Below are 57,671 nucleotides of genomic sequence, written 5' to 3' on the forward strand. Positions count from 1 at the left end.
AGGATGAAAAGTTATATTACCGCTCACATCTATATCCGATAAGCGGTATGTGTATAATACATTTGGTAAGACCAAAGAATCGGCGAAAGAATACTCCTTGGTTGAAATGGAATTGTTTTCACCTTTAAGTTCCGGATTTGTTTCATAGCTGGCGATTGTTTCAAAATCTGATTCTGCAGTTTTTCTTTCAAGGACAAAACCCAGATTTTCAAGTTCATTATTGGTTGTCCAATTAAGCGTAATTTCATCCGGAGTATCGTTTACTGCATAAAAAGATGCCAGCTCCACATTTTGTGATGACCGGTCTTCCCAATCCAAATATGGGTATCCGCTGTTTGCAGATTCGCTGATATCAATTATCCAATAGTCATTTTCACCATTATTGCTTTCCCCAACAAAATCCCAGCCTGCATCTGTAAATGTTGCCAATGTTTTCATTTCCTGAGATGTTTTTCCGGTAGCAAGATTTGAGCTTATCTGATTTGAAAGATCGCTGTCAAAGAAACAACTTGTATTTGTTCCACCAGGTGCCCCTTCAAACCCCTTGTCTGTTGGATCGGTTGCTTCATTATAAATCACTGAACCTGTAGCGTAGCAATATTCTATTGTCCCAGAGTTTACACCAACAAATCCTCCAAAGCCGGTATAACTTCCTGTTTCCCGAATAACATTTGTTTTGCTGTAACTATTACTAACTGTACCTGAGTTAACACCAATCAGACCGCCAACATCACGTATACCAGATACCGTTGCCATGCTAAAACTGGTTTTAACTACACCGGCATTTAATCCAACCAAACCACCAACCATGTAGCCATTTCCATAACCATCTATCTCTACAATGCTATAGCTCTGGCTTATTTCCGAATTGTTATTCCAGCCAACCAAGCCACCGCAATAGTTACCTTTCCCATCTAAAACCCCTTTGCTGCTGCAATTAAATATAGTAGTACCCCCTGCTGCCTGGCCAACTAAACTTCCGCTTAGTCCGGAACCTAAAACTGAGCTGTTTAAAAGATTGACATTTTCAATTTTTGCACCATTTGTATTGCCAAAAAAACCAATATTCATTCCTTCCCATTTTATATAAAGATTAGAAATGGTTCTATTTTGACCATCATACGAACCTGTAAATTTTAATGCTGATCCGCCCATTGGGAAAAACCCATTTCCATCTCTCCACGATGATGTTATTCTGGCATCAATATCATTGGTTTGAACATAATGTTTTTCCCAACGATCATCATTATTAGAGAGCCAATACAAGTTTCCAATTGTTGAAAGTTGATACGGATCGACTTCAGTTCCGGAACCCGATGGTTTGTCACCCATAATAGCCGTAGATGTAATCCAATTTGATTCGCTCCCCGTAAATCCAAAATTATTTAGAATACCATTAAATGAATTTATCCCATTGTCTGTTAAAACTGTATCGCCTGTATTCATCCGATAATAGCCAACTAAACCAACTTCATCTCCCGGAATTTCAACATTCATATAAGTTTGGATCTGTTCTTTTGTACGCACGCTGTTCCAAAAGCGCAACTCATCAATGCGCCCTTTCCAAAATCCTGTAGAATCCGAACTCTGTTTACCAAAGGATATATTTGAAGAAACGAAAGGCGGGGCTGAAAATGGATTTACTTCATTTCCGGCAACTTCATTACCGTTGATGAAAATTGAATAAACTGTTCCATCACTTGTTAGTGCCAGGTGATACCATTTGTGTGCGGTGAGCGTTGTATCAACTTTGTATCTGAATTTAGCATCTGTATAAAAACCTAGTTGACCATTATAATGATCATAAGAAAATGAATAACCGCCAGCCCCCTCTTTCCCATCTGATTTATCAACAATACCAGCAGCACCATCCTCTGGTGAGAAAGTGTGATAGATCCAGGTTTCGATTGTAAAACCTGCTCCTGTAAGTGCAAGCTCATTTTCCGGACCAACGACACCTAGGTTTACAAAGTCATCGACTCCATCAAATGCAAGAGTTGTGTTGCTGTAGTTTTGGGCATTCATCACCATTGGGCATAGGAATGCACACAAAACCAGCACTGAAAATTTTTTCAGTTTTGGCATAATAGCCCCCTAAATAAAAAAATGTTTTTTGACGATATTAATTTTATCGAGAAGGTAAATAGATTCTTTATTTAAGAGTGTGAGGTGGTAAATTCCCGTGATTTTGAGGAAAAAAAAAGACGCAACTGGTAAAATTGCTTATTACCAATGCGTCTATCGTAAAGTTATTAATAAATCCAACACGTTAAATTACTTATCAGCTCTCTTTTCAAGCTCACTTCTCTGAATCAATAAAAGCCGTCCTAATGGTTTTCCATTTCGAAAGGTTTGTGCACGAAGTGTAATACGTCCTTCAGGAATTTCGAGTGGTTTAGAATATTTTTGGCCAAATTTTACAGGGTAGGTGTTATCAATTGTATAAAAAATTTCAGAGCCTGGAATTGAGTTTTTAAGTTCACATATTAGTTTGTCATTTTGCATATAAACATTTACAATTGGATCCAAAACAGCTTTTGATATATTGGTATTGGCCGCATCAAACCTTAAAAAATGCTCTTCTGTGCGGATAATAAAACTTTCCCAGTTTTTCTTATCTTTTGGGCTCCACAAGTTTTCAGAAATTGATAAAGCCCTTGGATACGCCATATTAAAAGCGAAATGCAAATTAGGAATTGCTTCTGTCCAAAGGTTTCCCTGTCCGCCTAAAATTAGTTTGGGATCAATTTCCTCGGGAACTAAAGGCTCAAAATTATAGGATTTTTCTAAGCTCAAATTAGCATAAATCGGATTTTCCAAACTATGATCACCCTGTGTATAATCCAGATAACAATAAGTAGTTGGTGTCATGACAACTTTATGGCCCAATTTTGCTGCTTCTATGCCACGGACCATACCATGCCAGCTCATAACAGCCACGTCTTTGTTTAGTTCGCCATCTAATATTTCATCCCAGCCAATCATTTTCTTGCCTTTACTTTCAATGATTTTGTTTACCCGGCTTACAAAATACCCCTGTAACCCCTTGCCATCACTGATGTTATTCTTTTTCATAAAATGCTGAACAACAGAATCTTGTTCCCAATAATAGTGGTCACACTCGTCACCGCCCATGTGGATATATTCTCCGGGAAACAATTCTGCAACTTCGCTAAAAACTTTGTCAACAAAATCGTACACTTTCTCATCCGCAGGATTTAAGGTATTCTCTATTAGCATCCTAAACCCACCGCCTGGAAACCATTCTGCAAATTTTGATCCGGGGTTTACAAATTTGGGCTCTTTTTTTGTTGATAGCTCAGGATAAGCGGCCAATGCAGCCATGCTATGGCCGGGCATATCAATTTCCGGGACTATGGTTATATTTCTATTAGCCGCATATTTTACAACATCCTTTATCTGTTCGTGAGTATAAAAGCCTCCATAAGTTGCCTTCTCTCCTTTTTTAGGATATTGTCTTTCTTTACCAAACCTTCCGTGGCGTTCAACCCGCCATGCACCAACTTCTGTTAACTTCGGTAGTGATTTTATCTCAATGCGCCAACCTTCATCATCGGTGAGATGCCAGTGAAGTACGTTATATTTGTACTGGCTCATTTTATCAATAAACGCCTTTACATCATCAACAGAAAAGAAATGCCTGCTTACATCAAATAATAGTCCACGCCAGCCAAATCGGGGGTAGTCTTTTATTTTACAACCCTTTATATTAATTGGTTTAGAAATCTTGAAATCCGGGTTTTCAAATTCTGGTGGTAGTAATTGCCTCAAAGTTTGAAAACCATTAAAAATGCCGGCTGCTTTATTTGCAGAAAGGACAATAAACCTCTGCTTTACTTCCAGAACGTAGCCTTCTTCGCCAATTTCCTCTATTTTATTTTTAGTGAGGTTTATTAAAAGTGCCTTTGGTTCTTTGGATTGCACCTTAAAACCCTGAAAATCTATGGTTATCCCTTTCATTTCTAAAAACTTTTGGAATTGTTTAACATAAACTGCCACTTTCGGGTCATCCGTATTTATGGATATGCCAAAGTGTGTATCAAGCATAAATAAATTTTCAGTCGCCTCGTAAATGGCTGGTTCGGGTATAATGGTGTGTTGTGTGTAGCTTTGCTGAAATAAAATTATCATAAGAAAATAAAATATTTTTGTTCTCATAGTTGCCATAATTATTGTTTTGGTAGTTTTAATTATTATCTAATACAGACCGTATTATCTTGGAAATTTCACCTTTCAAAAATGGTTTGGATATGTATCCTGCTGCACCTCTTTTTTTGGCTTCCTTTTCATCAATAAGGGTACTAAAACCCGTGCTAATAACAACAGGAATATTGAACCGAATTTTTTTCAACATACTCATCAATGTACTGCCATCCATCCCGGGCATTGTCATATCTGTAATTACCAGGTCAAATTTATCCGGGTTTAATTTAAATAACTCAAGTGCTTCAATCGGGTCTGATAATGCTATAACATTATAGCCAAGCCTGGATAACATTTGTTCTGTTATATCAATGATTGTTTTGTCATCATCAATGCAAAGAATTGTTTCTTTTCCACTTGATGTTTCAAGCGGCACTTCTTTTTCAAGTATAATTCTTTCATCCGAAACAGGAAAATAGATAGTAAAGGTAGCTCCTTTTCCCGGTTCACTTTCTGCTTTAATTACACCGTTGTGTGTTCTCACAATTTTATGTACAATGGCCAATCCAAACCCTGTACCTTTACTAACTTCTTTGGTTGTAAAATATGGATCAAATATTCTATCGATAATTTTGGGGTCAATACCCGGCCCAGTATCGGAAATTGTAACCTTGAGGTAATTTCCAGGATTTAGATCAGAATAAATGTTATCCTGGTTTTCATATAAAACTGTTTTTTCCAGTTTAATATCCAACACCCCTCCCGAAACTTCCATTGCCTGCGTTGCATTGGTACAAATGTTCATCATCAACTGGTTAATTTGAATTGGATCAGCAAAAATTGTTATGCCTGGCTTGGGCATATTTTTTCGGATTTCAATTGTAGCAGGAATTACTGATCGTAAGAACTTGCAGGATTCATTAATTGCCGAAACTGCTTCAATTTTTTCAAGTTTCTGGTCAGATTTTCGGCTGAACGTAAGGAGATGTTTGACAATGTCGGATGCCCTTTGACCAGCATCTTTAATTTCATTTAGATTGGCATATATCGGATTATCTTTTGATAAATCAGCTAACGCCAATTCTGTGCTTCCACTAATTATCTGAAGAATATTATTAAAATCATGGGCAATGCCGCCGGTAAGAGTGCCAATAGATTCAAGTTTCCGGGATTGAATCAACTCCTTTTCAAGCTGTTTGCGTTCCCTAAATAAATCATCCAGTTCTTCCTTTATCAACTTTATCGATTGGTATAAAAAATAAAGTGGATTATCCTCATCTATATCAAAATCATTTTCAAACCCTTCTTGTTGCCAGTTGATACGTCCAACAACAGCTACTAATTTTTCAATATCTTTTTGATTAATCAGGGCAGGTGGAGCACTTTCAATGACTTTTGGCTGTAATGATATATACTGGTCATCATGAACCAATTGCAAAGCCTGGCATAAATTCTTTGCTGCATTTACTTTAAAAGGAACCATTGCACGAGCCAACTGTAACGCTGTTTTTAAAAAAGTATTTGCACCATATAAAATATACATGCTGATTGGATAATTTTGGTGCCAGGTTTTTAAAGATTGCATATATTGAATACGCACCTTCCTGGTTCCTTTAACAATTTTACTTGAATCAACTACAATATATCTTATTGCAGAACCTTTTGGTAAATCAGCCTGGCATTGAGATCGTGTTCGATCAATAAGAGGGATATGTTTTGAGCTTAAAGAGCCGTTAGAAGTTGAATGCAAAATATAGTTATCTATGACCATCATTTTGTTTGTGTATTCAGGTGTATCAATATTCCATGAGCTACTAAACTTTAAATCAACAGGAGTTAGGTAACTTTCTATTTTGGGATAACAACTAAAGATTTTTTTAGGCTCAATTTCAAGATTTTTAGATTCCTGATTTGAAATTTTTAAAGCATGAGTAACAGCATTCTTATAGTTGCGCACTACTTTAACTTTTTTGCCTGTTGTTATAAATCTTTTTTTAATTTTAACAGCGATATACAAGGGGTTGGATAAATTGCAAAAGATCAGCGACAGGCGACGCTTATCCAGATCCATTTTATTTGTCAGGTATTTGCGTGCTTCTGAGCTTGAACCATCCAAAAAACTATAATCTTCAATTTGTATGTATTCACTTATACCATTAAATATTTCTTCAGCGACTGTATCATTGAGATCTAAAGAATTTTGAACTCCCTTGAGATCCGCATATCCTTTGGGCAAACTGTATAGAATAGAATCATTTATTATCCAAAAGTTTGCTGTAAAAGTTTCACTGACTTTTTGATTGATCCATTTAGGATTAGTTTTAATCCCGACTCCAGATACCGGGCAATAAAGTGCCATTTAGATTCCGCCTTTCTCAATAAACTCAGTTTATTAACTAAATTCAGGTTTCATCTTGATACATATTTTTTCTGAGGAATCATTGCAAACATAAACAAATATATCACTCATTCAAATACCGATTTTTGTTTTGAACATTTTGATTTATTTGAAATAAGCCATCTCTTATTAACAAAAAATAGTAAAAATTCATTTGAAACCTTTTGGGTGAAAAGCGTAGTTTGGCAAATGAACTTTGCCATAAAAACACATTCTATCTCAAAATCTTTTGATACATTCAAAGCCGTAGATTCCGTAAACCTGCAAGTCCCAAATGGCTCCATTTATGGTTACCTTGGAGCAAATGGATCAGGAAAAACAACAACCATCCGGATGCTGCTTAATCTTTTAAAGGTAGATTCCGGGTCAATTGAAATATTGGGCAACCCCTTACCAAAATCATTTGTAAAAATTGCTCCCAAAATTGGTGTGGTGCCAGGCGAAATTAAAATGTATGAAGAACTGACGGGTGTACAAACCTTGGATTACTTTCAGGGATTTCTTCCCGGGAAGCCAGTTCTCCGATCACAATTGACAAACGATTTTAAGTTGACGGAAGTTGACCTTAGTAAAAAAGTGCGTTATTACTCCCAGGGAATGAAACAAAAACTACTGCTTATACAGGCCATGCAACATGATCCGCAACTCTTAATTTTGGATGAACCGTCGGAGCGTTTGGATCCGCTGATACAGAACATATTATATGATTATATTATGGATTTTCAATCGCGCAAGAAAACTGTTTTCTTTTCTTCCCATAACCTTCCCGAGGTGGAAAAAATATGTGATCATATCGGCATAATAAAAGATGGAAGGCTATTGGTGCAGGACAAAATAAGTGATTTAAAGGAGAAGCTGCCAAGAGTTGTAAAAATTACTTTTAAGGAAAAAATAAACTTTGCAGATTTTAATACCAATTCCTTTAAAGTGATAGAATCGTTTGATAAAACTCTCCAATTAAAAATCCAGGGTTCGATGCAGCCATTAATGCAGTTACTAAAAAAATATGATGTAAATGATTTAGAAATACCAGAATCATCGCTGGAAAGTTTTTTTATGAAATACTATTTGGAAAGTAATTAAATGTCATGCTGAGGAATGAAGCATCCTCTCAATTTAAATAGGATTCTTCGCTCCACTGTGTTCCTCTTTGAATGACAACCCCGGAGTATTGAAAATGAGTAGTCTTCTTGTATCAAAACATCAAATTAAACGCATGTTTAAAAACCAGAAAAAGATCATATTTTTATTGATGTTTTTTGCCTTTATGGTAGAGTTTTTTTTCACTGTAATTCTGTCCACTTCTACAATACGCCAGTTTGCAGAGAGCTATTTTAAATTAATGCCACCCATGGTTAAACAAATGCTTGGGTTTATGGGCGATGGCTTTGTAAGCAGCCAGTTTATTGCTTTTGGTTTTGGCCACCCGGCTTTACTTTTTATCCTTTGCTTTGTATCAATTTCAATTGCGGGCAGATACATAACTGCAGAGATTGAAGGACGATCAATTGAACTTTTGGCTATTCGAATACTTCCCCGCAATAAGATTATTTTTTCTACCTATTTTTTTATTTTAATTACAATATTGGCAATATATTTTTCAATGATAAGCGGCAGTTTTTTAGGAGGCGAAATAATGGGTGTCTCGGATGATGTCCCATTTATGTTATTAATAAAAATGGCCGGGATCGGAATACTCTTTTTTGCTGCGATTAGTGCAATTGTTACTTTTATCTCTTCAATTCACTCAGAGCGGGGAATGGCTTTGGCATGGAATATAGGGCTAATTTTATTTCTATTTGTTTTTGACGCATTAATCCGTTTATGGCCAAAAGTTTCATTCTTAAAACCTTACAGCCTTTTCAATTGGTACCAGCCTGTTAATATTGCCACAGGCAAATATAACTTACTGATTGGAATACCATTATTGAGTATTATCCTTATTTCATTTCTTATTGCAACTGTTTATAAATTTAACAGACGAGATTTATAATCTTGTTCATGCTTCAATAAAAAAAGCCTCCCGAATTTGTGAAACCCAGGAGGCTCTAAAAATTAAAGAGTTTTGATTTTAACGGCCACTTGCTTTCTGTAGAAATTTATAATATTCGCTATCAGTCGATAAGATTAAAACATCCTCACTTGTAAAAGTTTTCTTGTAGGTTTTCAGAGTTTCCATAAAACGGTAGAATTCACGTGCTTCGGCATTTTGGTTAAAAGCCCGTGCGTAAATTGCAGTTGCTTCCGCATCGGCCTTACCTACAATTTCCTGAGATTTTCTATAAGCTTCAGATTGGATTCTCTTCAATTCACGTTCTTTATCACCAAGAATTTTAGATGCCGCACCCTGGCCTTCACTACGGAATTTATCGGCAATACGCTTGCGCTCGGTGATCATCCTCTCGTACACTTTGCGGCGTACTTCTTCAATATAGTTTATCCGTTTAAAACGAAGGTCGAGCAATTCTATGCCAAGCTCTTTTGTACGCACAGACGCATTTTTCAAAATTTCCTGACTAATTTGAGCGCGTCCTACTTTAATAGTTGGAAAAGTATTTTGTGCCTGGTCTTGTACAAGCGAATCTACAATCACAGGTGTACGATTTGTATTTCGAACAATTTCAACCAAATCATGATTGGCAACCGCATTACGTGTTTCACCATCCAATATATCATCTAATCTGCCTTGAGCTCCAAGTTCATCACGAACACGTTCAAAAAAGAGTAGCGGGTCAGAAATGCGCCAGCGTGCATAAGTATCAACATGGATATAGCGTTTATCTTTTGTTGGTAATTGGTTAGGATCACCATCCCATTCCAGAAAACGTTTATCAAAAAAATTGGCGTTTTCCATCAGTGGAATTTTAAAATGGATTCCCGGATCGGTGATTGTTCGTTGTAGTTCACCAAACTGTGTAATAATTACCTGCTGAGTTTCTTTTACTGTATAAGCTGCTGCATTAATTAAAATTATAACAAAAAATACAACGGCTACGGATATTAGGGTTTTCTTATTTTCCATTTTTTAAGCCCTCCTGATTAAAATTGAACAGGGGCAGAATACCCGAAGCCTGATCATCTGTTATTACTTTTTTTCCAACGGTTGAAAGAACTTCTTCCATTGTTTCCAAATACATCCTTTGTCTTGTTACTTCCTTGGCTTTTGCATATTCTCTATATAAAGATGTAAAGCGGTTAGCCTCGCCTTTAGCATTATTTACCCTTTCTAAAGCGTAACCTTTGGCCTCTTCAATCTGCTGTTCTGCCTGACCTTTTGCTCGCGGAACAACTTTATTGTATTCAGATTTCGCTTGATTAATCAAACTTTCCTTTTCCTGTTCGGCTTCGTTTACTTCATTAAAAGAAGCTTTAACTTCATCCGGCGGATTGACATCCTGCAGAATAACCTGGTCAATATTTATCCCGGTTTCATATTGTGTGATAATTTCCTGTAATTTCTGGGTAACCGTTACCTCAATATCCTGACGGCCAACTGTAATAATTTCGTTAACCGTTCTGTCACCAACAACTTCACGCATTACTGCTTCGGTTACATCCCGTAAAGTTTGTGCTGCATTCCTTACTTTAAATAAAAACAGATATGGATCACTTATCCGGTACTGCACAATCCATTCTACCTGTGCAGCATTCAAATCGCCTGTAAGCATAAGCGATTCATTTTTAAAATTCCCAGGGACGTAGCGTGTACGTACATCAGCATGAGCTGTTTTAAAACCGAATTCCTCTTTTTGCTGCCTCTTTACTGGAACGATATCCATAGTTTCAACACCAAAAGGAAATTTGAAATTCAAACCCGGATTAACAGTGCGGCTGTATTTGCCAAATCGCAAAATTACACCAACCTCTTCCGGTTCAATTGTAAAAACGGATGAAAATATAAACCAGACAATTACAATTAAAACGCCGATTATTTTAACTGTTTTACCCGAAATATTAGGTGGTTTAATGTTATTTAAATCAAATTGTTGTTGGGCCATATATGCCTCCTTTATTAATAAAAAATGAACAATGGACATCCGCCATCATTCATCATTTTTTTGATTTACGTTTGTTTATATAGTTTTGTCAGCTCGTATTGGTTTGGTGAAACTTACCACTTCCAATCCTAACAGGCAAGTAATGATTGAAGGATTAAAGAGGATAATTAAGAGCCAAACAAGGAACGTGCAAAATACTTTTCTACAACTTTATTTCCTCAAAACTGACATAATTTGAGCGGTATGGTTTGCAGATTCGACTTCATCAAAAATGTGCATTATTGTTCCATCTTTGTCAATCAAATATGTTATGCGGGTTGGCATGAAAATTCCTGTCAGTATTCTTTTTGCACCATAAGCCTCAGAAACTTCTGTTTCCGTATCAGATAAAAGCGGGAATGGTAAATTGTATTTTTTGCTAAATTGTTGGTGAGAAGTCGAGTCATCGTAGCTGACTCCTAAAATCACAACTCCTGAGTCTTGCAATAGTGTATAATTATCGCGCAGATTGCATGCTTCTGCTGTACAACCCGGCGTATCATCTTTTGGATAAAAGTACAAAGCAACATTTTTGCCTTTGTAATCCGAAAGCTTATGAAGTTTTCCATTGCCGTCTTTTAACTCAAACGAAGGGGCTTTATCGCCTATTTTTAAATCTGTTCCTCCAAATAAAAATGAAAACATCATCAAAGTTCCAATCCATGTTTTTATTAGCATAATTTTTGCATCCAAATTTTCGGTTTAACTTATTTGTAAAAAGATTAATAAAAAATATTTTTTAAATTTCATATAGGTTTTTCTTAAATTCAACCTGTTTTTTATTTATTGCACCAAAGCCGGAGTAAACAATGCGTTATTGCCCATATTGTTCCACACAAATTTCAGAGAGTGCCAAATCTTGTCATAATTGTAAAAAGTCCCTGGATTTTGAGGCGATTGCTTCTGTGTTTGAAGCCAGCGAAGCCAGTGAAATAAACAAATCAGCAGTCAGGAAAATTTGGATTAAAGAACATGCACGTTTTGTATGGCCTGTTGTGACTCTGATAATCGGTTTTATTGTAGGTGGTGCAGTTTTATATTCTCTTGCTCTTGCTCAAGCCGCCTCTGAAAAAGATACTCTGAATTCTGAGATAGAAAAACTAAATGCCCAAATCAGCCAGATTAACTCAGATGCACAAGGGGCACAATCAGGACTGCAAGGTCAAATCCAGGAAAAAGAAAAGATTATTACAATTCTTACTTCTCAAAGACAAAGTTTAACCCGTATAATAAATTTTACCCGTCGATTTACAAACAACAGCATTATCACACCAAATAGTGAAGCAGAAGCAACTTATTTCAAGAATAATTTTCGCTATCTTCGCGGTCAATTTGATGACCAGCAAGCTGAGCTGGATAACACTACATTTGCCGATAATCGGAGATTTAATTTAAAAACAGCACCACAATTTTTAGAGGATTAGATCCCTTTCCGGAAATTTAATATTCAATAATTATTATTCTGTTCGCCGATAATGGCTTATGGTTTAAACAAGCCTTTTAGTTTGTCTTTTACCTTTTTACCAAGCTTGTCTTTTTCATCTTCGATGTCTTTTTTCTTTTTATCAAGCTGCTTTTTCTGCTCATCGATTTTGTCCTGATATTTTGCGAGCTGACTTTCAAGTTTTTTCTTATTGTCATTAATTATCTTTTCAACTTCAGCTTTTTTAGCGGCAACTTGTTTGTCAATTTTTTTGCGGATTTTTGCTTTGGCCTGTTCAACTTCCTTTCCTGCAGCCTTTTTAAATGCATTGCCAAGCTTATCATCAAGATTGGATTTTACTGCAAAAACCAGGTCCCCTTTTCGCCCTTTAAGCAAAACATCCACATTTACATTTTTAGTTTCGTTAAACACATCCCTCACAATAGAAGCCAGTTTTCCCGATGCTTTCTCCGTGGCAAATGCAAACTCAACTTTTGTAGAAACAAACATAATTTTGCCATCAAAGTTATCGCCATTCATATTTAAAGATGCCTGGATATTGCCTTCTCCTTTTTTGATTGCTGTTGGCAAAAGATCTGATTTTGACAGTTCCATTCCGTTAATGGCAAATCCATTATAATCAATTGTGAAATTTTCTTTGGGGATAGAATCTAGATAGTTTAACTGTCCCTTCAATCCATATTCCCTGCCGGTGGAAGAACCGGAAATATCCATCTCAACCGGTTTGCCAATCATCTTCGGATCACTGCTAATATCTGTTACCGATCCGGACAAAGGCATCTCTTCAGAAAGATTACCGGAGAGTGCTAATTTTTGCAGCCAAAAATCAGGTCGGGCATTTTTTGTTGGAAAATATATGTCTTGGCCTTTCAATCGCGGAGGATCTTCTTCTTTATCATTTGATGAAAACTTATTTAAATATGTCCGGGCTGTGCCAACATAACCAAGGTATTCATTAACCTGGTTTACAATTTTTTGCCCAAAAAGCATTTTGGCGATATTCTGTGTTGAAAAATCCGGGAGTTTGGCCATTGCCATTGCATTTTTGTAATCATCTTTCACCCAGTCATCAAGCTGGCCTAACACAGAGCTTGCCCCAGAGTAATCACGGTCAAAATCTTTTTTTGTATCAGTATAAGATTTTTCCAACTTATCGACAGAACCTCTAACCTCTTTTACAGATGACAAAGCTTTATTAAAACTATCCAGATCTTTTACTTTCTTAACATCAATTGCTTTTATCTGATCCTGGATTTTAGCAACATCTTCCCCCGGATCAATAGATTTTATTTTTTCCTGCCATTTAGCATAATTCTGTTCAGCCACATTTTTTGCAGAATCGAGTTTTGCAGGGCTTTGCAGTTTTAACAAGGAAACAATGCTATCAACATTTACATTTTTCGAGGCTGATGAAATATCAAAACTTGCTTCTTTCTCAACCTGTTTTTTTTGTTTATTCTGTGTTTTTGCAATTGTTGAATCTTTGGTAGTAATCTCTTTTGATGTTTTTGGAAGAGCCCCGTCATTTTCACGTGCTGTACCTGTTTTGATTCCACTGAGTTCAAAATTTTCAATAATAAACTTTCCACTCAACAATGGCCAGAACTCAAGATCAAACTCTGTAAATCCGGTTTCAATCTGGTTTTGCATCGTGTTAGCCGGATCAGTTATTTGCAGCCGTTGCCAGCTCATCTTCGGGCCGGCCAATGAAAAATCAAAATCATCAATTTCAACCATTGCGCCATTCAAATCGCTTGCCGTATCTTCAATAAGGGATTCAAAAAGTGAATCGGTTAATAAATAGCCAATTGCTACAAAAAGGCCTACTATCACCAATAAAATAATTATTCCTGATTTTCTCATGATTACGCCCTCCATTCTGCATATTTGGCGTACCAGCCATAAAGTTTTGTGCCTTTGACAGCCTTTACAACTTTCAGTTTTTCGAAACGCTCTAAAACAGTATCCCTGTATTTAATAACACCATTTTTTGTTAAACCAAAAACAGGGATCAACAAAATCAAGGATGTTACCAAACTGCCCATCACAACCGTATTGTTAAATCGGCTTAATGCAACAATCTGGATATTATAAAGCATGGTATAAAAACCCTGCATAAAAGAGAGATCGACAAGTAGAAAATAACCAAAGCTGTGGAAAAGCGGATCGAACAAATAGGCAAACAAGCTGAACAAAGCAAAGCTGGCAATGGAAATAGCGATGTTTACATTCAAAATTATTATTACAAATAAAACAAGTAAATTATGCAAACTCCAAAAAGGAGTTAATCCTACTATCATTCCAAGAACAAACCCGCCTGCAATTTGTGCGGGTGATGCACCGGAATGTAAAATTGTTATCAGTTTACCGATAAACTGCAACGGAAACATAATGGCCTCCACAAAGGTTATTTAATTGAATTCAAAAGATTAAAGAAATCTTGGCAAATATAAAAGATATATTTTTCATGAATAAAATTGAAATTAATAAAAGTTTAATTCAATTTTAAAATCGCATCGATCATTTTTAGGTATAATAATTGCTATATAAAACATAGATTTTAAGCAAACTCACTAATTTAGAAGTAAATACAAAAAAGATGTGAAATAAAGTAACAATACTTTTTACTCAGCGTAATTGCCTACTTAAAATTGGCCGACAATATGATCCTAAAATCAAAGGAAATAAGATGACTCTCCATAAAATAAAAATTTTACTTATCCTAAATATTTCTTCTCTATTATTTGTATTTTCATGTAGTGATGAAAACTCCATATTTGATAATATCCAGAATGTTGATAATACTGATTTTTCGGCTTCTGAGCTATTTACACATAACGTTGGGATTAACAACCAAAATACGTTTTCTTTAAATGGTATTAACGGAACAGTAAAAGTTATCCCTACTAATGGTCCACTGGTTATTGTATCCGGTGTACGTATAGTTGAATCTCAAACATTGGAGGATGCACAGGAATATTTGAAAAACCTGCAAGTATCGGTTAAAGATCTTGGTGATGAAGTTGTAGTTGAAACACAACAACCGCAGCAAAATTATGGCCGAAATTTGATTGTGAATTACGAAATTCAATTGCCAAAAGCATGGACTGTTAATCTAACAAATGTAAATGGTGACATAATTGTTGATAGTTTGCAAGGAGATCTTTTAATCAACCTTGTAAATGGCCCCGTAAAATTAAATAACATTTATTCAAATGTAACGGTTGATGTTGTTAATGGTAATATCGATGGCCATGTAACCTTGCCAAGTCAGGGGAATTGTACGATGGGAATCGTTAACGGGCCGATAACTTTGGCTATTCCACAAAATACATCTGCACAATTTTCAGCAAAACTGACGAATGGCTCAATTAACTTAAACAACCTCGAATTACAAAATATGCAAAGTAGTAATACATCGATGACAGGTACATTGTCAACCGGGCAAGGTTCAATCGATCTGCAAACAGTCAATGGAACGATAAGTGTAAATGGATTTTAATAAACTCATACAGGTTCCGGCTACATTGGTCCGGAACCTGTTTTCGCAAATAAAGATATTATTTTTATAATATTCATTATCATTCTAATAATTTTTTCGTCTTTAAATTACACCCATCCCTTTTAAATAAAGCCTCAAATCATTTTTCTTGAATGGTATAATTTTTGAACCGTTCCACATTCAATTATTTTACACAAATTAGCGGAGGCCAAAATGGATTTTTCAAAATATATTTTCTTTTTGATATTCTTAACTATTACAGTTCAAAGTTTTGCTCAAATCCCCGGCAAAAAACCATCTGAAGAAAAAAGAATAAATGAACTTTTAGCAAAAATGACCCTCGGAGAAAAAATTGGGCAAATGGCGCAATTTCATCTTTGGTCACGTGATAATGATTTTGAAAAACTTAGCGAAGTAATAAAACGAGGAGGTGTTGGTTCATTTTTAAATAGTGGCGATCGCGCATACAAAGAAAAATTACAACGTGTGGCTGTTGAAGAAAGTCGACTAGGCATCCCTTTAATATTTGGCCGTGATGTAATACATGGTTACCGGACAATGTTTCCAATTCCTCTTGGCCAGGCTGCAAGTTGGAATCCGGCACTTATTGAAAAAGCGGCAGAAATTTCTGCTAAAGAAGCTGTGCAAATGGGTATTGACTGGACTTTTGCACCAATGATGGACTTGGCTCGTGATCCTCGTTGGGGAAGAATTGCAGAATCTTTTGGGGAGGACCCTTTTCTTGCCTCAAAATTGGCTGTTTCCATGACAAAAGGGCTTCAAGGTGATGACCTGGCCGACCCAAACAGAATTGCCGCCTGTGCAAAACACTATGTTGGCTATGGCGCTGCCGAGGGCGGACGTGATTATAATACAACTTTGATTCCTGAACATGATTTACGAAATTTCTATTTACCGCCATTTAAAGCTTCTGTTGACGCCGGTGTTGCAACTATCATGAGCGCATTCAACGATTTAAATGGCGTACCTACATCTGGCAACCAGTTTACTTTGAGACAGATATTAAGAACAGAGTGGGGTTTCGATGGATTCGTCGTTAGTGATTGGACATCCATGACTGAGATGATAAATCATGGTTATTGCGCCGATGAACGGGAAGTTGCATTAAAGTCTATCAAAGCTGGTATTAATATGGAAATGGTTTCAGAAAGTTATCAAAACCATTTGAAAGAGTTGATTGAATCAGATGAAGTAAATGTGAAGTTGCTTGATGATGCGGTTGCTGAAATTCTTCGGGTTAAAATACGATTAGGATTGTTTGAAAACCCATATCCTGTTGCCTATGATGAAAGTGTAATCTTAAATAAAGATCATTTAAAAGTCGCGCGTGATTTAGCTACCCAAAGCCTGGTATTGCTAAAAAATGAAAAAAGTGTACTTCCAATAAACAAGGAATCCAAATCAATTGCAGTAATCGGCCCGCTTGCTGATAGCCCATGGGACCAACTTGGTACCTGGACTGTTGATGGAAAGAAAGAAGATTCAATCACTCCTTTGCAAACACTTAAAGAAAACGTTGATTTCAACATTTTGTATGCAAAAGGACTTGAAAATCCGCGTAGCGTAGATAATAAGCTTTTTGAAGAAGCGATATCAACTGTAAAAAAAGCCGATCTTGCAATTCTGTTTATGGGAGAAGATCAAATAATTTCCGGCGAAGCACACAGCCGTGCATTTATTGATTTACCGGGTGCACAAAAGGATTTAATAAACAAAATATCTGAAACGAGCACACCAATAGTTTTAGTAATTATGGCAGGAAGACCACTAACCTTTTCAAAAATTATTGATAAAGTCGATGCGATTGTTTATGCATGGCATCCGGGAACAATGTCCGGGCCAGCAATTTCTGATGTGTTAACAGGAAAAGTTGTACCATCCGGAAAGCTACCGGTTAGTTTTCCACGGACTGTGGGCCAGATTCCAATATATTATAACCATCGTAATACAGGAAGGCCGCCACGTAAAGATATGCTTGGTATCCCAACCGGTAATACCGAAGATCCGATAGATTATGTTTCCTACTATCTGGATGTTGATTTTACACCTCAATATCCTTTTGGTTTTGGTCTTTCTTATAGCACTTTTAGTTATAGTGATTTCAAACTCTCGACTAAAAAACTAACCTCTGGAAATGCTTTGAAGGCAACAGTACAGTTGAAAAACACGGGTCAATATAAAGCGGATGAAATTGTTCAGCTTTACATCCGTGATAAAGCAGCCAGCATCACTCGTCCGGTAAAAGAGTTAAAAGGGTTTCAAAAGGTTTCCCTCAAAGCAGGTGAAAGCAAATCAATCTTTTTTGAGATTAGTGAAAAAGATCTGGCTTTCTGGAATATTGACATGAAGTTTACAGCAGAGCCTGGAATGTTTGATGTGATGGTTGGTGGTTCCTCAGCAGATGAAGATTTGCTTAAAGAATCTTTTGAACTAGTTAATTAGAAACAATTTATCTATTAGCTTAGAGTGACACACCAATAAAAAGGAATAAAGCATGAAGTGTTTCAGATTTGTTTTTGGAATAGTTGTATTCTCCCTATTTCTAGCCAGCTGCGATCCTATTGTTGAGGATAACAACTTCCTTCATGTTAGTGGCCATGAGATGGTTGATGGAGCTGGTAACACAGTTTTTCTGCGTGGGGTTGGCCTCGGCAATTGGCTTTTGCCCGAAGGATATATGTGGAAGTTTGGCCCAGATGGTGACAGGCCACGGAAAATTGAAAAAATTGTTTCTGATCTGATTGGAAAGGAAAAGGCGGATCAATTCTGGAAAGATTTTAGAGAATACTATATAACGGAAGATGATATAAAACGCATTGCGGAGCTTGGTTTTAATTCTGTCAGGCCTGCCCTAAATTCACGTCTATTTCTTACTGAGGGCGACACTGCACATTTTATAGAAGAAAGTTTTGTGTTGATTGACAGCTTAGTTAGCTGGTGCACCAAGCATGAATTATATGTAATTATTGATATCCATGGAGCTCCTGGTGGGCAAACAGGCGCTAACATTGATGACAGCCCAAACGATGAACCTGAACTTTTTATGGATTTGCGCAATCAGGACAGGTTGGTTGAATTATGGGTAAAAATTGCAAAACGCTACCATAATAACCCCACTGTTGCAGCATACAATTTGCTTAATGAACCTCTTCCAAAGCATACAGGCGCTGCAGATAAGTACGGCCATCTCCTTGAACCACTCTATAAAAGAATTACTGCGGCCATTCGCGAAGTTGATAAAAACCATATGATCACGTTAGAAGGTGTTGACTGGGCCAATGACTGGTCAATTTTTGGTAAACCTTTTGATGATAATACGTTTTATCAATTTCACTATTATTGCTGGGACAGACCGGATTACCTCAAAGATATTTCAAAATACCTGGAATACCGCAAAAAACTGAATACCCCTGTTTGGGTTGGCGAAACTGGTGAGAAAGGTAATACAATCTATTGGGCCACAACACAGTATTTTGAGGCCAATAATATAGGTTGGTCATTTTGGCCATGGAAAAAAATGGATACAAAAAACACCGCCTACTCGATTAATAAACCGCTGAATTGGGATCAAATAATAGAATATTCTCATGGCAGGGGTAAGCCCTCCGAAAATCTTGCCACAAAAGCTTTTGATGAATTAATTGAAAATATAAAACTAAATAATTGTGTCTTTTTCCCGGATGTGGTTAATAGTCTTTTTAGGCGGGTTCCTGCAAAAATTGAAGCGGAAAATTATGGGCATGACGGATATAACAAATCATATTTTGTTACCGATACTTCTGCTCGGGCAAAATACTACCGTGTTAACGAACCTGTCGCAATAGAATTATTCGACTTCACAGAAAACCAGTTTTGGTCAGAACAATGCATAAAATTAAATAGCAAGGAATGGGTAACCTACAGCTTTGACAATTCCGAACTTGATAAGGCAAAAATCATTATTAGAGCAAAAACCAATAAGGATAATTCTGCTTTTAAATTTACTTTAAATGATAAAAGTATTTCGCAAAATTTAAAGAATAAAGATTGGCAAGAGATCGTATTAAATGATTTAAAGTTAACACGGGGACGAAATAAAATCAGGCTTTTTGTGGACACAGGCAGGATAAGTTTTGATTGGATAAATGTTCTGGATAATTAATACTTCAAGAAAAGCCCGCTAATGTTAGATTAAATATTTGCAAATTCATCAGCTAAGCTTTTTCCTAAAATTTCCGAATACAATTTTATTATGATTAATATTAGCAATAAAAAGGTATTCATTTATTACCTTGATTCCAATGACAAGATAATCGATGTAGATGACAACTGGTTATCCTTTGCAGCCGAGAATGTCTACAGCATTTCACAATCGTTTATTAAGGATAAACCGATATGGGATATTATCACCGATATTGAGATCCAACATTTTTACAAAATCCTAATTGACAAAGTCCGCACATATAAAACAAAAATTCACTTCCCTTTTAGATGTGATTCACCAGATTGCCGTAGATTTATGGAGCTAAGCCTTCGACTTGATCAGGAAAACCGTATTGAATTTAAAAGTAGGTTAATTCGCGAAGAATTCCGGGAACCGGTAGATTTGTTTGATGTCCAAAACGACAGATCAAAAGAATTAGTAAGAGTTTGTAGCTGGTGTAAAAAAGTTGCCGTTTCCGACAATACATGGCTTGAAGTTGAAGACGCGATTCGTGAATTATCGTTGTTTGATTATATTAAACTTCCTAAGATTACACATTCAATTTGTCCAACCTGCCATAAAAATAACCGCCGCCTCCTGGAGAGCTTTCGTAGTAATTAAAATTAAACTTTTACCCCTTTACATGCGTCAATAAAGGCCAAATTCTTATTTCAATAGTTATCAAGTAAATTAGATTTACCTTGTATAAACAACTATTATTCAATCCTCACAACAAACTTAGAACATATAATTGGAATATTTGCTGCATAAGAATGTGTTGAATTTGCATATTTCCATTTTAGATATAAATCTCTCCAATTAAACACAAACATCTGATTCTCAAAATAAATGAGAATGGAAGGATAATATGTTCAAGGAATTTCTTCTTGCCGGGTTTTCTACAAAGAAAGATGAGTACATCCAATTTTTAAATAGGCTGTCTGATAGTGTAAATGGTATTCTGGAAAGCATAAAAAAAATTGAAGAAAGCTCAATTTCAAATAATGCAGATGAAACCAAATCGAATTTGCAAAATCTGACTTGGCTTATCGACCGTTTTCCAGACAATCATTTTGAAGATTTAAAAAAATCCTTTTACATAAAAAGAAATGACCTTTTCGAAGAGATTGAGAGCGAAACAGAAAAAGCATTGCTTTCATTAAAAACCAATGTTCACAACTTTATAAGTAACAACAAAACAACAGAATTAGCAGAAAAGAAAATTTTTATTGATCTGAGTGAGAAATTAAGCACACTCACAAAAAAAGTTAGGACATTCTATTTTAGAATAAAAACCACTACTCAGCTGCTTTTTATAATCCCTGTTCTACTCTCTTTTTTACTAGGGTTACATTACCGTTTTAGCGATGGTTTTGAAAAACTTTCAGAAGACATAAACTGGCCTCAAAATGCCTATCAAAAAGCTGATTTTGATGAAAACAAGTTCATCCATACTGAACAATTCAGCAATAAGTTTTGGAATGAATTTTCACGTTTTTACTTTTTTAAAGAAAACAATTTTAAAGAACTATATTTTTCAGAAGAAGAACTTGACAGATACCAGGCTTCAATGAAAACTTGGAATGACAAATCTTTCCAGGCAAGCTTAAATGATTTTATTACAAACTCTTTTAAAACCAAGCTTGTCTATAAAAACAATAATGCTACAAAGCCCATGCTAGTCTACAAAATAACAACCGAGATAGATCATATTGATAACACCCCGTTTCCATGGGAAAATCTTATTGTTACGCCGGAGCTGAAATTTTCGTCCGGCAGGGCGGATAATCTTCCTGATGATGATGTTAATACAAGTCATCCCTGGATTTCATTCGGGAGTTTTAAGGGAATTGGGCCGGTAATTGATCTGAGTTGGAATGCTAAATTGGAAAATATTTCAAGAACCTTGAATGACTCGATAAATGTGCTTCACAATAGTTCTTCAAGATTTGATTTGAGCGATTTCCATATAATTGAAGTCTATGATGACAGCCTTGAAGGAGAACTTTATTTGAAAGATGTAGAACCACCAACAGATATCCAATCATTAACCCTGGTTCAAGGAGAAGATGACATTTACTGGTTTGAATATGACGACAATTTTTTTCTTTACGATTCAATCTGGTATGAAATTATTTATTCAGTTGACCGGCTTAGGGAAATAACAGAAGTAAGCGAAAAACTTACTATAAATTATAACTATTATTCGTTAAAAGGAGATTTATATTCAGGTTCATCCGATATGAAACTTTCTGATAGCCTTTTTTACTTAAGCAAAAGAAATTTATTAATATACGATCCCAGGGAGCCTGTTTATGCAACTCGGGTTGATGCGTCTATGGCCACTGCTGCCTGGGACTTAATTGAAAAATTTGTTGGAGCGCCAGAGTATTTATACAAACCAAAAGGTGTCGATTTATTGGTTGATACGCTTGTTCTTGATCTAAATTTTGAACCCAAAAAATCCCTTTCTCATAACATTGATGTCATCATAAATCCATCCGGATATGTCGTTGCGTATATATTATTGGACAATTTAAACAATGGCGTTTACAATCTTAATTTTCAGATAAATGAAAATACCATATCAAGTTTTCAGTTTGAATATTTAAAACCGGATGATTTTTTATTCGACTATTCTGATACAAAATGGCTAAAGGAAAAACTGGGATTTCATGAAGCAATAAATTAATTGTCTTAATAATAAATCCAAAAATACATTATCTTACTTCTTGGTGAGTTTAGGGGACAAAATTATCAATTTATGATTAGTTCAAAACTAATACACAATGGACCAACCACCGGTTTAATTCGATACTGGACCGGGCGTTTCTTTTTGTGGCTTTTTTCCTGGGATGTTGTTGGTCGTTTTCCAAAAGATAAAAAATTTATCATAATAACTGCCCCCCATACAAGTAATTGGGATTTCCCGCTCGGAATCTTGGCCATTTATATTTACCGGTTGAAATGTTCCTGGATTGGCAAAGACTCTCTTTTTAAGAAACCTTTTGGTGTATTTATGAGATGGTTAGGTGGGATTGCCGTTAATCGGGATAGCCAGCACGGTGTTGTTGATCAGATTGCAAAACAATTTAGGGAATCAATCAAACTTGCCATAGCGATTGCACCATCTGGAACAAGAAAGAAAGGTAATTCCTGGAAGTCTGGCTTTTATTGGATGGCACACAAAGCACAAGTTCCCATTGTTTGTGCTTATTTTGATTATAAGCGCAGAGAAACAGGCATTGGGCTTTCATTTATTCCAACGGGTAATGTAAAGATGGATATGGATCGAATACGCGAGTTTTACAAACTATTTCAAGCTAAGCACCAGGATATGATTACTCCCATTAGGCTTAAAGATGAAGATGCTTAATCTGGAAAATCACAAAGAGTTCATTACTTCCGTTTGGGACGGTAAACGTGTGTTGCCGTTCCAAAAAACATCTCCGCTGATTCCATTATAGTCTCTGAAATAGTTGGATGTGGATGGATGCTCATTTTGAGATCACTGGCCAAGGTTGCCATTTCAATTGCCAAAACACCTTCAGCAATCAATTCACCGGCACCAACACCTACAAGACCCATTCCTAAAATACACTCACTTTCCGGATCGACAATTAATTTTGTCATCCCATCAATGCGGTCCATGGTAATTGCGCGACCAGAAGCTGCCCAGGGGAAACGGAATACTTCAACTTTAAGTCCCTGCTCTTTTGCCTCGGTTTCGGTTAATCCGGCCCATGCCAGTTCAGGATCGGTATAAACAACAGACGGAATTGCATTGGGCTCAAAAGCGGCTTTATGTCCAGCAATGGTTTCAACAGCTACATGGCCTTCATGCGAGGCTTTATGGGCTAACATTGGGTTGCCAACAACGTCGCCTATAGCATAAATATTGGGTTCCGCTGTCCGACGCTGAATATCTGTTTGGATAAAACCTTTTTCATCAACGGTGACCCTTGTATTCTTTAGACCAAGGCTGCCAGAATTTGGTGTGCGTCCAATTGTAACAAGAACTTTGTCATATTTTTCATCAAAAGTTTCGCCATCTTTTATTTCAAAGGAAACGCGGATACCGCCCTTTACCTCCTTCATAGCAACAACTTTTGTATTGAGCATTATTTTCTTGTATTTCGGCTCAACACTCTTTTGCAGGATTCGTACCAGATCACGGTCAGCACCAGGAATTAACCCCGGAAGCATTTCCACAACAGAAACATCGCTGCCCAAAGTTGTATAAACGCTACCCATCTCCAGGCCAATAACGCCACCACCCATTATCAGCATCGATTTGGGAATATCTTCCAGCTTAAGAGCTCCTGTGGAATTAATTATTCGTGGTGAGTCCGGCATAAGTGATGGAATGTGGATGGGACGCGAACCTGTTGCAATTATAGCAAATTGAAAGTTGAGCGTTTCCTTTTTATGATCAATCGTATCTATTTCCAAAGTTGTAGCATTTACGAACTTGGCATGACCTCTAATATGAGTGATTTTGCGTTGCTTTAGTAACTGCCCTGTGCCGCCTGTTAATTTATCTACAACACCATCTTTATATGCGCGTAATTTATCCAAATCTACTTTTGGTTCCTGAAAAGTTACACCCCATTTATGGGCTTCTTTGGATTCATCGATCAATTTTGCTACATGGAGCAAAGCCTTCGATGGAATACATCCACGGTAAAGACAAACACCTCCAGGGTTTTTCTCAGGATCAACAAGAGTCACATTCATACCCAGGTCTGCGGCTAAGAACGCTGCGGCATATCCACCCGGACCACCACCAATTACGACAAGATTTATTCCATTTGCATTTTCAGACATTTTTTATTTTTCCTTTTAATCATTCTCTTACTCTTATATTCGTACTCATACTCATTGTATATTTCATTTTAACCATAAAAATTCGAGCAAGAGAAAGAGTACGATATATGAGTATGATTTATAATTCTTTACTCAACATTATACTGTTCTTCAATATCATAAACACGGTTTGTTTTCGATTTTATAAGTCCAATCAACATTGAAACTACATTTTTCAAAATAATTTTTCCCTCAATAATATCATTTTCTGATAGCTTTTCCTGAGCAACTAAAATATCCAATGCACTTGAAGTTTCTAAAGCAGAAGCCCGCGATATATCAAAGAATCTACATTTATCTTTTGCAGTATACCTACCATTTCCCTCAGCAATATTTAAAACAATTGATTCTGAGGATCTATCAGGCTGTCCATTAACTGGATTTTTTAATTCTTTTTCTTTTTTGAGATTAGACCACCACGATATAAATTTTAAAGCTTCTTGATAGACATTTAATTTTTCATGATCAAAGAGGTGTTTTCCCATACCAAATTTCTTTTTTTATGTTCAGATAATCTCATGCTCTTTCTCTTACTTCATACTCTTGCTCGCTTTATTTTCAATTTTCCAAGCTTTAACGAGAAAGAGTAGGAGTATGAATTATGAGAAAGAATAAAGCCCCTTACCCTTCCAGAAGCACATTAAACGGTTCTTCCAAGACTTCACAAACCCAGCGCAAAAATCGTGCTGCAGCAGCGCCATCAATCACCCGGTGGTCATAAGATAAAACCAAAGGCATCACCAGGCGTGGTTCAAAGTTGCCATCAATATATTTTGGCTGCATCTCTGCACGCGACACACCAAGTATGGCAACTTCCGGGGAATTGACAATTGGTGTAAAACCGGTTCCGCCAATCCCACCAAGATTAGAAATTGTAAAATTGCCGCCTTGCATTTCATCAAGACCCAGCTTTTTATCATGGGCTTTTTGCGATATTTCTGTCATCTCAACCGCAATATCAATGATATTTTTCTTTTCCACGTCTTTTATCACCGGCACCAAAAGCCCGCGTTCCGTATCAACTGCAATTCCAATATTAAAATATTTTTTATAAATGATCTCATTATTGGCCATATCGATACTGGCATTAAAAGCCGGGAATTTACGCAAAGCTGCCTCAATTACTTTTACAAGTATGGCGGTCATAGTAAGCTTGCCACCGCGCGCCTCAGCCTTTTTACCATTGGTTTTTCGCAACTTTTCAAGATTTGTAATGTCGGCTTTGTCAAATTGTGATACATGCGGAATGGATGACCAGGCGTAAGTTAAATTCTTTGCAGATGTTTGGCGTAGTTTGTTTAAACCTTCTTTTTCTGTTTCGCCATATTTACTAAAATCAGGCAGGGCAATTGCCTGAACTGGAGAACCAACTGTTTGCCCGGCACCTTTTTGCTGATGCCGTAACTTTGAAAATGATTTAACATCTTCAACAGAGATTCTTCCACCCGGGCCTGTTCCAGGAACCTCATGAATGTCCAGCCCAATTTCACGGGCAAAACGACGAACACTTGGAGAAGCCGGTGCGATTTTATTTTTAGGTGCATCAAATACTTTGGATGAAATAGGGTCGTGAACCAATTCCCGCGTTTCTTCTTTTACTGTGGATTTAGTTTCAACAGCTTCCTGTTTTGGAGCTGCAGGAGCAGTTGCAGGTTCAGCCATTTTTTCAGAAGCACCAACAGCATCGATTACCATAATTTTTTGGCCGACAGCAACATTGACACCATCTTTAATAAGAATCTCTTTTATAACGCCTTTGGCATCCGAGGGTACTTCGATAACAGCTTTATCTGTCTCCAGTTCAACCAACCCCTGGTCAACTTCAACAGCATCGCCAATATTTACAAGAATCGATGTAACGGTTCCCGAATCAACATTGTCACCCATATTTGGTATTTTAAAATCAACAGATGAAGGTACAGAGCTTTGCTTGGCAACTACATTTTTAACTGGCTCCGGCTCAGCTTCAACCACAGGCTCTTCAACAGGTTTTGTTTCTTCTTTAACTTCTGTTTTAGCCTCTTCCTTATTATCCACCTGGCCGTTTGTTTCTAACTCAACAATCACCTGTCCGATTTTTACTTCATCGCCATTTTTTACACTGATTTTTGTAACAACTCCGGCTGATGATGTCGGGACTTCGATAACAGCTTTGTCTGTTTCAAGTTCAATAAGTGCCTGATCTTCCTCGATGCTATCACCCTCTGAAACAAAAACACTAACAACGGTTCCTGAATCAATATTATCACCTAAATCCGGCAGTTTAATTTCTATAGACATTTATTATTTCCTTATTTATTCTTTCTCTTTTATAGCTAACCCACCCCTAACCCCTCCAAGGAGGGGAACTTTCTTTTCATTTACTCTTACTCATACTCGCTTTTATCTTATCTATTAAAATGAAAAACGGGTAAGAGCATGAGTAAGAAGTAAGAGTAAGATTCTTTAGATTTCAGCTATTCAACAAATCTTCTTAATTAACTCAGCAAAGGATCCGCTTTATCCGGATCAATATCCATTTCTTTTATAGCTTTTGTTAATTCTGCTGTTTTGATTTGACCCTGTTTTGAAAGTTCAGTCAGGGTAGCCAAAACAATGTAGCGCTCATCCACCTCAAAGAAATCCCTTAGCTGGTTACGACCATCACTTCGCCCAAAGCCATCCGTTCCTAAAACTGCAAGGCGTCCCGGCACCCATTTTGAAATTGACTCAGGGAGTGCTTTTACATAATCTGAGGCCGCAACAAAAACACCTTTCGCATCTTTTAGCTGATCTTGTAAATAAGGAACTTTTGCTTTTTTCCCGGGATTCAGCATATTCCAGCGGTCAGCCTTGTTACCATCGTTGTGCAGCTCTTTATAACTGGTTACACTAAAAATATCTGCCGCGACTCCATATTTCTTTTCAAGAATATCCGCAGCCTTAATTACACAGTTCATAATTGTACCGCTTCCAAAAAGTGTAGCGTGCATTTTTGCAGTTTTCTTTTTTGATGACTGGAATTTATACATGCCTTTAAGTATACCTTCTTTAACATCTTTTCCTTTAGGCATTGCAGGCTGAACATAATTTTCATTCATCACTGTGATGTAATAATATTCATTGATTTGCTGGTTGTACATTCTGTCAATACCATTTTGGATAATCACAGCCAATTCATAAGCAAAAGCAGGATCATAAGCTTTTACATTGGGATAAGGAAAAAACATAAGGTGGCTGTTTCCATCCTGATGCTGCAATCCTTCCCCGGCAAGAGTTGTACGTCCGGCCGTAGCGCCAAGCATAAAACCGCGGGCACGCATATCACCTGCCGCCCAGGCTAAATCGCCAATGCGTTGGATGCCAAACATGGAATAGAAAATAAAAAATGGAATCGTGTTTATATTATTTGTGGAATACGCTGTACCTGCCGCAACAAATGATGACATCGATCCGGCCTCGGTGATTCCTTCCTCAAGAATTTGCCCATTCTCAGCCTCTTTATAATAAAGCAGTGATTCGCGATCCATCGGTTCGTAAAGCTGACCTGCATGTGCGTAAATTCCAACTTGCCTAAATAGTGATTCCATACCAAAAGTACGGGCCTCATCCGGAACGATTGGAACTACAAATTTACCGATATCCTTATCGCGCAGCATTTTAGCAAGCATGCGAACAAAAACCATTGTTGTTGATGCTTCCCTGTCGCCCGTTCCTTCATAAAACTCTGCAAACAAAGATTCATCCGGTTTTTTGATTGGCGTACTTTCAATACGCCGTTGCGGGAATGAACCACCAAGCTGCTGGCGTCTGTCTTTTAAATATTGAATTTCCGGGCTGTTTTCGTTTGGCTTGTAAAATGGGATTTCATCAATTTCTTCATCAGAAACCGGAATGCCAAAACGTGAACGGAAATGACGTAATTCATCATCATTCAGTTTCTTTTGTGAATGGGTAATATTTTTACCTTCGCCGGCTTCACCAAGACCGTAGCCTTTTACAGTTCGCGCTAAAATTACTGTTGGTGCACCTTTATGTTTTGTGGCTGAATTGTACGCTGCATATACTTTTTTAGGATCGTGACCACCAAGCCTTAATTTTGTCAATTGCTCATCGCTTAAGTGCTCAACAAGTTTTAGGAGCTGTGGATATTTGCCCCAAAAATGCTGGCGTAAATAAGCTCCGCCTTTGGTGATGTAATTCTGGTATTCGCCATCAACCACTTCGCCCATTCTTTTAACAAGCAAGCCGTCTTTATCGGCTGCCAGGATCGGATCCCAATCCTCGCCCCAAATCACTTTAATTACATTCCAGCCTGCACCACGGAAATTACGTTCCAGCTCCTGGATAATTTTACCATTTCCACGCACCGGGCCATCCAATCTTTGCAGATTGCAGTTTACAACAAAAATCAGGTTATCCAGTTTCTCACGCGCGGCCAGTGAAATCGCACCAAGTGCTTCCGGCTCATCGGTTTCACCATCGCCAAGGAAAGCCCATACTTTCTCATCATTTTCCGGTTTCAATTTGCGGTCTTCCAGGTAGCGGTTAAAACGCGCCTGGTAAATTGCCATTATCGGGCCAAGCCCCATGGAGACTGTTGCAAATTGCCAAAAGTTTGGCATCAACCAAGGATGTGGATACGATGAAAGTCCGTCTTTAAATGCTTCATGCCGGAAATTTTTAAGCTGCTCTGCAGAGAGACGGCCTTCCATATAAGCACGGGAATAAATCCCAGGAGAGGCGTGTCCCTGAAAAAATACAATATCGCCGTTAAACTTATCTTGTGGTGCACGGAAAAAGTGGTTAAAGCCAACTTCGTACAAAGTGGCCGCCGAAGCGTACGTGGAGATATGCCCGCCAATGCCTTCTTCGTGCTTATTAGCGCGGACAACCATGGCCATGGCGTTCCAACGGATTAAACTTTTGTTGCGTCTTTCAATTTCCCGACTGCCCGGAAATTTTGGCTGCTCTTCCGGTGCAATGGTATTTATGTACGGTGTGTTTGCAGAGAATGGCAGCTTGATACCATCATAATAAGCCCGGGCTTGTAGCGCCTGTAACAATTTTGTTGCGCGCTCCGGACCGCCGGACTGAATCACATAATCCAATGATTCCAACCATTCCTGTAATTCTATTTCTTCTATGTTTTCCATATGCTGCATATTTGCACTCATAAATATCCTTTAATTCTTAATATTTTAATCAAAATCGTGTACTTACTTAATAAAAATTAACTTCTTTATTTCGATCCCATATTGGGAAAACCACTATGAGGATAAGCGGGAGCTTCAGAAAGAATAACCATCCATGTTCATTAGCGAGCCGCTAATATAGAATAAATTTAATATTAATCCAAAGGGCATCTAATGGGAAAATTCAATTTTAATTAATAGAATTTAAGTTCTTATATTCACAAGACTCTACGCTTTTGAATAATTTTTTTCCGCTCAAGCTTTTTCACTAAATCTGTTTCAATTATAGCCGAATAATATTGTCCCCATAAAAATATATATTTTGGAGATCACAGATGGTCAACATGAATTCATTTGGTGAAACAGTGCGTTTTCACCGAAAAAAATGCGGCTTGAGCCAGCTTCAATTAGCCAACCTGGCAGGAATCGGAAAAACAACTGTTTTCGATATTGAAAAGAACCGCCATACTTTTCAGACAGATACAATCCAAAAAGTGTGTGATGCCCTTAATTTAAAAATGAATGTTCAAAGCCCCTTTACTAAAAATCGTAGGGTGTGAGGCGTAGCGCGATATCAAAAGATGAGATACTCTCATTACGTTTTATGCATTTCGCTTTACGATTTATTTATTGTCTAACACTTATTAAAAATGAAACGTTGCCCAATAACATATCAAAAACTCGATTCTACAAAATACAGTGCCAAAGGGCTTCGGTCGTTTTCCAATAAAATCAGCGATTTGGAAAAAATTAATATTGATTTTTCCAATGGCTCATCTTATTCATTAAATCCGCACTCACGAGAAAATTTCGGCAAACTTCAAGTCAAAAATAAATGCTTTGTTAAAGGTGACAAAAATGATCGATATGTCTTTGTTCAGGACAATGATCCGGAAAGCCAATATATTTTTAACCGAGACCTTACTTTAAAGCTTGCCACGCTTAGCGGGATAAAAACTGTTACACACGGTCTTGCATATCTTCAAAGCGGTAATCTTGTTTTTTGGTACAAACGACCTCAGTTTTTTGGACGAAGTATACAATATCAAATTGATACTTTTGATGAACTTATTCCGGAAGATGAAGCAAATGTTTTTAGACACCTTATTGAAATACTGAACTCAACCTGCACCTTTCCAGCATTGGAAAAATTGAATCTGTTACGCTTGATATTATTTAGCTTTTTAACGGGTCATGATTCAATCGCTACCAGCAGCCTGTCTCTTATCCATAACAAAGAAAGAGTCGAACTCACTCCTCAATGTTGTTTGGTAAATAACCATATTTATCAAAGCAAAAAAAAAGCAGAATCTATTTCGTTTTTGGGAGAAGAAGTTTTACTTGGAAACACTGATAAAGCCCTTTGCTTTGCCAACGAAGTTTTGGGTGTAAATCCTAAAGCTTTTTCCCAGGTTATGCAGGAGTTAAATGTTGTTTACCTAAAATGGTTAAAGACAATTGAAGTTAGTTTTATCAAAAATCCTATCAAAAAAGAGTACCTGGAACTGCTTCGAAACAGAAGAAGACTTTTTTTCAAATATTAAAATTGTTATTCCCCAATCTCACTACGACGTTACCTCAAAAAGCAAAACAATCCCTTTAAAATAACGTAATTAATATTGCAACTGAGTTGTGAAAGAGTTTAAATTACGGAACCCGCCAACAAATGTAAGGAGGCTTTATGGAATCACTCAACGAATGGCTAAAACCGGAAATAATCTGGTTTGTTATTGGACTGGTCTTACTAATTTTAGAATTCTCCGCGCCAGGCTTAATAATTGCTTTTTTTGGATTTGGTGCCTGGGTTGTTGCAGGTGTTCTCCTTTTTGTAGACATTTCACTAACTACACAATTATTAATATTTCTTATTTCTTCAATCCTTTTATTAGTTCTTTTGCGTAAAACTCTAAAGCAGGTTTTTAAACTTGATTCGTTCGTTGATCAGAATGAAGAAGATGAGTTTATTGGTCAACATGCCATTGTCACAAAAAAAATAGGTCCTAATAAACCAGGTAAAGTAGAGTTTAAAGGAGCAGATTGGGTTGCTGAATCTGAGAGCGAATTGGCCGTTGGAACACATGTGACGATTACAGCAAGGGAAAGTATTAAGTTTATTGTAAAGTCCAATTAATGATAAAATACATTCAAAACTAAAGGGAGATTGATATGACAACCACAAGTATCATAATTATTGGCTTAATTATTTTTGCTTTTATCCTTTTTCTTAAAACAGTTACTATAGTCCCGCAAAAATCTGCTTATATCCTGGAACGACTTGGCAAATATAGAGGAACATTAGAAGCAGGTTTCCATGTACTTGTTCCTTTTATCGATAACATTTCCTATAAGCATTCTCTAAAAGAAAGGGCTGTTGATGTGCCTGCCCAGGTGTGTATTACAAAAGATAACATCTCTGTTGAAGTAGATGGTATTTTATACCTGCAGGTTGTTGATCCTAAAAAAGCATCATACGGAATAAACGATTTTCAATTTGCATCTACCCAGCTTGCACAAACCACAATGCGTAGTGTGATTGGTAAACTGGAGCTTGACCGCACTTTTGAAGAACGTGACACATTAAACGGCGCGATTGTTGATGCGGTTGACCGGGCATCAGATCCTTGGGGAGTGAAAGTTACTCGTTACGAAGTAAGAAATATAGTTCCACCACAAAGCATTAAAGATGCAATGGAAAAACACATGCGCGCCGAGCGTGAAAAAAGAGCAACAATTGCCGAATCTGAAGGTGAACGCCAAGCTAAAATAAACGTTGCCGAAGGGGATAAACAAGAATTAATTCAACGCTCGGAAGGTGAGAAACAAAAACGCATCAATGAAGCACAAGGTCTTGCCAGTGAAATTGAAGCTGTTGCAAACGCTACTGCCAAAGGAATTAGAGAAATTGCCCTGGCCATTAACGAAAAAGGCGGAATGAATGCAGTAAACCTGCGCGTTGCAGAACAATATCTTGGTGAATTTGGAAAATTAGCAAAAACCAATAATTCGCTTATTATACCTTCAAATCTTTCAGATATTGCCGGAATGATTTCAACTGCGATGGAAGTTATTAAAGATAAGACGGTTAAAGAATAGCCACTAAGGGGTCCATTGGACCCCTTTTATTTTAATTCTCTTTTACACTTTTACCATATCCGCTTATTATTTACATTTTTAGCTTGTGTAAAGAAGCACGTTTTCTTATTGCACAAATAATGTTGATCCTCTAAATTATTCAGTAAACCTTTAAAAAAAACAATTTGTCCCCTGGAGAATAAATGAACCTGTTTGATTCACTTATTATTAATACACTGCCTTTAGTCCCAAAACCAATTGTTGGATTTTTTTCGAGAAACTATATTGCAGGACCTTCACTTGATGATGCAGTTAAGGTTGTAAAGAATTTGAATTCACAGGGAATAATGGCTACTCTCGATTTACTTGGTGAGGAAGTAAAAGAAAAAAAACAATCCACTGACGCAGCAAACCAATATGTGGATATGCTGGAAGAAATTGACCGACTTAATCTGGATTGCAATATCTCACTAAAACCTACTCATATGGGTTTAAACCTGGATCAGGATTTTGCTTTTGAAAACATTCGAAGAATTGTAGTGCGTGCAAAAGAGTTAAATAATTTTGTACGAATTGATATGGAGGATAATACTGTCACTACAACTACAATAGAAATGTTCTTAAAGTTAAAAAAAGAATTTGAAGGGCATGTGGGAACTGTTCTTCAGGCTTACTTAAAACGTACTCTTGATGATATTGAACATCTTATAAAACAGAAGGCAAATCTGCGATTATGCAAAGGCATTTATGTAGAACCTGAAGAAATTGCTTACAAACATATGCCAAAAATAAATGAAAATTATAATCAATGTATCGATGAGCTTCTGAAAAACAATATCTATACCGGCATTGCCACTCATGACGAAGAGCTTGTTTTACATGCTTTCAAAGTTATAGAAAAACTCAAACTAGATCCGAAAGAGTATGAGTTTCAGATGTTGCTGGGAGTAACAGAAAAATTACGCGACCAAATAATTGCTAAAGGGCATCGCTTGCGCGTTTATGTGCCTTATGGGCAAGATTGGTATCAGTATTCAATCCGCCGTTTAAAAGAAAACCCAAGAATGGCAAAAATGATTATGGGAAAGATTTTTGGAATGTAAATTTAATCATTCCAAAAAGAACCATACATTAGATATCAAACCACTCAATTAACACTAAGCTTAATTCCGGCCAATAAGTAATTATCACCAATGTAATTAGCAAGATTGCCAGGAAAGGCAAAGTTGCCCTGTACAGTTTCAAAACAGGCTCATTAAAGCGGAATGAGGCTATAAACAGATTCATTCCAACCGGAGGTGTTGAGTAACCAATTCCAAGATTGGCTAAGAATATCACACCCAAATGCACAGGATCAACACCAAATTGCTGGGCAATAGGCAGGATTAAAGGTACGACTACAAGTATCGCTGAAAAAATATCCATCATTGCGCCAACAATAAGCAGAAAAATATTAAGCACCATTAAAAAGCCAAATTTTGTATCAATATATCCTTTCATTGCTTCAAGGATTTGCGATGGTATCTCTGCATCGATAAAATAATTTGCCAGACCAAGAGCGGCTGCCAGGATAACCAAAATGCCACCAACCATCACCATACTATCTTTCACCACACGGACTAAATCCTTGGTCAAAGAAATATCGCGGTAGATAAAAACCTCGATAACAAAAACATAAAAAGCCATTACAGCCGCAGCCTCAGTTGCCGTGAAGAATCCACCATAAATTCCTCCCAGTATTAAAAAGGGGATTGGAATTTCCCAACCTGCCGCTTTTGTAGCTTTCCAAAGTTCGGCTGCATCAAACGGAACAGATGGCGCCATAGAGACATCTTTTTTTACTGCGAAAATGCTATAAATCGCCAACAGGCCAACCATCAAAATTCCCGGTAAAATTCCTGCTACAAAAAGCTTATCTATGCTGGTGGAAGCAACAAGACCATACAAAATTATTGGCAAACTTGGTGGGAAAAGCAGCCCAAGATTTCCGGAGACAGTCAACATCCCCAAACTGAATTTTTTGGGATAATTGTCTTTTAACAAAGCCGGAAACAGCAAACCACCCAGCGCGACAATCGTGACACCTGAAGCCCCTGTAAATGCAGTAAAAATTGCACAGGAAACCAAAGTAATAATGGCCAGGCTTCCCGGCATCCAGCCTAAAAGCGCCCTGGAAAAATTAACAAGCCGCTCCGGGGTTTTGCTTTCAGCAAGCAAATATCCTGCAAAAGTAAAAAGTGGAATTGCCAATAAAACCGGTTGTTGGGCCATGCGGTAAAGTTCAATGATAATGGCCATTGAATCGATTTCTGCATAATGAAATCCAATTAAAGCAATGGATGCAATAATCACAAAAAGAGGTGTTCCATAAAGAGCAAGTAGGATCAGGATAAAAGCAATTAATAGTCCGGTCATTTTGTCTCTCCAGCTTTATATATCACTCCATTGATTAATTTTTCAATAGCATGGAGGCCAAACCGGATAAACATTAACCCGAATCCGATGGGAATTATTATTTGAAAATACCAGGAAGCTATATCTCCAAAGAGAATGGTTTCATATTCCTTTTCATCCATGACGAATGCCCAGGAAGCACTCATTAATAGATAACTGACAAAAGTTGCAAAAGAATAGACTAGTCCTTGCGAGATAGGTTTGTAGCGCCCTTTCATCATGCGGCCAAACACATCGATATTGATATGCTTTTCTTCTCTGCTGGCAATTGAGGCACCGATAAATCCGACCCATAAAACCAGGTGACGCAAAAAAATATCACCCCATAAAATGCCCTGATCAAAAAAACCGCGCAGTATAACCTGCGCAAATGAAAAGACAACCATTACCAGCACAACAAAAACCAAAATATATGTTTCGGCCAGTGCAACAAAACCATTTATCTTTTGTATAAGACGCATTCAAACTCCTGGTCAAAAAAAATTGCTATAAACAAAGTTTATGAAAATAGTCATTCCAATGATTTACTGCAACGATGGATCAGATGAATATTTTTTATTAATAATTAATTAATTAATTAGATTTTTGCATGCTAAGAATATTATTCAAACAACCTCTTCATATTTGGCGAACGCTGGATTTTAGACATAAACTTGAGGCTATCATCCTGGTAGTTCTGATTTATGCTTTTCTTGGTACGCGGCTGGATGTTTTGTTTAATCAGTTAATTGAAAATGGTTTTAATATAAGCCGGCTAACATTGTTAACTGCCAGCTTGTTCACTTTTCAAATTAGTATCAGCACTTTACTAATTATTAGCTGGTTGCTGCCACGCCAAGATGCCCTAAAACCATTTTTATCAAAACCCCTTGCAAAACCGGATCTATTAAAAATTGTTGGCTTTCAGGTTTTTAAGTATTTATCTGTTTATCTGATACTATTTCTGCCGGCTGCAACTGCAATATTTTCCGCTCTCGGTATTATGCCGTTTATTAGCTCTGTTATGATTATTTCTGTTTTCAGTTTCTACTTTTTCATGTTTTTTATTCAACAAAAACAGAAAACCAACTCCTTAAAATCATACATATTTAAAAGCTTTAGCGCCATATTTTTATACCATGCCCTGTTTGCTGTTTTTTACTTTTTCAATGACTATCTCATCCTTTTCCAGGCTTTCTCTTTTGTATTGATTTTTGCATTTACATTAAAACTAATTTTCAATAAGGAACCAATAAATTTAGAGACTTTTGTGCCATACCTGAAAAAGGTGTATGTAAAACCGGAGATTGTTCAATCTGAGAAAAAGGGAATTCCAAAATTTTTACCGGGAATCATTCAGCCCCTTTTCGAAAAAGAAGTTAATAGCTTATGGCGCAATCCCAATTACAAAAAATTAAAAATAAATGGTTTAATTTTATTTGTTGTAATAAATATACTAATTGTGCTTTCCAATTTTGAGTACAAAGAAATTTGGATAACCGTAATCACTTCAATTTTGATCTGGGCTCATTACAGTAACAGCTTTAACGAAAAATATGTCTTTGCCGATCCGTCCTGGTTTATAAAAACACTGCCTATGCGTTTTCGTCATTTACTGGTAGCCAAATATTTTGCGGAAAGCGGATATGTTGTCTTGCTATCAGTTGGCGTGTTTATATTTTTGCAGTTTTGCGGGATCACATTAAAAGAACAACTCATCCTGTTAGCAGTCATTTTCACTTTTGCCAATATTGTTCTTTTTGTTATGCTCAATTTTCAAATAATGTTTTTTAATGATCCCAGGTTAGCGGGGTACTCTTATCATTTTGCAATGGTTTTTTTAATAATCATGATGCTAAACTACAGATTTGTAGGGCCAATAATCGCCTTGTGCTTGTTGTTTTTCTTTTTATATAAAAATGTGAAATACTTTAATGAGTAAAATATATACCAAGAAAATAGAAATAGATTGTCATACTGAGGAACGAAGTATCCCATCGTGCAAAGGGATTCTTCGCTTTTCTGCGTGCCGCTCAGAATGACACGTGAAAGAAAAAAAATGCTTAAAATAAATGACTTGACCGTAAGCTATGACAATAAAATCGCCGTTGATGAAACAAGCGTGGAATTTGCACCAGGCAAAATAAGCGGCTTGATTGGTCCAAATGGAGCAGGAAAAAGCACATTATTAAAAACCTGTATCGGCTTGCTAAGCTCCTATGCCGGCGAAATTTGGTTTGAAGAAAAAAATCTTAAAAAGGAACGCTTTTGGATTAAACAGAACGCAACGTATGCATCAGAAAATGCAGAGCTACTGAATTACTTGAGCGGGAATGAATTTTTAACACTGATTGCCAGGATTTATAAGTTATCTGATATATCTGAGAGAGTGGATTTTTTTATTGATCTTATGGGGTTGCAGGAAAAGAAAGATGATCTTGTTGTAAACTATTCTCATGGCATGAAGCAGAAACTTTCCGCAGCAGTAGCATTACTGCCAAAACCAAAATATATTTTTCTGGATGAATCTTTAAACGGAATGGATGCTCCATCCCTAATGAGAATTTTTGCATATTTGAAGGAGCAAACAGCTTTAGGCAACCTGGTTATAATTTCCTCACATAATGTGGATTTAATCCGTGATTGGTGCGACGAAGTATTTATAATCAATAATGGTAAAATTATTTCTAAATTTGACGAAGATGAGCTGACAGAGCTGAAATCGGACAAAGATCTTTTTGTAAAAAAGTATATAAGCCTTATTGGCTCTTAAATAATGAAAATGATTTCTTTTTTTTCGTATATTCGAATTACCGTTTTAAAACAAAAATTAAATTTGAAACACCGGAGGTAACAAATGGCTTCAGATAATGGTAGTTTTTTTAGTGGATTGCTAATTGGCAGTGCAATTGGAGCAATTGCAGGCGTTCTATTTGCACCAAAGTCAGGTCGTGATTTACGTGAAGGTTTAATAACTGATAACGAAGAAATAATCAACAAAGCAAAATCAGAATTAGACAAAATGCGCAGCGAACTTGGCGATCTTAAAGATAAGATTTCCAAAACAATGGATCGCAACAAAACGGCTACAAAGCCTGCAGAAACAGAAGAAGAGCGCGATTATGAAGCAAGCTTAAGCTCTCTGGATGAGGACACTTCTGCTGGATCCAAGAAAAAAACGAAATAGCATCTTAGCAGAAACGACATGATAATTTGAGAATCCTTTTGTCTGCAAAAAGGATTCTTTCTTTCCTTTTAGAATCTTAGAATACTTTGGAGAAATATATGTTTTGGGAATATGCTTTAGGAGCATTTTTTATATCGCTGATTGTACTTGTCGCATTCTTGATTCCGGTTATTAACCAATTTCGTGATTCACTTTCGAAGCTAAACCAGACATTAGACACTGTGAACCGCGACCTTCCTCAGCTGATGAATAATTTTACTGAGGTTTCAAAATCATTAACAGTTGCAACAGAGAAAGTTGAAAAAGCTGTTGACGGGTTTTCTGAAATCGAAAAAATGATAACCGAGCAAATTAAAGTCCCATTAAAAACCATCGCTAACATTATTTCAACTTTATTAAAACTGTTGACAGCTTTGGTTGGCAGAAAAAAAAGATGATTTAGATGATTTTCTAAACATAAACTATCATGTCATGCTGAGGGACGAAGCATCCCACCAAGTATGGGATTCTTCTCTACGTTGCACTCCGATCAGAATGACAGTCACCGATCATCTCAGGTCTTGTTAAAATGAAAATCCGTTTATTAATAATCACATCTATAATTTTATCCCAAAATGTGTTTACGCAAGTTGACAAAAGTATTGTTGAAGTAACCAAAATCAATCCAAATATTATTCTCGATATCCGCTATGCCACTGAAAATAATTTTTTAAAGGAGATTGTTTATCCTGAAGCGCGGTGTTTTATGCGTTACAAAGCTGCGGTAAAATTAGATTCCATTCAGAAAGAGTTGGAGACAATAGGTTTAGGTTTGAAAATCTTCGATGGTTATAGACCCTTAAGCGTTCAAAAGAAAATGTGGGAAGTTTATCCGGATGACCGATATGTGGCCAATCCAAAAAATGGATCACGGCATAATCGCGGGGCAGCAGTTGATCTAACTTTGGTTGATTCGCTGGGCAATGATTTAAAAATGCCAACAGACTATGACAGTTTTTCAGAAAAGGCTCACCACAGTTTTATTTCTCCGGATAAAGAAATAATGAGAAACCGCTGGATTTTAAAAACCATTATGCAGAAATATGGTTTTAAAACGCTTAAAACCGAGTGGTGGCATTATGATCTTATCGGCTGGCAGGAATATGAAATTATGGATGTTTCATTTGATGAACTTTGAATATTATAATAACCTTTGCACATGAAACTTTTAAAAAAAATTATCTCTTTAACACTCTTTACAATTACAAGTGCTTTAGGTAGCGACAATTTTTCTTTAACTACCATAGGCGGGTATTCTTTTGGCCTAGGTCAAACATACCAAGGCCGTCTCTCATACAAAAGTTTAGAAAACAGCCATACCAAAGATTTATATTTTGATAGCTTTACAAAAGGATATTCTTTTCGAGCTGCCTTAAATTATAACATAACTGAAAATTTAGTTGTCGATATTGAGAGTGGATTAATTAGCTCAAGTGATTTTTCTTATTCTTATATTGAGTTAAGGGACTATAATTTTGTAACGCTTAACAGAAATTATGTTTATACCCATATTCCTATACTGATGCATTTTAAAATGGAAATAGGAGAGAAACATAAGCTATATTCAGGGATTGGTTTTGGGACGATGTTAAGCAATCTTAGAATCGAAATAACTAATGATTTTGACACTTCATCAAAGGAAGCAATATTATATCCTAAACTACCATTTGTGTCAGAAGGACTGATAGGGTTTTCATATTCTCTGAACGACAATATATTCCTTGTTTCGGAAATAAGATTTTTGATGACTAACTTTGTAATCGAAAAGCAAAAAGAAGATGCTTTTTATTATAGTGGACTTGGATCCTACTCAGGCAAAGTTACTTATACTTATGACAGGAATAATCCCAATAAGTTAGCTGAACCCATAATTGGCGGAAATAGCTTTTCCCTAAATATTGGATTTGGCTTCTGGTTATAGAGAGCTATTAGTAATGATTAATAAATTCACACCTCTGCTGCTTTTAAGCGCCCTGTTCTTCTGCAGTGAAGATAGCACTGTTAATCCAAGTCCAAATATTCCAATTGGTGGCTATTGGGTAGGTACTGCCATAGATACAATAGATGTTGTTAATATTTCAATGGAATTATATCAGGAAAAGAGTAATCTTAAAACACTAAATTTTGCGATAGCCTCCATTATTCAGGATGATGAAGGAATTGCTACTTTGGTCCCATATTATGTTATAATAACCGGAATTTACAACCACCCAAATATTTCCTTTGATTACAAGAACTTCAATGGAAAGCTGTTCGGTAAAGACTCAATTGCTGGTAAATTCAGTACTGGCGACTCTATGGTTTTTGTGAGACAATAGTTGACCCCTAAGTTAAACCTTGTTTTGTTATAATCTTTTCCCTTCATTATGAAACACTCTCAATTCATTTTATCAAAATCATCTTTCGTACTTTTTGAAAAGACCCGCTGCTAATTTTGTAATAATAAATTCCATTGGCCAGACCATTTGCAGAAAAAGTTTCCTTATGAAAACCAGCAGATTGCTTTCCATCGACGAGAGTGGCAATCTTTTGCCCGAGAGCATTATAAACCGTCAATGTAACTTTGCCCGCCTTGGGTATTTGATAAGCAATTACAGTTGAGGGATTAAAAGGATTTGGATAGTTCTGTTCAAGGCTAAATTTTTTCGCAATTTGAGGATTATTTTCAATTGAGGAAGCTCCGTCATCAATCCACTGAAAGCGCACAGCATCCGTACGGATAACAGGTCCATTTGTGCTGTTTCCGGTATCTTTAACCCATAATTCAATCTCAGTATCCGCAGGGACAAATACATTGCCAATGCTCACCCAGTTACCACTACCTTCATTTTGATTTACACGCCAGGCAGCCTGTACCCCACCATCATAATGAATTTCATATAAAGCATCATCTGTGGAGTTTACAGTTTTAGGCACAATCTCAAGAATTTCATACAGGCCACTTTTTTTAAGAGTAGTATAAAATCTTGCTGAAGCTAAAGGATTGGCATTTAGATAAGCATATCGGCTGGTCGGCCCATATATGTTTGCAACGCTGGTTTTCCATTCACCAAATTCTTCGTAATAATCACTATCTTCATTATCGATTGTAAAGAAATATTCAACAACCTCTGCTGCAATCATTACCTTTAAGATTGGGTTTTTTGGATCATCAGAATTTATTACAAGTGTATCAATCTGTTTGCCTGTTTCTTCAGGAAAAAATGACAAATCAATTGATTGACTTGACATGGGCGAAACAATTAACGGAAAAGATATATCTGTTTTAAAAAGATTTGAGAGAGAACTGATACTTGAAACCGACAAATCGGAAATACCATAATTAAAAATAACTAAAGAATACGCAGCGCTATCCTGAACACTAATGGCACCAAAATCAATTATGCCTTCTGAAATATTTATATTCTTATCTTTAACTAAGGCAGAGAATTTTATTACATCTGCTGCTAATATTTTTCCATTTTGGTCGTCACCGGAAGCTGACATTTCTATTGACAATGCATCTTCGGATTGCGCTTCAATAGTGGCAAGATAGTTCCATTTTTTTGAAGGCAAAAGTTCATCCACAAAAATAGTATCCACAGTAACTTGATTATTTGATATTAAAAATCTGATTTTTTCGGCTCGGTTATCTATATCCGGAAACTGCACAAATACATTGTAAAAGGAACTTTGCGGTATTTGATAATCCCAAGCGACCGATGCGGAGCTGCCGGTTTCCAATGTCGAAAATCTTGAATCTGTCCCCCAGGCATATTTAGATGAAGTTGTCCATGATCCATCATTTTCAGAATAAGAAGCATCCTCATTGTCGATAAATTTATCATCCGGTAAAAAAGAAATAAATTCCATTGATTGGTTTCCCATACTGTCGCAAACGGTAACTCCGGCTTTGGCCAGGCTATTCTGCGGTACCGGGACAATTGTTTTCCATTCATTTGCACCTGTTGAAACACACTCAAGAACAGAATACTCTTCATATATATTTTTAACTGCCACAAATGGCCGTGTCTGAAAAATCGTTTCATTGGATTGGATTGTAAAATAAACAGATTCCCCAACCTGCTCTTGGGAGAATTGTAAAACCGGCGCGATCGAATCAATACTACCACGCCATAATTGCATGGCCTCAATGGCTGTACAATATTGAAACTTGACATCCGGATATTTAGCCGCTGCCTTGTGTGCAAGGCTATCTATAATCTGCATATTTTCAGGAAAATCACTTTCCGGTAAATGGGCCCAAAAACAAGCTACCTGATCTGTGCCCTGATTGGCTGCTGCAAAAACATCATCCATCAAGTTATTGGCTTTAGTCCTTTGAAAAGATGCTGAACGTACCTGCCAGCCAGGCCCATCACCGGGAACCTGGTAATTATCTTTAGCCGGATGATATGGAACAAATTGAGAAGGTGCCTGTGACCAGTCAAAAATATTATCAATGGGTTCAGAATCTTCTGTTCGCTTCGAGGGATAATCGTTGTGCATACTGTAAGGCAAAACCTTTTCATCAAGATAATGTTGCCAATCATTATCCATATAATGCCAGCCGCTTCTAAAAGAAACCGGGAACACTTGCTCTTCTAAAAGGAATTGCGCCAAAGTCACTTCAAAGTCATCCAAAGATTCCAAAAAGGTTTTTGATTGGTTCCAGAAATAGAGACCATCTTTATCATAATCCGACCAATAAAAAGTGTGGTAATGCAGGGAAAGTTCATCACCGGTTGCAATTACATTTTCACCATGATATTTTTTCATCAGGTACAAGGTCATTATATTGGGAACAGGCATATTGTTGTTTGTAGCATAACGAAAAATATTGCCAGCCATCATCCACCAGGTCATTTTCATTGGCTGGCCATAAGAATCAACCAATTCAGCACGGAAGGCCGGATCCATGACTGTATAAGCATTTCTCAACGGATCTGTGTAGAGCGACTGATCGTAAGTGTTATTATATCTTGCTGTATTCATGCCGGTCCAAATGGCCGTGTCCGATCCTAATACAAGGTAAACTTTACCTTCGGAAAAAACGTGGTTTACCAAGCTAATAATAATTAATGAGGTTAATAAAATTTTAAGTGCAGGCTTTTTAAACATGATTTGTACCTCGGCTTATACAGTTTTCGTTATAATATTAAGAACAGTCGTTTTCGCAGATTTTCATTGCCATAGATATAAAGCAATGTACATATTGAAACAGTAAAAATAAAAAGAAATTCTGTTAATAATTTAACCAAGCAAAAAAATGAAGAATTCTATTTTATTTTACAAATTTGTAATGGGATTTACTGTCCTGGGTTTTCTTATTTCTTGCCAAAATCAAAAAATCGATCACCGGTTTCAGAATGAGTTTTGTATTAATTCAACTGGAAAAAAACTACCTTACAGGATTTTTATTCCGGAGCAGCAAGATTCCATTCAAAAATATCCGTTAATAATTTTTTTGCATGGAGGAACCGGTGCCGGGACTAATAATATCGATCAAATATCCGGCAAAAACCGGAGTGGATCGCATATATGGCTTGAAGAAGAAATCCAACTCAAATATCCAGCCTTTGTTCTTTGTCCACAATTACCACCTTTTCAACGGTGGAATGATCCGCTTTCGGATAGCTTAACTGTTTATACAAAAATGTTTTTTAATTTGATCGACTCGCTGATGATAACCAATCCAATAGATACAAACCGGATTTATCTTACAGGGCAATCATTGGGTGGCTGGGGAGTTTGGTATTTAATTGGCAAAAGACCGGAAATATTTGCAGCAGCCATTCCGGTTTGTGGTGGTGGAAATCCTGAAACAGCCAATGCAGCAAAAAGTGTAGCTATATGGGCCTTTCATGGTGCTTTTGACCGGGATGTGAGTGTAGAAAAATCGCGTGAAATGGTTGAAGTATTTGAAGAAACCGGATCGGATATTAAATACACAGAGTTCTTTTTTGGCGGGCATTCCATTTGGGATGATGTGTATTCTGATCAAAATGTAATAGATTGGCTTTTCAAACAAAGCAAAAATAATAAAAGTTTTTAGCCTTAATATCTTTGAAAGGATTGTTATGAATTTTTCTAAATCTGCTTTAATTATATTTGTTTTCCTGGTACTTCAATTTCTCATTTCCTGCGATGTTAAAGTATCGTACAGCAAAGTTGGCTCATTTGAATTAGATGAAATTACCATTTCTGAAATTCAGAACGCTTACGAAAACGGCACTTATACAATCCGGCAAGTTGTGCAATTATACATTGACCGGATTGATGAGATTGACCGCAACGGGCCAAAACTTAATTCGATAATAATAGTCAATCCTGATGCATTGGCCTTAGCAGATGATTTGGATAAAGAACTCGCTGCAGGCAAAAGTCGTGGGCCGTTGCATGGTATTCCGGTAATTTTAAAAGACAATATCGATACTCATGACAAAATGCCAACAACAGCCGGATCCAGAGTTCTAAAAGATTCGTATCCGCCTCAAGACAGCGACCTGGCAAAAAAACTGAGAGAGGCAGGCGCGATTATTTTAGCAAAAGCCAATTTAAGTGAATGGGCAAACTATCGTGGTTCATTTTCATCCAGCGGATGGAGCGGTGTTGGCGGGCAAACTAATAATCCTTATGTGCTGGATAGAAATCCATGTGGATCAAGCGCCGGATCGGCGGTGGCCGTATCTGCAAATTTATGTGCGGTTGCCATTGGCACCGAAACATGGGGATCTATAATGTGCCCGTCAAATGCAAATGGCATTGTAGGTATTAAACCAACCGTTGGCTTATGGAGCCGCTCCGGTATTGTCCCGATTAGTGAGACACAAGATACAGCAGGTCCAATGGCACGCACCGTCAGTGATGCGGCCATATTATTAAGTGCCGGCGTCGGAATTGATTCATCCGATGCAAAAACTTTTGCCGGTCAGGGAAAATTTCACTCAGATTACAGACAATTTTTAAATAAAGATGGATTAAAAGGCAAACGGATCGGTTATCTAAAAAATGCTGAAGGGACTCATTTTAAAGTTGATTCGCTTATGCACAGAGCGGTTCGTTTTCTCAAAAACCAGGGCGCCGAAATTGTGGAAATTGAAAAGCTGGTTGAGGGCAGGCCTTATTCAAATTCCAGCATTGTTTTGGCCTATGAGTTTAAAGACGGTTTAAAAAAATATTTTGAAAGACTTGGAAACGGCGCTCCGGTTGCTAACCTGGAACAGGCCATAAATGCCACTCTTAAGGACAGCCTTGAAATGCTCTATTTTAATCTTGGCCGCATGGAAAACGCGCAGTCTAAAGGTGATCTGGAAACAAAAGAGTATAAAGAGGCGCTTGAGAAAATGCTAAAAGCCTATCGTGATGAAGGTATTGACAAAGTGATGGATTCACATCAATTGGATGCCATTGTTTCACCAACCGGCGGCCCTGCCTGGAAAACGGATATGATTAACGGCGATAATTTTGTGATGTCCACTTCGGTAAACGCGGCGCTTTCCGGTTACCCCAACATCAATGTGCCGATGGGATTTATTGGCGAAGTCCCTGTTGGGATTTCTTTTTTTGGCAGGGCCTGGAGTGAGCCGGTTTTACTGGAAATTGCCTTCGCTTATGAGCAGGGAACGCAGCACCGGAAGGCACCAAAATTTCTTGAAACAGATTAATTTGAGAATTGATTTTAAGAAAAATTAGTCGTAACGTCAGTGTGTTAATGATAACATATAAGTTATATAGTGGCTATGAAGATATGAATAAGACTTTGATTATTTGGATATATTTTTAATAATTATTTCCTGTTCGCCATCAAAAAAACTCTATGATACTATAAAATCCCCTTCTCCACATTTACAAATATCTTTAAATAAAAAATCTTATTTAAAAGGTGAGCCGATTTGGATAGATTTCAAATTTGAAAACAAAGGCACAAAGTTCCTGGTAGTCAGTTCAAAAAATTTGTCCGTACTTTATAATCAACATACATTGGTTTCTAACATTGTAGATAAAAATGGAAATACTTACCCGAGTGGTTTATGGGGCTGTTATACACACACAAAATGGGACACTCTTTTCCCGGGAGAAGTTACTAAATACAGTTTTAATTTATTAGAGAAACATTACAAAATACCAGAAAAGTATACAGACAGAATATTGCCTCCAAACACATATTCAATCTTTTCTGTTGTACTCCGAAATGTGATTTCAAATCAAATTATTTTTGACGTAATAGAACCCGAAGGTATTGATAGAATCAAATATGATCTATACCAAAAAGGGACGAGAGCATTTCACAATCTTCCAAAAATGCATGACATATATAAAGAATTGTTTAAAATTGATAGCAACTCTTTTTATTCAGAACTATTGTTATATAAATTAATAATTCACACCAGTTTTCATGATGACAAAGAAGCATCGGAACTCGCTAAATTATTTTTACAGAGATATCCAAATTCGAATTACAAAAATCAAGTACTAAGAAAAATTTAAATTTTTGCGTCCATATTAAAACTAATTCTTCATCGACTGGGAGTTCTGTTTAGAAACTATCTTTCATTTTAAAAGAATCATTTTGCGGATTTGAATTGAACTTTCTTTTTGCGAACTAATCTTATAATAATAAATCCCACTGGCTAAACCCTTAGCATTTAATAAATAAGAATGCCAGCCTTTTGCTTGAATGTTTGAGAAAAGGCTTTTCACAAAACCGCCCCGCTGATCATAAAGTTCAAGATTAATCAATCCTTCTTCCTGAACATTGTAACGGATAGTTGTATGCGCATTAAAAGGATTTGGATAGTTTTGTTTTAGCTGGAAATCAGTCAATCTGTTTTCTACTTTTTTTGCATCAAATAATTCCGATTCGCCGGCAAAAGAAATACTTTCCAGCTTATACCAGTAACTACCAATAATTCCTGATGAAACATCTTCATATTTGTAGTGTGATGAATATGCAGTTGTACCTGCTCCTTTAATCATCTCTTTATTAATTTTTATAAATTGATCGCGACCCTGTTTTACATTTGTTTCAACAATACTTCTGTAGAGATTAAAACCCATATTCTCCAGTTCTGACTGTGTTTGCCATTGTATGACATTTTTATTGCCTTCTGCATAGACATCAAAAGCAGAAAGCTCAACCGGAAGACTCATATCTTCATTTTCGCCAAAAATAATTACCCGGTATAAAGTGGGTGTATTGTTCGCATAAAGCCTTAATTGATGATTGCCAGCCGTCAAAGTCTCATGCAATAAAACTGTTTTTATTTCTCCAAATTCACGGTTTCCATGCCAGGCCTTATCGGTTTGCCATCCATAGTTTGTGGCATTTAATTCAATTCTCAAATCATCATCGCTTGCATCATCTACATTCGGGTCTCCATTATCCGGCCCACGATATGCCCATCCTGAATTCTCATCCGCAGCTGCGGTAATATAAATGCCAACTTCTCCATTATTGGTCAAAGAAAAATCAATTGTCTTCCACAGATAATCATTACTTGCAACCGGAGCAGTTTCATTTATTTCCTGATTAATCAATATGGCGCCATTGGCACTGTTCAACACATTTACATCATACAAAATAGGAGTGGTTGTACTATAGATTTGAATATCACGCATTCCGGCAGACATTAATGTATCAATAATTACAGTCTTTTCCGCACTCTGTAAAACAGCTCCATCCAGGCTTTTTAAACCACCATAGCCATAATTATGCCCGCCAACAACAACTCGCATCTCATCGGCTGTATCATAGCCGTTATAATCTTCTGCTTGTGCGGTAATTAAAATAAGCGATCTTCCACCATCACTGTTAAAGGAATATGTTTTCCATAAAGAATCTGTTCCTGCAGGTCCGATTTCATTTGGATATGCCCTTAATTTTAAAATTCCGGTCGGTGTTTCAACATAGCTGGTTGGTTCCGAACCAAAGGTGATTTGGACATAGTCACAAATCTGTTGATTATCACCCGCCCAAAATCTTGGATAAATTGTGATATCATAATCATCTCCACCGGCGGGTGTCTCATGATAAACCCAGTTATCAATCCATTGGTGATAATCATATCCTTTATCGGGAAGTGCTGTTGTGGAAGTCATTACAAGGCTGTCATCTACAAAGTATTCTATCCGGTTCGTTCCATAGCGATTTATTTCATAAACATGCCAGCCCGTAAGATAGTCGGTGGAAAGATCAACGGAATCATGCGTGCTGTATTTTTTTCCATTCGACTGGTCTGCCCGCCAATAAGTTTCGTTAGCTGTCCAGCTATGCCCATCTTCTTCCTTTTGCTGTAAAAACCAGGATTGTTCCGATGTATTTAACGTCATGCTTTCTTTATACCACCAGCCAAACCCTCGGCTTCCAGGAAAATGATCATTTAAAAAACGAACCCTTACTTTTAGGAAAACAGTATCCTCTTCAAAGTAAATTCGGTCAAGTGAAGCAGATTCAAATCCGACATTATGCAAATTGTCTCCGCCATATGGAAATGGGTTTGAGGTGGTTATTAAAATATAGCCATTGTTAATCACAGGATCAGCTTGGTAAGGATCGGTGCTATTTAACATCCACCAGCTTTTATGAACCTTAAAATCATCCCGCTGCAAGGTTGGAATTGAAATTACTTGTCCGAGTAAGTTGTTTACTACAAAAAAGAATAGGAAATATTTTAAACTATTAATATACATATACAGGTACATTCTAAATGGTAACAGCTTAAGTTAAGTTAGTTATGTCCGGTCGAGTATTAATATAGAGGAAATGGAATTAAAATTCCCGAGATTCAATTTTAGAAGAAACCAGTGAGCCAACGTTGGATCATATACAAAAAGGTAAACACGCAGCAATGTGAATTATCACAATTAATGATTTAAAAAATTAAATGAGTTTGGAAGGAGATAACAAAAACGAGAGTGTGTCAAAATTAAACACACTCCCAAAACATTAATCGTTTAAAGAAATTTTTCTTACCCAGCCATGAGTATCTTCTTCATCGCCGGATTGGATTCCTGTTAGTTTATTGTATAGGCCTGTCACAATTGGGCCAACGGTATCACCTTCGGCAAGTGTAACAGTTTCATTTTTATAAGTTATACTTTTAACAGGAGTTATAACAGCAGCTGTTCCGCAGCATCCCGCTTCTTTAAAGTTACCCATCTCAGTTATTTCGACAGGACGCTGTTCAACTTCCATGCCCATATCTTTTGCTAAAGCCATTAAGCTTTTATTTGTAATACTGGCAAGAATGGAACTTGATTTTGGTGTTACATATTTGCCTTCTTTGGTTATGGCAAAAAAGTTAGCGGGACCTGATTCATCAATATATTTTTTCTGTTTTGCATCAAGATATAAGGCCTCTGCATATCCGAGTTCTTTTACTTTTTTAGATACGCGCAATCCTGCCGCGTAATTTCCACCAGCTTTTGCATGTCCAACACCTTCCGGTGCTGCCCTGTCCCATGTTTCTTCAACAAGAAGTTTAATAGGTTTTAAACCCGTAGGAAAGTATGGCCCAACCGGTGTACAAAAAATCATAAACAAATAATCATCAGAGGGCTTTACTCCAACCAAACCGGAAACACCCAACATGACAGGACGGATATAAAGACTGGATCCACTTCCATATGGAGGAATAAATCTTTTGTTTAATTTTACAAGCCGCAAAACCGCTTCAATAAATTTCTCTTCAGGAAATGCCTCCATCATCAAAGTTTCTGCAGAATGTTTCATGCGTTTTGCATTTTCATCCACGCGAAAAACGAGTGCATCTCCATTTTTGTCTTCAAAAACTTTTAAACCTTCAAAACATTCCTGACCATAATGAAGACATGATGCAGCGATGCTTAAAGTAACCTGGTCTCCTTCAACAACTGTACCCTCATCCCACTTTCCATTACGATAATAATACTCTAAGTGGCAATCGGTTTTCATATAAGCAAAAGTTAAATCTGTCCAGTTAATATTTGCTTTTTCCATGATGCTCCAAAATTTTAAGGTTTTTATTTTGACTTTTACAAGGCTAAATATACAAAATATATTTTATGAAGTGTAGGGGAAATTGAAGAAATTTCTAAAATGATATAACTGTCACTCTGTTAGAATCTTTTCATTTTTGTATATCATGTTTGAAAAGAGAAGGATTGGAAATGGTTCTGGCGTGGTTTTTGTGAGCTGGATGATACCTAGAGTTACTGTTTTATTATAGTTACTATTTCTTTTTAGGGGCTTCGCCCTTTAACTTTTCACGGTATCCTTTTTTAGGATTAGATATTTATAAAAATTGGAATGGTACAGTGGGAGCTTGCTCAATTACATGCAGTGCCTTATTTCCATTATATTGATAAACTAGTTCGTGAACTAATGTTGAAATTATTTCCCAAGGCATAATTATCAATTGATATTATTTCCTTGTTGTTGTATTCCAGTTCAAATTTGGTCATATTTGACTTAAAAGATTTTACCTGTAAAACCATCATGGAGGGTAATATGTAATGAACTATGCGTGTTTAATTAACAAGGAAGTTTTATTAACAGGGAAGGCGCTCAAGGATGAGCAAATCCAAGAAAAAAAAGAAGTCGCTCCGGGCGATGGAGCGACTTTTCATAATAATAGTTCTTAAAGAACTATTACATTACATATTTAGATAAGTCGGCGGAGAAAATCTTATCTTAAGGCTAAATTTTAGTGTGATTTAAATCCCACTCTGGGACCTAACACAGGTCCCTTTTTTTTTTATTCTAAGCCACTAGCATAGCGCAAAGTACGTCCCTTGCCTAGAACGCATTTAATTTTGCAGCAATTTATAATTATGACGGAATACCAAGCCCAGGCAAATCATTATAAATCAGTTTTCCCTGTTCAACTTTAACACCGGAATATGGATCATCCGCTAAAAGCAGGTTTCCATCCAAATCCACATAATCCACAAAAGGTGCAATTTGGGCGGCAGCCGAAATGGCTACTGAGCTTTCCACCATGCAACCCAACATTATTTCCATTTCCATCGCCCGTGCCAAATGGATCATAGAAAGTGCTTCTAAAATACCGCCGGATTTCATCAGTTTAATATTTATCCCGTGATATGACTCTGCAAGTTTAATAATATCTGTGGTTTTTTTAACGGCTTCATCGGCAATTAGCGGCAGCGGTGACCGTTCTTTTAACCAGGCCGTTTCCACTAACATTTCAGCAGGCATAGGTTGCTCAACAAATTCAACGCCTTTGTCAGCAAGCCATTTGATTTGTTCAAGAGCATATTCCTTATCACGCCAACCTTCATTGGCATCCACACGAATTACATGGTCCGTTACTTCTCGAATACCTTCGATTATTTCGCGGTCATTGTCTTTGCCAAGTTTTATTTTATAGATCGGCATATCAGCTTTTTCGCGCACACGTTGCTGCATATTTTCAATTGAATCAATGCCAATGGAATAGGATGTTAATGGTGCCTTTTCCGGATTGAGGCCAAACATTTTAAAGAGAGGTGCATTTAATTTCTTACCTGCCCAATCAAGGATTGCCATGTCTATCGCGGCTTTTGCGCAGCTTTGATCTGTAATTTGCCGGTCAATTTCTTTTTTTAAATCCTGGAAATTTAAAAGATTGTTTTTCTCAATAATTTCCAAACAATCATTTAGTCTTTCTGTCGTTCGTTCTGCGTCTTCGTCGTAGCGAACATTGGGTGCGGCTTCACCAATACCGGTTTTCCCGTCTTTTGAAATCTGCACAAAAACATTTTCTTTAAAATCACTGGAGTTCCGGGCAATTGTCCAGGTATGCGCCAAGTGTAATTTTTTTGTTTCAACTTTTATCATTTTTCGAATCCAATAAGTTGTTATGGGTTGTCATGCTGAGGTACGAAGCATCCCATTGAGAATAGGGTTCTTCACTCACTGCGTTCACTCAGAATGACAATTACTTTACTACCCGCCGGATGTGCTTAAAAACCCTTTTACGATATGCGTTATAATTATCTTTTTCAGGATTAAAACTATTGATATGAACATTGCCCGCCTGGTGAATAAACTCATCGCCACCAAGACTGATTGCTACATGGGTTACCCGTTCACTTTCACCAAAAAATATTAAATCCCCCGGTTTCACATTTGAATAATTGTCATCCGGCGTAATTTTTTCACCAATCAGTGCAATTTGCCTTGAGTCTCTTGGTAGCTGAATGCCATGAGCGGTAAAAACCGTTTGCGTAAAACCCGAACAGTCATTTCCTTTGCTGGAATTTCCACCCCACAAGTAAGGAAGTCCAAGCATACTTTTCGCTGTCTTAATTATTGCCGGCAATGATTGATCATACTCTCCATCCAAATCTTTAATTAAATTATTCCTAATAAAACCTGTTTGGCCATTTGGCAATGCCACTTCGGTCCACTTTCTCTCGGATGCAAGTTTTTTAAGATTCACATTTATAACAATATCACACACGGGAGTTGAGTTTTCAGATTTTTCTGTAAATATGCGACCCGAAAGTGCGGTTACAAGAACTCTATCTGATTCGGCCCATTCTTTGGTACCTTCACGAGACATCCGGACAATTTGTTTGTTTTGCACATAGCCCACATAACCATAATTTGTTTTTGCCAGAAACCAGCCGCCTCTTCTCTTTAAAAGCTGCATTGGTCTGCCCATTATGGCTTCATCCACCATTTCTGAGGAATGACTTGGCCGACCCCTTAAATGGGCGACACTAACTGTTACAATTGCATGTGTGCTGTCTCCCAAATCCGGATGCGGTAACATTTGAAATTGGTTTTCATATTTATCACCAAGAAGTGAATCAGCCAGGGAGGAAACAGCATTTTGAGTTTTCTCAACAGTGGTCTCACCGGAAACAATCCATTTCCCGTTTTCAACTTTTAGCTCTGCCTTAAAAACATCCAACGCCTTGTCAGGGATTAGTTCTTTGCGAATCTTATCAGCCTGCTCATCAAACTTTGAGATTATGGCCTGCTCATTTTGGCAGGAATAAAATAAAATTAGGGTTGTAAATAAAATTAAGAATGATTTCATGGATTCCCCTTGATTTAACGGATCAACGTCATTTTTCCATTTAGTATTTTTTTAATTTTCGTATTTGATGATATAACAATTTTGTAAAAATAGGTGCCGGATGCGACTTGATTACCGGAACTGTTTTTTCCATGCCATTGCCAACTTTGCAGGCCCGAATCAAAACTTATTTCTTTTGATTTATTTACCAGTTTCCCATTAATATTAAAAATTAAAATCTTAACTTTTCCGGGCACCGGTAAATGAAATCTAATTTTTGTTGATGGATTGAACGGGTTGGGAACATTTGATAAAAGGTAAAAATTATTGGGTGTTTGAGAAACCGGTTTTTCAATAGCAGTGCTGATATCAAAAAAATTGATTACAGCAGAGAGCAGGTCATCACGCTTTTGTTCGGGGTAAACAGTTTCAAATGGAAATGCCAGATAAACCAGCTTTGCCTCTTTTGCAGAATCGCCAAATTTCCCTGAATAGAAAATTCCTGCACCACCATTATCTGTATTAACATCTGAATATTTAAATCCTAAATGCGACCCATTGGCTCCTTCAATTGCATCCGGCCAATCCACATTAAAACTACCATTTGTTCCATCATCAAAATCGATATTTGAGATATTTTCAAAAAATGTTTCGGCTATTCCATCTGCGGAATAATGTTCTGCATTCTCTCCCTTTGGGGCATCTTCAATATATTTTGCCTTGAGATAATTTCCATAAAACTGTTTGTCTGCGTCAGATCCACGCGCCAAATCCCACCCAATTTCTGCACCAGATACAAAAAATTGGCCACCATTTTCAAGGTAATCTTTAACTTTGCTTTGCTCAGCAGGTGAAAAGGTATCATCAACAGTGCTTTCATCGCCAAGCATCCAATCAACGATTTCATAATCATTTAGATTAATTTTATCCTGCGCCACTGCTTCGTTTGTTGCGGAAGAAAAATTTAAACCATTATTAAAAAACGAATGTGCATGCATGCGGATATAGTCGCGATTATTTTCTGTTCCGGATTGTCGATCAAATCCATCAACAATAAGAACGGTTGATTGATAAGGATTGTTGGTTGTTGCAGCCAAAACACCAGTTTGTGGGCCAAGCCCCGATGCACCTAAGGCGCGAACTTTAATGAAATAAATCTGATTTCGCTCCAATCCTGTTAAGATATTTTCATTGGAAGTAAAATATGTGGAGTCACTAAAATCCAATCCATCAGGACTATAGTAAACCCAGTAACCATTTGCGAATTCCGATTCAGAGAATTTTATATTCAAAGCATTTATGCTATATGAAGTGACAGAAAAATTTCCAGGTTCTTCAGGAATTGGTTGGCCGTCTCCATAGTGTTTAATAATCTGGTTCCAAAAATCATTCTGGTTTCCATCATAATTTAAAGCCCACATGCCGACACCTAACAAACTTTTTGAATCAGCAAGATCAAACTTCTCTCCCATACTTTGACCATTTTCGGTCCATACCTGGTACCATTTTCCACCATCTTGATATCTGTACCAGGGTGAAGCAGTCTCATTATCCCACAAAGTGCCATGATTTTCAAAATTGGATTTGTCTGTTTTAAACCGGGTTGTACTGACATAATCTACTACGGAAGAATGCGCTTCATTTGTAGCTGTCTGAAATTTAACACCATAATAGGGTACACCAATAATCAATTTTTCCGGCATAGAATTAACCACAGACGCATATTGAGTTTGAACCGTGTTTGTAATGTTTATTGACCCGCCAAGAAGCGGCGCAGTCGATCCTGATTTGCTGCTCCAGCTTCCGGCAAAGGCATAACCCATAATAAAAATATAATCGCAAGAATTTGCTAAACCGGCTAAGTCCCATCGGTTGCTCCAATTAACAGCCGGCCCGTCAAAAGATACTTCAGCATCAGGAAAATTTGAGTGAATATAAGTTGTCAACTCTGCCATAAAATTATTAATCGGCGCTGCACGGTCTTCATGGTTCAAACTTTCAAAATCAATATTTACACCATCCAGGCTATAGGTTGTGATTTTATTTTTTAAATTTGTAAAAAAAGTATTCTTTACAGATTCGTTAGTGATAATTGTGTGGATTTCAGGTCCGTTAAAATTAACAGCTGTTAAGATTACTTTTACTCCATTATTATGGGCCTCGTTTATTAAATCTGTCCATGGCCAGCCGGATGGATTTGAGATTGCCCCTGTCGGACTGACATGGAAATCGAAAGCTGCAATATGGGTTAAAAGATCAAAACGAAGGTTATCCATCGCACCGGGGTATTCCCAATCTGGCAAGAAACCAAACACTTTTTTACTTAAGCCGGATGCCAGCCTTTTTTGGAGTGGAATTATATTTGGATCAATAACATCAATCGCATCGGTAGATTTTTTTAAATGACGATGATTTTCCCATTCAATCTGATGAATTGATTTTCTCTCCTGGGCATTAGACAGAGTAAAAGTGACAATCAAAAAAGAGAATAAAATTAAGCGCATTATTTTTCTTCCATTTGTTCTGTTTCTAAACTAACTGATTTTATGATAGAAATCGAGCCCATTTTTCAGATAACTATTTTTTCTTTTAAGTGTTTTTACTCTTTTTATATATATTTTTAATACTTTGATTTACATGATCCGATAAAAACAAAAACAATTTTATTAAAATCAGGAACTGGGAATGAGCAAACAAAAAGAAGAACAGGATTTTGTAGTTGATACAGATGGGAAAAAAATTAAGAAATACAAGAAAAATGGAAAGCTGAATACCGAATATTACGAGATGGAACTATCGCGCCTTCAGGAAGAGCTAATTAAACTACAATACTGGGTGAAAGAGAAAGGCTTAAAAGTTGCCATAGTTTTTGAAGGACGTGGATCTGCCGGGAAAGGCGGCGTTATAAAACGCATCACTGAAAGAATGAACGCACGTATTGCGCGGGTAATTGCCCTGCCAAAACCAACAGATCGTGAAAAAACACAGTGGTGGTTTCAGCGATATGTTGCACATTTACCGGCAGCCGGGGAAATCGTTTTGTTTGATAGAAGCTGGTATAACCGCAGCAACGTTGAATGGGTGATGGGCTTCTCCACCGATCAGCAAGTACAGGAATTTTTCAGGTCCTGCCCGGAATTTGAAAGAATGTTAGTACGATCAGGGATAATTCTTTTAAAATATTGGTTTTCGGTAAGTTTTGATGAGCAAAGACGAAGATTTGAGAGTCGCAATCAAACACCATTAAAACGCTGGAAATTGAGCGAAATGGATTTAGAAGAGCACCGGCTGTTTACACAGTATTCAAAAGCAAAAGATCGCACTTTTGAGTTTACCGATATAAAACAGGCACCCTGGTATGTGGTACCTTCTGATGATAAAAAACGTGCCCGCCTAAATTGCATCAGCCATATTTTAGACCAGATTCCTTATGAAGATGTTTTGCCAGAACCGGTGCAACTGCCTGACCGGGAAGAATCTCCATATATCAGGCCGCCAATGCAGGAACAAACTTTTGTCCCCCAAAAATACGGCACTATTGTTGAAGAAGAAGATTAATTCTTCTTCATTGAAACCAGGTTCCCCACTATCATTGTTACGACGGTGCCCAATAGAACAAACCAGGTCCAGTGCATTAAGGGTGTAGCCCCGCTGTAAAGCGGATACAAACTGACAAGGACCATAACAATTATTCCGCTTGTAAACCCGGCTATTGCCCCTTTCTCCGTAGCTTTTTTGGAAATTAGGCCAAGTAAAAATGTGCCTAGCAGCCCGCCATAAGTTATAGATGCAATCCCCAAAGCAATTTCAACGACCGATTGGTTTAAGGCAATAAATGCAAAAGCCACAATGATTAACACAACAGCTGCAATTATTGTTACAATACGAGAGCTTTTCAATTCCTGTTTATCCGAAAGTACTTTTTTGGACAACGGTTTGTATAAATCTAAAATTACAGAACTGGAAAGTGAGCTCATCGAACCGGCAAGTGTGGACATAGCCGCTGCGAACAATCCTGCAATAATTACACCTTTAACCCCAACCGGCAAGTGCTGTATTATGAACAGAGGAAAGATTTCGTCTGGTTTACTAAATGGTGCCGAAGGATCTGAAATGGAAATACCATTGTAAAATGAAAACAATAACATGCCAATAAACAGG

46 protein-coding genes (2 of these 46 cut by a window edge) are annotated in these 57,671 nt (G+C 37.1%); 25 read left to right on the forward strand and 21 right to left on the reverse strand.

Features of this window, described 5'->3' with window-relative positions; genetic code table 11:
- The 3 genes from HND50_05445 to HND50_05455 form a co-directional block, all read right to left on the reverse strand.
- Nucleotides 1-2,085, reverse strand: partial view of a T9SS type A sorting domain-containing protein gene (locus HND50_05445; protein NOG44653.1) — the 5' portion only. The gene continues 330 nt to the left of window position 1, outside the view; the window shows 2,085 of its 2,415 coding nt (coding positions 1-2,085); it begins with the start codon at nucleotides 2,083-2,085; its stop codon lies off the left edge, out of view.
- A 189-nt stretch (nucleotides 2,086-2,274) separates the two neighbouring features.
- On the reverse strand, nucleotides 2,275-4,152 hold the full coding sequence (locus tag HND50_05450) for a family 20 glycosylhydrolase (GenBank protein ID NOG44654.1): 1,878 nt from the start codon (nucleotides 4,150-4,152) through the stop codon (nucleotides 2,275-2,277).
- A 55-nt stretch (nucleotides 4,153-4,207) separates the two neighbouring features.
- Nucleotides 4,208-6,523, reverse strand: coding sequence for a response regulator (locus HND50_05455; GenBank protein NOG44655.1), 2,316 nt, complete (start codon nucleotides 6,521-6,523; stop codon nucleotides 4,208-4,210).
- Nucleotides 6,524-6,751: 228 nt separating this feature from the next.
- Between HND50_05455 and HND50_05460 the strand changes: the two genes are divergently transcribed.
- Nucleotides 6,752-7,645: an ABC transporter ATP-binding protein gene (locus HND50_05460; GenBank protein ID NOG44656.1), complete on the forward strand. Its 894-nt coding sequence runs from the start codon at nucleotides 6,752-6,754 to the stop codon at nucleotides 7,643-7,645.
- A gap of 94 nt (nucleotides 7,646-7,739) precedes the next feature.
- Complete coding sequence (locus HND50_05465; GenBank protein ID NOG44657.1) at nucleotides 7,740-8,555, forward strand: hypothetical protein; 816 nt, start codon at nucleotides 7,740-7,742, stop codon at nucleotides 8,553-8,555.
- A gap of 78 nt (nucleotides 8,556-8,633) precedes the next feature.
- Here the strand turns inward: HND50_05465 and hflC are convergent, their stop codons facing one another.
- From hflC to HND50_05480, 3 genes are all read right to left on the reverse strand, one after another.
- A complete protein-coding gene (gene hflC / locus HND50_05470) occupies nucleotides 8,634-9,584 on the reverse strand; it encodes a protease modulator HflC (GenBank protein ID NOG44658.1) in 951 nt (316 codons plus the stop codon).
- The gene (hflK, locus tag HND50_05475) at nucleotides 9,574-10,560 is read right to left on the reverse strand and encodes an FtsH protease activity modulator HflK (GenBank protein NOG44659.1); all 987 of its coding nucleotides are present in this window, start codon (nucleotides 10,558-10,560) and stop codon (nucleotides 9,574-9,576) included. Before hflK ends, hflC begins: the two co-directional genes overlap by 11 nt.
- Before the next feature lie 210 nt (nucleotides 10,561-10,770).
- Nucleotides 10,771-11,244: a peroxiredoxin gene (locus tag HND50_05480; GenBank protein ID NOG44660.1), complete on the reverse strand. Its 474-nt coding sequence runs from the start codon at nucleotides 11,242-11,244 to the stop codon at nucleotides 10,771-10,773.
- A gap of 164 nt (nucleotides 11,245-11,408) precedes the next feature.
- Between HND50_05480 and HND50_05485 the strand changes: the two genes are divergently transcribed.
- Complete coding sequence (locus HND50_05485; protein ID NOG44661.1) at nucleotides 11,409-12,023, forward strand: hypothetical protein; 615 nt, start codon at nucleotides 11,409-11,411, stop codon at nucleotides 12,021-12,023.
- 56 nt (nucleotides 12,024-12,079) lie between these two features.
- Here HND50_05485 and HND50_05490 read toward each other — a convergent pair whose 3' ends face one another.
- Together HND50_05490 and HND50_05495 are read right to left on the reverse strand one after the other, a co-directional pair.
- Nucleotides 12,080-13,906, reverse strand: a complete 1,827-nt coding sequence (locus HND50_05490) for a TIGR03545 family protein (protein ID NOG44662.1) — start codon at nucleotides 13,904-13,906, stop codon at nucleotides 12,080-12,082.
- 2 nt (nucleotides 13,907-13,908) lie between these two features.
- Complete coding sequence (locus HND50_05495; protein ID NOG44663.1) at nucleotides 13,909-14,424, reverse strand: TIGR03546 family protein; 516 nt, start codon at nucleotides 14,422-14,424, stop codon at nucleotides 13,909-13,911.
- Between the two features lie 308 nt (nucleotides 14,425-14,732).
- Between HND50_05495 and HND50_05500 the strand changes: the two genes are divergently transcribed.
- The 6 genes from HND50_05500 (at nucleotide 14,733) to HND50_05525 (ending at nucleotide 23,125) form a co-directional block, all read left to right on the forward strand.
- Entirely contained in the window at nucleotides 14,733-15,545 is an 813-nt protein-coding gene (locus tag HND50_05500; GenBank protein ID NOG44664.1) for a DUF4097 family beta strand repeat protein, read from the forward strand.
- A 213-nt stretch (nucleotides 15,546-15,758) separates the two neighbouring features.
- Nucleotides 15,759-18,008 (forward strand): glycosyl hydrolase, encoded by a 2,250-nt coding sequence (locus tag HND50_05505; protein NOG44665.1) that lies wholly within the window; start codon nucleotides 15,759-15,761, stop codon nucleotides 18,006-18,008.
- Between the two features lie 52 nt (nucleotides 18,009-18,060).
- Nucleotides 18,061-19,707, forward strand: a complete 1,647-nt coding sequence (locus HND50_05510; protein NOG44666.1) for a cellulase family glycosylhydrolase — start codon at nucleotides 18,061-18,063, stop codon at nucleotides 19,705-19,707.
- A gap of 90 nt (nucleotides 19,708-19,797) precedes the next feature.
- On the forward strand, nucleotides 19,798-20,370 hold the full coding sequence (locus tag HND50_05515) for a hypothetical protein (GenBank protein NOG44667.1): 573 nt from the start codon (nucleotides 19,798-19,800) through the stop codon (nucleotides 20,368-20,370).
- A gap of 247 nt (nucleotides 20,371-20,617) precedes the next feature.
- Nucleotides 20,618-22,441: a hypothetical protein gene (locus HND50_05520; GenBank protein NOG44668.1), complete on the forward strand. Its 1,824-nt coding sequence runs from the start codon at nucleotides 20,618-20,620 to the stop codon at nucleotides 22,439-22,441.
- A gap of 72 nt (nucleotides 22,442-22,513) precedes the next feature.
- Nucleotides 22,514-23,125 (forward strand): acyltransferase, encoded by a 612-nt coding sequence (locus HND50_05525; protein NOG44669.1) that lies wholly within the window; start codon nucleotides 22,514-22,516, stop codon nucleotides 23,123-23,125.
- A 23-nt stretch (nucleotides 23,126-23,148) separates the two neighbouring features.
- Here the strand turns inward: HND50_05525 and lpdA are convergent, their stop codons facing one another.
- The 4 genes from lpdA to aceE form a co-directional block, all read right to left on the reverse strand.
- Nucleotides 23,149-24,576 carry a dihydrolipoyl dehydrogenase gene (gene lpdA, locus HND50_05530; GenBank protein NOG44670.1) on the reverse strand — a complete coding sequence of 476 codons (1,428 nt, stop codon included), beginning with the start codon at nucleotides 24,574-24,576 and terminating at the stop codon, nucleotides 23,149-23,151.
- A 128-nt stretch (nucleotides 24,577-24,704) separates the two neighbouring features.
- Nucleotides 24,705-25,100 (reverse strand): four helix bundle protein, encoded by a 396-nt coding sequence (locus HND50_05535; GenBank protein NOG44671.1) that lies wholly within the window; start codon nucleotides 25,098-25,100, stop codon nucleotides 24,705-24,707.
- Nucleotides 25,101-25,236: 136 nt separating this feature from the next.
- Nucleotides 25,237-26,895 (reverse strand): dihydrolipoyllysine-residue acetyltransferase, encoded by a 1,659-nt coding sequence (locus HND50_05540; GenBank protein NOG44672.1) that lies wholly within the window; start codon nucleotides 26,893-26,895, stop codon nucleotides 25,237-25,239.
- Nucleotides 26,896-27,092: 197 nt separating this feature from the next.
- Nucleotides 27,093-29,771, reverse strand: a complete 2,679-nt coding sequence (gene aceE, locus HND50_05545; GenBank protein ID NOG44673.1) for a pyruvate dehydrogenase (acetyl-transferring), homodimeric type — start codon at nucleotides 29,769-29,771, stop codon at nucleotides 27,093-27,095.
- Between the two features lie 362 nt (nucleotides 29,772-30,133).
- On the opposite strand from aceE, the gene HND50_05550 reads away from it, so the two are divergent.
- The 5 genes from HND50_05550 (at nucleotide 30,134) to HND50_05570 (ending at nucleotide 33,964) form a co-directional block, all read left to right on the forward strand.
- Nucleotides 30,134-30,349, forward strand: a complete 216-nt coding sequence (locus HND50_05550) for a helix-turn-helix transcriptional regulator (GenBank protein ID NOG44674.1) — start codon at nucleotides 30,134-30,136, stop codon at nucleotides 30,347-30,349.
- Nucleotides 30,350-30,439: 90 nt separating this feature from the next.
- Nucleotides 30,440-31,333 carry a hypothetical protein gene (locus HND50_05555; protein ID NOG44675.1) on the forward strand — a complete coding sequence of 298 codons (894 nt, stop codon included), beginning with the start codon at nucleotides 30,440-30,442 and terminating at the stop codon, nucleotides 31,331-31,333.
- A gap of 137 nt (nucleotides 31,334-31,470) precedes the next feature.
- Nucleotides 31,471-31,920, forward strand: a complete 450-nt coding sequence (locus tag HND50_05560; GenBank protein NOG44676.1) for an NfeD family protein — start codon at nucleotides 31,471-31,473, stop codon at nucleotides 31,918-31,920.
- A gap of 35 nt (nucleotides 31,921-31,955) precedes the next feature.
- The gene (locus HND50_05565; GenBank protein NOG44677.1) at nucleotides 31,956-32,882 is read left to right on the forward strand and encodes a paraslipin; all 927 of its coding nucleotides are present in this window, start codon (nucleotides 31,956-31,958) and stop codon (nucleotides 32,880-32,882) included.
- A gap of 182 nt (nucleotides 32,883-33,064) precedes the next feature.
- On the forward strand, nucleotides 33,065-33,964 hold the full coding sequence (locus HND50_05570; GenBank protein NOG44678.1) for a proline dehydrogenase: 900 nt from the start codon (nucleotides 33,065-33,067) through the stop codon (nucleotides 33,962-33,964).
- Between the two features lie 28 nt (nucleotides 33,965-33,992).
- On the opposite strand, the gene HND50_05575 is transcribed toward HND50_05570, so the two are convergent.
- Together HND50_05575 and HND50_05580 are read right to left on the reverse strand one after the other, a co-directional pair.
- The gene (locus HND50_05575) at nucleotides 33,993-35,276 is read right to left on the reverse strand and encodes a TRAP transporter large permease subunit (GenBank protein NOG44679.1); all 1,284 of its coding nucleotides are present in this window, start codon (nucleotides 35,274-35,276) and stop codon (nucleotides 33,993-33,995) included.
- A complete protein-coding gene (locus HND50_05580; GenBank protein ID NOG44680.1) occupies nucleotides 35,273-35,776 on the reverse strand; it encodes a TRAP transporter small permease in 504 nt (167 codons plus the stop codon). The genes HND50_05575 and HND50_05580 overlap by 4 nt, the downstream gene beginning before the upstream one ends.
- A gap of 128 nt (nucleotides 35,777-35,904) precedes the next feature.
- Between HND50_05580 and HND50_05585 the strand changes: the two genes are divergently transcribed.
- The 7 genes from HND50_05585 (at nucleotide 35,905) to HND50_05615 (ending at nucleotide 40,838) form a co-directional block, all read left to right on the forward strand.
- Nucleotides 35,905-37,236 carry a hypothetical protein gene (locus tag HND50_05585; protein NOG44681.1) on the forward strand — a complete coding sequence of 444 codons (1,332 nt, stop codon included), beginning with the start codon at nucleotides 35,905-35,907 and terminating at the stop codon, nucleotides 37,234-37,236.
- 117 nt (nucleotides 37,237-37,353) lie between these two features.
- Nucleotides 37,354-38,067, forward strand: coding sequence for an ABC transporter ATP-binding protein (locus HND50_05590; GenBank protein ID NOG44682.1), 714 nt, complete (start codon nucleotides 37,354-37,356; stop codon nucleotides 38,065-38,067).
- 84 nt (nucleotides 38,068-38,151) lie between these two features.
- On the forward strand, nucleotides 38,152-38,481 hold the full coding sequence (locus HND50_05595; GenBank protein NOG44683.1) for a YtxH domain-containing protein: 330 nt from the start codon (nucleotides 38,152-38,154) through the stop codon (nucleotides 38,479-38,481).
- A 98-nt stretch (nucleotides 38,482-38,579) separates the two neighbouring features.
- Complete coding sequence (locus HND50_05600) at nucleotides 38,580-38,918, forward strand: hypothetical protein (protein NOG44684.1); 339 nt, start codon at nucleotides 38,580-38,582, stop codon at nucleotides 38,916-38,918.
- A 131-nt stretch (nucleotides 38,919-39,049) separates the two neighbouring features.
- Nucleotides 39,050-39,658 carry a M15 family metallopeptidase gene (locus tag HND50_05605; protein ID NOG44685.1) on the forward strand — a complete coding sequence of 203 codons (609 nt, stop codon included), beginning with the start codon at nucleotides 39,050-39,052 and terminating at the stop codon, nucleotides 39,656-39,658.
- Between the two features lie 21 nt (nucleotides 39,659-39,679).
- Complete coding sequence (locus HND50_05610; protein NOG44686.1) at nucleotides 39,680-40,441, forward strand: hypothetical protein; 762 nt, start codon at nucleotides 39,680-39,682, stop codon at nucleotides 40,439-40,441.
- A 13-nt stretch (nucleotides 40,442-40,454) separates the two neighbouring features.
- Entirely contained in the window at nucleotides 40,455-40,838 is a 384-nt protein-coding gene (locus HND50_05615) for a hypothetical protein (GenBank protein NOG44687.1), read from the forward strand.
- Nucleotides 40,839-40,902: 64 nt separating this feature from the next.
- Here the strand turns inward: HND50_05615 and HND50_05620 are convergent, their stop codons facing one another.
- Complete coding sequence (locus HND50_05620) at nucleotides 40,903-43,620, reverse strand: T9SS type A sorting domain-containing protein (GenBank protein NOG44688.1); 2,718 nt, start codon at nucleotides 43,618-43,620, stop codon at nucleotides 40,903-40,905.
- 148 nt (nucleotides 43,621-43,768) lie between these two features.
- On the opposite strand from HND50_05620, the gene HND50_05625 reads away from it, so the two are divergent.
- From HND50_05625 to HND50_05635, 3 genes are all read left to right on the forward strand, one after another.
- A complete protein-coding gene (locus tag HND50_05625) occupies nucleotides 43,769-44,554 on the forward strand; it encodes a phospholipase (GenBank protein NOG44689.1) in 786 nt (261 codons plus the stop codon).
- Nucleotides 44,555-44,579: 25 nt separating this feature from the next.
- Complete coding sequence (locus HND50_05630; GenBank protein NOG44690.1) at nucleotides 44,580-46,166, forward strand: amidase; 1,587 nt, start codon at nucleotides 44,580-44,582, stop codon at nucleotides 46,164-46,166.
- Between the two features lie 103 nt (nucleotides 46,167-46,269).
- Complete coding sequence (locus tag HND50_05635) at nucleotides 46,270-46,989, forward strand: hypothetical protein (GenBank protein ID NOG44691.1); 720 nt, start codon at nucleotides 46,270-46,272, stop codon at nucleotides 46,987-46,989.
- A gap of 63 nt (nucleotides 46,990-47,052) precedes the next feature.
- Here the strand turns inward: HND50_05635 and HND50_05640 are convergent, their stop codons facing one another.
- The 5 genes from HND50_05640 to HND50_05660 form a co-directional block, all read right to left on the reverse strand.
- On the reverse strand, nucleotides 47,053-49,191 hold the full coding sequence (locus HND50_05640; protein ID NOG44692.1) for a T9SS type A sorting domain-containing protein: 2,139 nt from the start codon (nucleotides 49,189-49,191) through the stop codon (nucleotides 47,053-47,055).
- 256 nt (nucleotides 49,192-49,447) lie between these two features.
- Complete coding sequence (locus tag HND50_05645; GenBank protein NOG44693.1) at nucleotides 49,448-50,479, reverse strand: branched-chain amino acid aminotransferase; 1,032 nt, start codon at nucleotides 50,477-50,479, stop codon at nucleotides 49,448-49,450.
- Nucleotides 50,480-51,310: 831 nt separating this feature from the next.
- A complete protein-coding gene (locus HND50_05650) occupies nucleotides 51,311-52,321 on the reverse strand; it encodes a dipeptide epimerase (protein NOG44694.1) in 1,011 nt (336 codons plus the stop codon).
- A 100-nt stretch (nucleotides 52,322-52,421) separates the two neighbouring features.
- Nucleotides 52,422-53,531 (reverse strand): C40 family peptidase, encoded by a 1,110-nt coding sequence (locus HND50_05655; protein ID NOG44695.1) that lies wholly within the window; start codon nucleotides 53,529-53,531, stop codon nucleotides 52,422-52,424.
- Nucleotides 53,532-53,545: 14 nt separating this feature from the next.
- Nucleotides 53,546-56,014, reverse strand: a complete 2,469-nt coding sequence (locus HND50_05660; protein NOG44696.1) for a T9SS type A sorting domain-containing protein — start codon at nucleotides 56,012-56,014, stop codon at nucleotides 53,546-53,548.
- 181 nt (nucleotides 56,015-56,195) lie between these two features.
- Between HND50_05660 and ppk2 the strand changes: the two genes are divergently transcribed.
- A complete protein-coding gene (ppk2, locus tag HND50_05665) occupies nucleotides 56,196-57,068 on the forward strand; it encodes a polyphosphate kinase 2 (GenBank protein ID NOG44697.1) in 873 nt (290 codons plus the stop codon).
- On the opposite strand, the gene HND50_05670 is transcribed toward ppk2, so the two are convergent.
- Nucleotides 57,065-57,671, reverse strand: partial view of a sodium/solute symporter gene (locus HND50_05670; GenBank protein ID NOG44698.1) — the 3' portion only. Its footprint extends 893 nt past the window's final position; the window shows 607 of its 1,500 coding nt (coding positions 894-1,500); its start codon lies beyond the right edge, outside the window; it ends in the stop codon at nucleotides 57,065-57,067. The two genes, ppk2 and HND50_05670, sit on opposite strands and share 4 nt — an antisense overlap.

It is taken from the genome of Calditrichota bacterium, assembly GCA_013112635.1.
Classification (GTDB): domain Bacteria; phylum Calditrichota; class Calditrichia; order Calditrichales; family J004; genus JABFGF01.

Coding starts and splice junctions, on each gene's coding strand:
- HND50_05465 (NOG44657.1), top strand. CDS start 7,740: ATGAGTAGTCTTCTTGTATCAAAACATCAAATTAAACGCATGTTTAAA.
- HND50_05620 (NOG44688.1), bottom strand. CDS start 43,620: ATGTTTAAAAAGCCTGCACTTAAAATTTTATTAACCTCATTAATTATT.
- HND50_05450 (NOG44654.1), bottom strand. CDS start 4,152: ATGATAATTTTATTTCAGCAAAGCTACACACAACACACCATTATACCC.
- HND50_05525 (NOG44669.1), top strand. CDS start 22,514: ATGATTAGTTCAAAACTAATACACAATGGACCAACCACCGGTTTAATT.
- HND50_05555 (NOG44675.1), top strand. CDS start 30,440: ATGAAACGTTGCCCAATAACATATCAAAAACTCGATTCTACAAAATAC.
- HND50_05660 (NOG44696.1), bottom strand. CDS start 56,014: ATGCGCTTAATTTTATTCTCTTTTTTGATTGTCACTTTTACTCTGTCT.
- HND50_05580 (NOG44680.1), bottom strand. CDS start 35,776: ATGCGTCTTATACAAAAGATAAATGGTTTTGTTGCACTGGCCGAAACA.
- HND50_05595 (NOG44683.1), top strand. CDS start 38,152: ATGGCTTCAGATAATGGTAGTTTTTTTAGTGGATTGCTAATTGGCAGT.
- HND50_05515 (NOG44667.1), top strand. CDS start 19,798: ATGATTAATATTAGCAATAAAAAGGTATTCATTTATTACCTTGATTCC.
- HND50_05540 (NOG44672.1), bottom strand. CDS start 26,895: ATGTCTATAGAAATTAAACTGCCGGATTTAGGTGATAATATTGATTCA.
- HND50_05630 (NOG44690.1), top strand. CDS start 44,580: ATGAATTTTTCTAAATCTGCTTTAATTATATTTGTTTTCCTGGTACTT.
- ppk2 (NOG44697.1), top strand. CDS start 56,196: ATGAGCAAACAAAAAGAAGAACAGGATTTTGTAGTTGATACAGATGGG.
- HND50_05605 (NOG44685.1), top strand. CDS start 39,050: ATGAAAATCCGTTTATTAATAATCACATCTATAATTTTATCCCAAAAT.
- hflK (NOG44659.1), bottom strand. CDS start 10,560: ATGGCCCAACAACAATTTGATTTAAATAACATTAAACCACCTAATATT.
- HND50_05535 (NOG44671.1), bottom strand. CDS start 25,100: ATGGGAAAACACCTCTTTGATCATGAAAAATTAAATGTCTATCAAGAA.
- HND50_05550 (NOG44674.1), top strand. CDS start 30,134: ATGAATTCATTTGGTGAAACAGTGCGTTTTCACCGAAAAAAATGCGGC.
- HND50_05510 (NOG44666.1), top strand. CDS start 18,061: ATGAAGTGTTTCAGATTTGTTTTTGGAATAGTTGTATTCTCCCTATTT.
- HND50_05650 (NOG44694.1), bottom strand. CDS start 52,321: ATGATAAAAGTTGAAACAAAAAAATTACACTTGGCGCATACCTGGACA.
- aceE (NOG44673.1), bottom strand. CDS start 29,771: ATGAGTGCAAATATGCAGCATATGGAAAACATAGAAGAAATAGAATTA.
- hflC (NOG44658.1), bottom strand. CDS start 9,584: ATGGAAAATAAGAAAACCCTAATATCCGTAGCCGTTGTATTTTTTGTT.
- lpdA (NOG44670.1), bottom strand. CDS start 24,576: ATGTCTGAAAATGCAAATGGAATAAATCTTGTCGTAATTGGTGGTGGT.
- HND50_05570 (NOG44678.1), top strand. CDS start 33,065: ATGAACCTGTTTGATTCACTTATTATTAATACACTGCCTTTAGTCCCA.
- HND50_05560 (NOG44676.1), top strand. CDS start 31,471: ATGGAATCACTCAACGAATGGCTAAAACCGGAAATAATCTGGTTTGTT.
- HND50_05455 (NOG44655.1), bottom strand. CDS start 6,523: ATGGCACTTTATTGCCCGGTATCTGGAGTCGGGATTAAAACTAATCCT.
- HND50_05490 (NOG44662.1), bottom strand. CDS start 13,906: ATGAGAAAATCAGGAATAATTATTTTATTGGTGATAGTAGGCCTTTTT.
- HND50_05590 (NOG44682.1), top strand. CDS start 37,354: ATGCTTAAAATAAATGACTTGACCGTAAGCTATGACAATAAAATCGCC.
- HND50_05625 (NOG44689.1), top strand. CDS start 43,769: ATGAAGAATTCTATTTTATTTTACAAATTTGTAATGGGATTTACTGTC.
- HND50_05505 (NOG44665.1), top strand. CDS start 15,759: ATGGATTTTTCAAAATATATTTTCTTTTTGATATTCTTAACTATTACA.
- HND50_05575 (NOG44679.1), bottom strand. CDS start 35,276: ATGACCGGACTATTAATTGCTTTTATCCTGATCCTACTTGCTCTTTAT.
- HND50_05610 (NOG44686.1), top strand. CDS start 39,680: ATGAAACTTTTAAAAAAAATTATCTCTTTAACACTCTTTACAATTACA.
- HND50_05640 (NOG44692.1), bottom strand. CDS start 49,191: ATGTATATTAATAGTTTAAAATATTTCCTATTCTTTTTTGTAGTAAAC.
- HND50_05600 (NOG44684.1), top strand. CDS start 38,580: ATGTTTTGGGAATATGCTTTAGGAGCATTTTTTATATCGCTGATTGTA.
- HND50_05520 (NOG44668.1), top strand. CDS start 20,618: ATGTTCAAGGAATTTCTTCTTGCCGGGTTTTCTACAAAGAAAGATGAG.
- HND50_05500 (NOG44664.1), top strand. CDS start 14,733: ATGACTCTCCATAAAATAAAAATTTTACTTATCCTAAATATTTCTTCT.
- HND50_05460 (NOG44656.1), top strand. CDS start 6,752: ATGAACTTTGCCATAAAAACACATTCTATCTCAAAATCTTTTGATACA.
- HND50_05615 (NOG44687.1), top strand. CDS start 40,455: ATGATTAATAAATTCACACCTCTGCTGCTTTTAAGCGCCCTGTTCTTC.
- HND50_05485 (NOG44661.1), top strand. CDS start 11,409: ATGCGTTATTGCCCATATTGTTCCACACAAATTTCAGAGAGTGCCAAA.
- HND50_05655 (NOG44695.1), bottom strand. CDS start 53,531: ATGAAATCATTCTTAATTTTATTTACAACCCTAATTTTATTTTATTCC.
- HND50_05645 (NOG44693.1), bottom strand. CDS start 50,479: ATGGAAAAAGCAAATATTAACTGGACAGATTTAACTTTTGCTTATATG.
- HND50_05585 (NOG44681.1), top strand. CDS start 35,905: ATGCTAAGAATATTATTCAAACAACCTCTTCATATTTGGCGAACGCTG.
- HND50_05480 (NOG44660.1), bottom strand. CDS start 11,244: ATGTTTTCATTTTTATTTGGAGGAACAGATTTAAAAATAGGCGATAAA.
- HND50_05565 (NOG44677.1), top strand. CDS start 31,956: ATGACAACCACAAGTATCATAATTATTGGCTTAATTATTTTTGCTTTT.